The sequence below is a fragment of the Xanthobacter pollutisoli genome, from assembly GCF_040044995.1.
GTDB lineage: Bacteria > Pseudomonadota > Alphaproteobacteria > Rhizobiales > Xanthobacteraceae > Xanthobacter.
The window spans coordinates 1-55,895 of record NZ_JBDZDP010000012.1 but is presented as its reverse complement, the minus strand read 5'-3'; the positions used below and the strand labels follow the sequence as shown (position 1 = coordinate 55,895).

General features: G+C 66.6%; 49 protein-coding genes and 4 pseudogenes (1 of these 53 running past the window's edge). 16 read left to right on the top strand and 37 right to left on the bottom strand.

Going from position 1 to position 55,895, the window contains the following annotated elements; genetic code table 11:
• From ABLE93_RS19460 to ABLE93_RS19425, 8 genes and pseudogenes are all read right to left on the bottom strand, one after another.
• On the bottom strand, positions 1 to 30 hold the 5' end (the start) of the coding sequence (locus ABLE93_RS19460; protein ID WP_348841497.1) for an IS110 family RNA-guided transposase. 1,053 nt of this gene lie to the left of the window's left edge; 30 of the gene's 1,083 nt are visible here — the first part of the coding sequence; it begins with the start codon at positions 28 to 30; the stop codon falls past the left edge of the window.
• A 279-nt stretch (positions 31 to 309) separates the two neighbouring features.
• A pseudogene (locus ABLE93_RS19455) lies at positions 310 to 1,151 on the bottom strand (IS3 family transposase); the annotation flags it as partial.
• A 70-nt stretch (positions 1,152 to 1,221) separates the two neighbouring features.
• Complete coding sequence (locus tag ABLE93_RS19450; RefSeq protein WP_348841496.1) at positions 1,222 to 2,766, bottom strand: tripartite tricarboxylate transporter permease; 1,545 nt, start codon at positions 2,764 to 2,766, stop codon at positions 1,222 to 1,224.
• Between the two features lie 56 nt (positions 2,767 to 2,822).
• Positions 2,823 to 3,305 (bottom strand): tripartite tricarboxylate transporter TctB family protein, encoded by a 483-nt coding sequence (locus tag ABLE93_RS19445; RefSeq protein ID WP_348841495.1) that lies wholly within the window; start codon positions 3,303 to 3,305, stop codon positions 2,823 to 2,825.
• Positions 3,306 to 3,544: 239 nt separating this feature from the next.
• Complete coding sequence (locus tag ABLE93_RS19440; RefSeq protein WP_348841494.1) at positions 3,545 to 4,330, bottom strand: enoyl-CoA hydratase/isomerase family protein; 786 nt, start codon at positions 4,328 to 4,330, stop codon at positions 3,545 to 3,547.
• Complete coding sequence (locus ABLE93_RS19435) at positions 4,327 to 6,441, bottom strand: acetate--CoA ligase family protein (protein WP_348841493.1); 2,115 nt, start codon at positions 6,439 to 6,441, stop codon at positions 4,327 to 4,329. Before ABLE93_RS19435 ends, ABLE93_RS19440 begins: the two co-directional genes overlap by 4 nt.
• 8 nt (positions 6,442 to 6,449) lie before the next feature.
• Complete coding sequence (locus ABLE93_RS19430; protein WP_348841492.1) at positions 6,450 to 7,526, bottom strand: acyl-CoA dehydrogenase family protein; 1,077 nt, start codon at positions 7,524 to 7,526, stop codon at positions 6,450 to 6,452.
• A complete protein-coding gene (locus ABLE93_RS19425; RefSeq protein ID WP_348841491.1) occupies positions 7,523 to 8,776 on the bottom strand; it encodes an acyl-CoA dehydrogenase family protein in 1,254 nt (417 codons plus the stop codon). The genes ABLE93_RS19430 and ABLE93_RS19425 overlap by 4 nt, the downstream gene beginning before the upstream one ends.
• A 51-nt stretch (positions 8,777 to 8,827) precedes the next feature.
• On the opposite strand from ABLE93_RS19425, the gene ABLE93_RS19420 reads away from it, so the two are divergent.
• The 7 genes from ABLE93_RS19420 (at position 8,828) to ABLE93_RS19390 (ending at position 16,398) form a co-directional block, all read left to right on the top strand.
• Positions 8,828 to 9,859, top strand: coding sequence for a Bug family tripartite tricarboxylate transporter substrate binding protein (locus ABLE93_RS19420; protein WP_348841490.1), 1,032 nt, complete (start codon positions 8,828 to 8,830; stop codon positions 9,857 to 9,859).
• A 42-nt stretch (positions 9,860 to 9,901) separates the two neighbouring features.
• A complete protein-coding gene (locus tag ABLE93_RS19415; protein ID WP_348841489.1) occupies positions 9,902 to 11,350 on the top strand; it encodes an NAD-dependent succinate-semialdehyde dehydrogenase in 1,449 nt (482 codons plus the stop codon).
• Positions 11,351 to 11,375: 25 nt separating this feature from the next.
• The gene (locus ABLE93_RS19410; protein ID WP_348841488.1) at positions 11,376 to 12,236 is read left to right on the top strand and encodes an oxidoreductase; all 861 of its coding nucleotides are present in this window, start codon (positions 11,376 to 11,378) and stop codon (positions 12,234 to 12,236) included.
• 48 nt (positions 12,237 to 12,284) lie between these two features.
• Positions 12,285 to 13,106, top strand: a complete 822-nt coding sequence (locus ABLE93_RS19405; RefSeq protein ID WP_348841487.1) for an IclR family transcriptional regulator — start codon at positions 12,285 to 12,287, stop codon at positions 13,104 to 13,106.
• Positions 13,107 to 13,319: 213 nt separating this feature from the next.
• Positions 13,320 to 13,781 carry a tripartite tricarboxylate transporter TctB family protein gene (locus ABLE93_RS19400; RefSeq protein ID WP_348841486.1) on the top strand — a complete coding sequence of 154 codons (462 nt, stop codon included), beginning with the start codon at positions 13,320 to 13,322 and terminating at the stop codon, positions 13,779 to 13,781.
• A gap of 13 nt (positions 13,782 to 13,794) precedes the next feature.
• Positions 13,795 to 15,294: a tripartite tricarboxylate transporter permease gene (locus ABLE93_RS19395; RefSeq protein ID WP_348841485.1), complete on the top strand. Its 1,500-nt coding sequence runs from the start codon at positions 13,795 to 13,797 to the stop codon at positions 15,292 to 15,294.
• A gap of 186 nt (positions 15,295 to 15,480) precedes the next feature.
• Positions 15,481 to 16,398: a LysR family transcriptional regulator gene (locus tag ABLE93_RS19390; protein WP_348841484.1), complete on the top strand. Its 918-nt coding sequence runs from the start codon at positions 15,481 to 15,483 to the stop codon at positions 16,396 to 16,398.
• On the opposite strand, the gene ABLE93_RS19385 is transcribed toward ABLE93_RS19390, so the two are convergent.
• From ABLE93_RS19385 to ABLE93_RS19280, 22 genes and pseudogenes are all read right to left on the bottom strand, one after another.
• Positions 16,352 to 16,636, bottom strand: coding sequence for a DUF2274 domain-containing protein (locus ABLE93_RS19385; protein ID WP_348841483.1), 285 nt, complete (start codon positions 16,634 to 16,636; stop codon positions 16,352 to 16,354). The two genes, ABLE93_RS19390 and ABLE93_RS19385, sit on opposite strands and share 47 nt — an antisense overlap.
• 1 nt (position 16,637) lies before the next feature.
• On the bottom strand, positions 16,638 to 17,885 hold the full coding sequence (locus tag ABLE93_RS19380; RefSeq protein WP_348841482.1) for a TraB/TrbI/VirB10 family type IV secretion system protein: 1,248 nt from the start codon (positions 17,883 to 17,885) through the stop codon (positions 16,638 to 16,640).
• Positions 17,882 to 18,934, bottom strand: coding sequence for a P-type conjugative transfer protein TrbG (trbG, locus tag ABLE93_RS19375; RefSeq protein WP_348841481.1), 1,053 nt, complete (start codon positions 18,932 to 18,934; stop codon positions 17,882 to 17,884). The genes ABLE93_RS19380 and trbG overlap by 4 nt, the downstream gene beginning before the upstream one ends.
• Positions 18,931 to 19,620, bottom strand: coding sequence for a conjugal transfer protein TrbF (gene trbF, locus ABLE93_RS19370; RefSeq protein ID WP_348841480.1), 690 nt, complete (start codon positions 19,618 to 19,620; stop codon positions 18,931 to 18,933). Before trbF ends, trbG begins: the two co-directional genes overlap by 4 nt.
• Positions 19,617 to 20,897: a P-type conjugative transfer protein TrbL gene (gene trbL / locus ABLE93_RS19365; protein WP_348841479.1), complete on the bottom strand. Its 1,281-nt coding sequence runs from the start codon at positions 20,895 to 20,897 to the stop codon at positions 19,617 to 19,619. Before trbL ends, trbF begins: the two co-directional genes overlap by 4 nt.
• The gene (gene trbK-alt / locus ABLE93_RS19360; protein WP_348841478.1) at positions 20,894 to 21,154 is read right to left on the bottom strand and encodes a putative entry exclusion protein TrbK-alt; all 261 of its coding nucleotides are present in this window, start codon (positions 21,152 to 21,154) and stop codon (positions 20,894 to 20,896) included. The genes trbL and trbK-alt overlap by 4 nt, the downstream gene beginning before the upstream one ends.
• A 9-nt stretch (positions 21,155 to 21,163) precedes the next feature.
• Entirely contained in the window at positions 21,164 to 21,898 is a 735-nt protein-coding gene (trbJ, locus tag ABLE93_RS19355) for a P-type conjugative transfer protein TrbJ (RefSeq protein ID WP_348841477.1), read from the bottom strand.
• The gene (trbE, locus tag ABLE93_RS19350) at positions 21,895 to 24,324 is read right to left on the bottom strand and encodes a conjugal transfer protein TrbE (protein ID WP_348841476.1); all 2,430 of its coding nucleotides are present in this window, start codon (positions 24,322 to 24,324) and stop codon (positions 21,895 to 21,897) included. Before trbE ends, trbJ begins: the two co-directional genes overlap by 4 nt.
• A gap of 12 nt (positions 24,325 to 24,336) precedes the next feature.
• Positions 24,337 to 24,609: a VirB3 family type IV secretion system protein gene (locus ABLE93_RS19345; protein ID WP_348841475.1), complete on the bottom strand. Its 273-nt coding sequence runs from the start codon at positions 24,607 to 24,609 to the stop codon at positions 24,337 to 24,339.
• Positions 24,609 to 24,908: a TrbC/VirB2 family type IV secretion system protein gene (locus ABLE93_RS19340; protein WP_229646893.1), complete on the bottom strand. Its 300-nt coding sequence runs from the start codon at positions 24,906 to 24,908 to the stop codon at positions 24,609 to 24,611. Before ABLE93_RS19340 ends, ABLE93_RS19345 begins: the two co-directional genes overlap by 1 nt.
• A gap of 29 nt (positions 24,909 to 24,937) precedes the next feature.
• Entirely contained in the window at positions 24,938 to 25,924 is a 987-nt protein-coding gene (trbB, locus tag ABLE93_RS19335; RefSeq protein WP_348841474.1) for a P-type conjugative transfer ATPase TrbB, read from the bottom strand.
• Positions 25,925 to 26,107: 183 nt separating this feature from the next.
• Positions 26,108 to 26,621: pseudogene (locus tag ABLE93_RS19330) on the bottom strand (transposase); the annotation flags it as partial.
• Positions 26,622 to 26,876: 255 nt separating this feature from the next.
• Entirely contained in the window at positions 26,877 to 27,638 is a 762-nt protein-coding gene (locus ABLE93_RS19325) for a thioesterase family protein (protein ID WP_229646697.1), read from the bottom strand.
• Positions 27,639 to 27,700: 62 nt separating this feature from the next.
• On the bottom strand, positions 27,701 to 28,852 hold the full coding sequence (locus ABLE93_RS19320) for a CaiB/BaiF CoA transferase family protein (RefSeq protein WP_229646698.1): 1,152 nt from the start codon (positions 28,850 to 28,852) through the stop codon (positions 27,701 to 27,703).
• Between the two features lie 26 nt (positions 28,853 to 28,878).
• Positions 28,879 to 29,691, bottom strand: a complete 813-nt coding sequence (locus ABLE93_RS19315; protein WP_229646699.1) for an IclR family transcriptional regulator — start codon at positions 29,689 to 29,691, stop codon at positions 28,879 to 28,881.
• Positions 29,692 to 29,781: 90 nt separating this feature from the next.
• Complete coding sequence (locus ABLE93_RS19310; RefSeq protein WP_348841473.1) at positions 29,782 to 30,528, bottom strand: enoyl-CoA hydratase-related protein; 747 nt, start codon at positions 30,526 to 30,528, stop codon at positions 29,782 to 29,784.
• A 60-nt stretch (positions 30,529 to 30,588) separates the two neighbouring features.
• Positions 30,589 to 31,578, bottom strand: coding sequence for an NAD(P)H-dependent flavin oxidoreductase (locus ABLE93_RS19305; RefSeq protein ID WP_229646701.1), 990 nt, complete (start codon positions 31,576 to 31,578; stop codon positions 30,589 to 30,591).
• Positions 31,575 to 32,297 (bottom strand): ABC transporter ATP-binding protein, encoded by a 723-nt coding sequence (locus ABLE93_RS19300; RefSeq protein WP_229646702.1) that lies wholly within the window; start codon positions 32,295 to 32,297, stop codon positions 31,575 to 31,577. Before ABLE93_RS19300 ends, ABLE93_RS19305 begins: the two co-directional genes overlap by 4 nt.
• On the bottom strand, positions 32,290 to 33,000 hold the full coding sequence (locus ABLE93_RS19295) for an ABC transporter ATP-binding protein (RefSeq protein ID WP_229646703.1): 711 nt from the start codon (positions 32,998 to 33,000) through the stop codon (positions 32,290 to 32,292). The genes ABLE93_RS19300 and ABLE93_RS19295 overlap by 8 nt, the downstream gene beginning before the upstream one ends.
• Entirely contained in the window at positions 32,993 to 34,021 is a 1,029-nt protein-coding gene (locus tag ABLE93_RS19290) for a branched-chain amino acid ABC transporter permease (RefSeq protein WP_229646704.1), read from the bottom strand. Before ABLE93_RS19290 ends, ABLE93_RS19295 begins: the two co-directional genes overlap by 8 nt.
• An 11-nt stretch (positions 34,022 to 34,032) precedes the next feature.
• The gene (locus ABLE93_RS19285) at positions 34,033 to 34,905 is read right to left on the bottom strand and encodes a branched-chain amino acid ABC transporter permease (RefSeq protein WP_229646705.1); all 873 of its coding nucleotides are present in this window, start codon (positions 34,903 to 34,905) and stop codon (positions 34,033 to 34,035) included.
• A gap of 122 nt (positions 34,906 to 35,027) precedes the next feature.
• Positions 35,028 to 36,221 carry an ABC transporter substrate-binding protein gene (locus ABLE93_RS19280; RefSeq protein WP_229646706.1) on the bottom strand — a complete coding sequence of 398 codons (1,194 nt, stop codon included), beginning with the start codon at positions 36,219 to 36,221 and terminating at the stop codon, positions 35,028 to 35,030.
• A 455-nt stretch (positions 36,222 to 36,676) separates the two neighbouring features.
• On the opposite strand from ABLE93_RS19280, the gene ABLE93_RS19275 reads away from it, so the two are divergent.
• From ABLE93_RS19275 to ABLE93_RS19250, 6 genes are all read left to right on the top strand, one after another.
• Positions 36,677 to 38,755 carry a 3-hydroxyacyl-CoA dehydrogenase NAD-binding domain-containing protein gene (locus ABLE93_RS19275; protein ID WP_348841472.1) on the top strand — a complete coding sequence of 693 codons (2,079 nt, stop codon included), beginning with the start codon at positions 36,677 to 36,679 and terminating at the stop codon, positions 38,753 to 38,755.
• Positions 38,755 to 40,461, top strand: a complete 1,707-nt coding sequence (locus ABLE93_RS19270) for an AMP-binding protein (protein ID WP_229644288.1) — start codon at positions 38,755 to 38,757, stop codon at positions 40,459 to 40,461. The genes ABLE93_RS19275 and ABLE93_RS19270 overlap by 1 nt, the downstream gene beginning before the upstream one ends.
• 21 nt (positions 40,462 to 40,482) lie before the next feature.
• A complete protein-coding gene (locus ABLE93_RS19265) occupies positions 40,483 to 41,670 on the top strand; it encodes an acetyl-CoA C-acyltransferase (RefSeq protein ID WP_229644289.1) in 1,188 nt (395 codons plus the stop codon).
• Between the two features lie 3 nt (positions 41,671 to 41,673).
• Complete coding sequence (locus tag ABLE93_RS19260) at positions 41,674 to 42,870, top strand: acyl-CoA dehydrogenase family protein (protein ID WP_229644290.1); 1,197 nt, start codon at positions 41,674 to 41,676, stop codon at positions 42,868 to 42,870.
• Positions 42,871 to 42,880: 10 nt separating this feature from the next.
• Positions 42,881 to 44,035: an acyl-CoA dehydrogenase family protein gene (locus ABLE93_RS19255; RefSeq protein WP_229644291.1), complete on the top strand. Its 1,155-nt coding sequence runs from the start codon at positions 42,881 to 42,883 to the stop codon at positions 44,033 to 44,035.
• 100 nt (positions 44,036 to 44,135) lie between these two features.
• Positions 44,136 to 45,809, top strand: a complete 1,674-nt coding sequence (locus ABLE93_RS19250) for an electron transfer flavoprotein-ubiquinone oxidoreductase (RefSeq protein WP_229644292.1) — start codon at positions 44,136 to 44,138, stop codon at positions 45,807 to 45,809.
• Positions 45,810 to 46,477: 668 nt separating this feature from the next.
• Here the strand turns inward: ABLE93_RS19250 and ABLE93_RS19245 are convergent.
• Positions 46,478 to 47,277: pseudogene (locus ABLE93_RS19245) on the bottom strand (IS91 family transposase); the annotation flags it as partial.
• Positions 47,278 to 47,282: 5 nt separating this feature from the next.
• Between ABLE93_RS19245 and ABLE93_RS19240 the strand changes: the two are divergent.
• Positions 47,283 to 47,477: pseudogene (locus ABLE93_RS19240) on the top strand (transposase); the annotation flags it as partial.
• Positions 47,478 to 47,589: 112 nt separating this feature from the next.
• Here the strand turns inward: ABLE93_RS19240 and ABLE93_RS19235 are convergent.
• Positions 47,590 to 48,486 (bottom strand): SDR family oxidoreductase, encoded by an 897-nt coding sequence (locus tag ABLE93_RS19235; protein ID WP_229644293.1) that lies wholly within the window; start codon positions 48,484 to 48,486, stop codon positions 47,590 to 47,592.
• 94 nt (positions 48,487 to 48,580) lie between these two features.
• Between ABLE93_RS19235 and ABLE93_RS19230 the strand changes: the two genes are divergently transcribed.
• Positions 48,581 to 49,423, top strand: a complete 843-nt coding sequence (locus ABLE93_RS19230) for a helix-turn-helix transcriptional regulator (RefSeq protein WP_229644294.1) — start codon at positions 48,581 to 48,583, stop codon at positions 49,421 to 49,423.
• An 84-nt stretch (positions 49,424 to 49,507) separates the two neighbouring features.
• Here ABLE93_RS19230 and ABLE93_RS19225 read toward each other — a convergent pair whose 3' ends face one another.
• Positions 49,508 to 50,413 carry an AraC family transcriptional regulator gene (locus tag ABLE93_RS19225; protein ID WP_229644295.1) on the bottom strand — a complete coding sequence of 302 codons (906 nt, stop codon included), beginning with the start codon at positions 50,411 to 50,413 and terminating at the stop codon, positions 49,508 to 49,510.
• A gap of 87 nt (positions 50,414 to 50,500) precedes the next feature.
• Between ABLE93_RS19225 and ABLE93_RS19220 the strand changes: the two genes are divergently transcribed.
• Positions 50,501 to 51,355: an SDR family oxidoreductase gene (locus ABLE93_RS19220; RefSeq protein ID WP_229646964.1), complete on the top strand. Its 855-nt coding sequence runs from the start codon at positions 50,501 to 50,503 to the stop codon at positions 51,353 to 51,355.
• A gap of 88 nt (positions 51,356 to 51,443) precedes the next feature.
• Here ABLE93_RS19220 and ABLE93_RS19215 read toward each other — a convergent pair whose 3' ends face one another.
• The 4 genes from ABLE93_RS19215 to ABLE93_RS19200 all read right to left on the bottom strand — a co-directional run.
• Complete coding sequence (locus ABLE93_RS19215) at positions 51,444 to 51,872, bottom strand: CopG family transcriptional regulator (protein ID WP_229644296.1); 429 nt, start codon at positions 51,870 to 51,872, stop codon at positions 51,444 to 51,446.
• Between the two features lie 5 nt (positions 51,873 to 51,877).
• The gene (locus tag ABLE93_RS19210) at positions 51,878 to 53,851 is read right to left on the bottom strand and encodes a conjugal transfer protein TraG (protein ID WP_229644297.1); all 1,974 of its coding nucleotides are present in this window, start codon (positions 53,849 to 53,851) and stop codon (positions 51,878 to 51,880) included.
• A gap of 24 nt (positions 53,852 to 53,875) precedes the next feature.
• Positions 53,876 to 55,615 carry a relaxase/mobilization nuclease domain-containing protein gene (locus ABLE93_RS19205; protein ID WP_229644298.1) on the bottom strand — a complete coding sequence of 580 codons (1,740 nt, stop codon included), beginning with the start codon at positions 55,613 to 55,615 and terminating at the stop codon, positions 53,876 to 53,878.
• The coding region (locus ABLE93_RS19200; RefSeq protein WP_348841471.1) for a hypothetical protein at positions 55,605 to 55,895 on the bottom strand (291 nt) is incomplete at its 5' end. The genes ABLE93_RS19205 and ABLE93_RS19200, both read right to left, overlap by 11 nt.

The following is a 55,895-nucleotide window of genomic DNA, read 5'->3' as shown; positions in this document are numbered from 1 at the left end:
GCGGGCGTCTGCTTCTTCCTTCCCGTCCATGTTTGCCCTCCTGGTTCGACCGAACGGCTTCACCAGACCAGCTGCATGGACAGGACAGTCACGTGACCCAATGGTCAGGCCCTTCTCGGGTCACAGGCAACGGCGAGGTGAACCCTCACCGCAAGGCGTTCCCGGGCGGCCGACAGGTCCGGGGAAAGACACGTCGGTCGATCGGAGTGCGGGTCAGGCCGCACCGGGCGCCTCACGGCGCCAGCTTAACCGGAGGGTCGATCGGTGTTCGAGTCAGGCCGCCCGGGAACTGGCCTCAATCCATTGACTGTCGGTGTTGAAGATGCCCGGCCGCCCGAACCGGGACAAGGCCTCCTCCAGTGCCTCGATGCAGAAGTCGGCCTCCATGGTGTTGGACAGCCGCCAGGACAGAACCCTGCGGCTGTGCCAGTCCATGATGGCGACCAGGTACAGGAACCCGCGCCGCATCGGGATGTAGGTGATGTCGGCGCACCAGACCTGGTCAGGCTCGTCGATCGCCATGTTCCGCAGGAGATAGGGGAAGACGCGGTGCTGCGGATGCCGCACTGTGGTCTTCGGCCGCTGGTAGATGGCGGCCAGCCCCATGCGGGCCATGAGGCGCCGCACGCGCTTGCGTCCGACCTCATGTCCCTGCCGGCGCAGATGACGAACCATCTGCCGCGAGCCGTACCAGGGCGTCTCGAGGAACTGGCCGTCGATCGCCCGCATGACGGCAAAGGTCTCGAGGCTTTCGGTCCGCGGGCCGCGGTAGAACGCTGACCGGCTGATGCCGACCAGAGCGCATTGGCGCTTGATCGGCAGTTGAGGGTGATCCGGTTCGATCATCTCGCGTCTCGCCCCCACGCTCAGCGCCCGGAGGCCCGACGCAAAAAATCCCGTTCCACCACCAATTGGCCGATCTTGGCATGGAGCTGGTCGATCTCGCTCTCGCGGACGGCATCGGCAGCTTCCGCCTTGCCGGAAAAAACCGTGGCCATTCCCTCGACGGCCTGCTTCTTCCAGGCGTTGATCATAGTCTGGTGGACGCCGTGCTTGGCGGCCAGATGCGCTACCGTCTGCTCCCCGCGGAGCGCCTCAAGGGCCACCTTCGCCTTGAACTCCGCTGAATATCGCTTCCTCTTCCCGGTCATCGGGCTCGTCCTTCCGTCAGGCCGAACCAAGCTTAGCTCCCTGTTCGGGTTTCGGGGACCACCTCACTGTCTACTCGGAGACGAGTTCCTGTCGCTCCTGCTCAGCCTTCCGCGGGTTGATCGACGGGCTTCTCAGCCTTGCGGCGTAGCCGAGGATTTGGATCAGAACAATGAGGGCGCAGGCTGAAATGAAGACGGCGCTGATGGGCCGCTCCACGAAGACGGCCAAGTCGCCGTGGGACATCAGCATGGCGCGGCGGAAGTTCTCCTCAACCATCGGCCCCAACACAAAGCCGAGCACGACGGGCGCCACCGGGAACGACAGGCTGAGCGCCACCGCCCCGATGATGCCGAACGCGGCCACCTGGCCCACGTCGAACAGGCTGTTCTTGGTGCTGTAGACGCCGATGCAGATGAAAAAGACCGCCGCAGGATAGAGGTAGCGGTACGGCACCTGAAGCATCTTCACCCACACACCGATCATCGGCACGTTCAGGATCACCAAGAGCACGTTGCCGATCCAGAAGCTGGCGATCAGGCCCCAGAAGATGTCCGGGTGATCGGTGATAAGCTGCGGCCCCGGCTGTACCCCCTTGATGATCAGCGCGCCGAGGATGAGCGCCATCACCGCGTCGCCGGGGATGCCCAGCGACATGGTGGGGATGAAGTCCACCTGGGTCTTGGAATGAGACGCCGCTTCCGGGGCCGCGACCCCCTCCAGCGCTCCCTTGCCGAAGCGCGAGGGATCACGCGCGATCTTGCGCTCCAGGGCATAGGCGACGAAGGTGGTAATGGTCGGCCCAGTGCCGGGCATCGCACCGAACAGCGTGCCGACGGCGGTGCCGCGCACCATGGGCCAAAAGGCCTGCCGCATCTCGGCGAGGGTGGGGCGCATGTCCTTCACCCGCACTCTGGCGTCGGACGACTTCACCTCGGTGCGGTTCACGCTCACCAGGAAATCGGCGATGCCGAACAGGCCCATGCACAGCGCGCCGAGCTCGATGCCGTCGGCGAGTTCTATGAAGCCGAAGTTGAAGCGCTGGGTGCCGGAGATCACGTCGGTGCCCACCATGCCACACAAGAGGCCGAGCACCGTCATGGCGACGCCCTTCAGCGGCGAGCTGCGCGACATGGTGGCCCCCGCGAGGAGCCCCAGCAGCATGATGGCGCAGATCTCGGTGGGGCCGAACTTGAAGGCCACCTCCACGAGCAGCGGGGACAGGAAGATCATCACCACGATGCCCACCGAGGCGGCGAAGAACGAGGCCATCATGGTGATGCCGAGCGCCATCGCTCCCTTGCCCTGGCGGGTGAGGGGGTAGCCGTCGATACAGGTCACGGCGTGGGGCGGGTGGCTCGGCAGGTTGAGCAGGATGGCGCCGATGGCGCCGCCATACTGGGAGCCGTAGAAGATGCCCGCCAGCATCAGGATTGCCGGCACGGGCGGGATCACATAGGTCAGCGGAAGCAGCATGGAGATGGTGGTCAGCGCGCCCATGCCGGGCAGCACGCCGATCAGATTGCCGATCAGCACGCCGACGACGGACCACATAAGATTGTTCGGCTCCAGCGCGACGCTGAAGCCGTATGCGAGGTCGAGAAGGGCCTGGTGCATGTGGTGTCCCACCGAAGTCTGGGCTGGGCGCTCTGAAACAGCGCGTTCGGGGCGGCTCAGCCCCAGCGGAACAGCGGAAACGGAACGCCCAGGCCGTAATGGAAGACGAGGACGGCGAAGGCGGTGAGAGCCGCCGCCAGCGCGGCCGAGCGCGCGATGCTGGCGGACCGGTCGCCCAAGGCGGAGATGAACACCGAGGCGAAGCTTGCCGGCACCAGCCCGCCATATTCGCCGAGCACGACAAAAGCCGCGACGCCACCCAGAACGCAGGCCCAGCCGCGCAGCTCAGTGGCAATACCGATGCCGTTCCGGACCGCCTCTACCGGCGCCGTCATCGCCGGCGGGCGGGCCGTCAGCGCGATGGTAATGCCAATGACGATGAGCAGAACACCGAGCACTACCGGCATAAAGCCGGCGCCCATCTGATTCAGCGTGCCCACGTGGTAGCCACCCCCCAGATAGGCTGCCCCTGCCCCCGTCGCCACCAGAAGGCCTGCCCCCGCAAAATCCTTGCCGCGCGATTGCGATGCGCTATGCATTGTCTCCTCCCTCCTCATATTCTTGTTTCAACGCTTTGAACTTGGGCCCATATACTTCGCCCCCTGATCGATCGTCGCCGCCATTCTGCCCGCGTATCCGCAGGAGGATTGCAGAGCCGGCACGCACCTGGAAATTGAAGGCAAATGCGTCCTGCTCCATCCGGGAGATGGCGTGATCGCCTGCAAGGCTCTGCCGACCGGAAAGCCCCAATCGCAATGTGAATTGCGTCGTCGTAGCTCTAATCGCCGGCGAATACTGGGGGACGACGCTCTCGAAAGGCCGCCACGGCCTCCTTGTGATCCTGCGTGGCGAAGAGCAGGCCCATGTGCGAGGAAACCTGGTCGAGATGGGAGCGCAGATCCATCGTCGCGCCCTGGTAAGCGGCGCGCTTCATAAACCGAATGGCGAGCGGCGGGCCTGCCGCGATGCGGCTTGCCATCTCCAGCGTGGTGGACATGAGCAGGTCGTCCTCGACGACGGCGTTGACGAGGCCGATGCGTTCCGCCTCGTCCGATTCGACAAAGCGCCCGGTCCACAGCAGCTCCAGCGCCCGCGGCATGCCGATGAGCCTAGGCAGATACCAGGCTCCGCCGTCGCCTGCCATGATGCCGATGCGCACATAGGTCTCGGCGAACCGGGCGCTGCGCGCCGCGAGGCGAATGTCGCCCATCAGAGCCATGTCCATGCCGGCACCCGTGGCGGCGCCATTCACAGCGACCAGGACTGGCTTGTCCACCTCAAGCAGGGCCAGGGGCACGCGGTAGACGCGAGATTGTAGTCCCACCTTGCGGGCAAGCGGACCATCGTCCTTACGATCGTCCATCGTGCCCACGTCGCCGCCCGCGCAGAATGCGCGTCCAGCACCCGTCACCACGATCGCGCGGACATCGTCACGCCGCTGCGATTCCAGCAGGGCATCGGCCCATGCGTGCAACATCTCGGTGGTGAAGGTGTTGAGCTTTTCGGGGCGGTTCAGCGTAATGACCGCTACCTTGTCCTGCACCTCATAAAGCAATTCAGTCATCCCGCTCTCCTAACGCCCAGCGCGTCCACAATGGTGACCCCCTGACCGCGCGGGTGTAAGAACACCGGATTGACATCCAGCTCCTGGATCTCGCCCCGTGTATCCACCGCGATCCGTCCGAGTGCGACCAGCAGACGGGCCAGCGCATCGAGATCGCAAGCATCCCGACCGCGGGCTCCATCGAGGATCGGCAGACCCTTCAGCTGCGCGATCATGCGGCTCGCGGTCGCCTCGGAGACCGGAGCCGGGGCTATCGCGACATCGTCAAGAATCTCTGCGTAAATGCCGCCCATTCCGACCATGACCATCGGGCCGAAATCGCGATCCTGCAGCGTGCCCGCGATCATCTCCACGCCGCGCTCCGCCATGGGCTGGACTAGGACGCCCCTGACATCTGCATCGGGAGCGTAGCTCTGCGCCGCCGAGATGAGCGAGGTGAATGCCTCTTCCACAGCGGCGACGCTCTCCAGCCCAAGCCTTACGCCATCGGCCTCAGTCTTGTGGGGAATGTCGGGAGACTGGATTTTGAGCACAACGGGGAAGCCGAGCTGCCCCGCAACGCTGGCGGCTTCAGAGGGGCTGCGTGCGAGGTGCTGCGGAGGCACCTCCACGCCATAAGCACCCAGCAGAGCCTTGGCCTCGTATTCGCAGAGCGTCGCGCCACCGGTCTCAAGCAGGTCGTCGAGAAGCTCTGGCTTCGATGCCGCTGCGGGTTCGGCGAAGCGCATGGGAATGTCCCGACGCATCAGTTCATAGCGACGCAGTGCGCTGAGACCCCGGATGCAGCCGGTGATCGTCGTGTAGCATTGCAGTCCGAGTTCCTGCAGGCGATTCAGCGCCCCATCGGACGGCAGCGAATAGCTATAGAATAGCACCGGCTTGCCTAGGGCTTTCGCAGCCCGCGCGATGTCCTCCCCCTCGCTATTGAGACGTGTCTCGTGGGCGAAGGATGCGGCGATGATGAACGCGTCGATGTAATCCGCGTCGCCGAGTACCTTGAGGCTTTGAGCATATCCGTCCGCCCCCTGCGCCGTGATGTCCACCGGGTTGTCGGTAGAGCCGTACGAGGGGATGAAGATTCGCAGCAACTGCTGTCGCTCGGGGTCGATTGGCGGCACGACAAAGCCATGCGCCTCACAGGCGTCAGAAAGCCAGACTCCACTGCCGCCTGAAGTGGAGATGATGGCGACCCGGTTGCCCCGCATTGTCGGCTGATGGGCGAGCGCCGTCGCCAGATCCAGCATGTCCTCCTGGTCGTCAGCCCGAAGCACGCCGTAGTGGTCGAGCACGGCGTCGCTGACGCGGACCGAGCCGGCAATGGCTCCAGTGTGCGACTGCGCGGCCCGCTGTCCGGCCGATGAGCGCCCGACTTTGGCCATCACAATCGGCTTGCCCATGCGCGCCGCCCGTTCCGCCGATCGCAGGAAAGCCTGCGGATCGCGCAGACTTTCCACATACATGAGAACGCATTTTACCTGCGGTTGATCGAGCAGATAGTTGAGGAAGTCGACGCACTCCAGATCGACCTGGTTGCCGACGCTGACAATATGGCTGAACGCCAGATTTCGCCGGCGCCCCCTGCTATAGAGCGAGAAGCCGAGACCTCCGCTCTGCGATACCATCCCCAGACAGTTTTGCACATCCGAAGGAGGTAGGGCGTCGATGTTGATGCCGGGGCTAAATGTGGCCGCGACCTGAGTCGGCACCGTATAGAAGCCCTCGGCATTCGGACCGCTGACGCGAATGCCGGTCGATGCACAGATTTCGGCGATTTGCTGCTGCAAACGCCGCCCATCTTCGCCCGTCTCGGAAAAGCCGGAACTGAAAACGACAGCCCCAGGTATGCCGCGCGTCGCGCAATCCGACAGGACCTCGGGCACCTGGGGCGCCGGGACCGCGACCAGGGCGAGATCCACCGGATCCGGCAGCGCGTCGATGGAGGCATAGGCCGGCAGACCGCCCACGCTGGGGCGCGACGGATTGACGGGATAAAGGCCCCCGGAAAACCCATGGCGCTGCAACATCCGCAAGATCTTGCCACCGATTTTCTCTGGGCTGTCCGAGGCACCCACCACCGCAATACCGGACGGATTGAAAAAGCGATCGAGCATGTGTGGTCTCAGTTCGTCTGAAGGTCGCGATAGTGCTCGGGCGCTACGATCATGGCCCAAAGGCCATCCCCACCGACACGGGCGACCTGGTCACCGATCCAGCAGGCCCATTCCGCATCGGATCCATACTCGTCGCGCCAGGCCATCAGCCGGCGGGTATGAAAGCGCAATGGATGCTCGTAGGTGAAGCCCATCGCGCCGTGCACCTGATGGGCCCCGGCGATGACCGCGCCCGCGGCCTCGCTTGCGCGCAACTTGGCAACGGCAGCCTCAAACGCGCCGCCTCGGCCGACAAGCGCCGCAGCCTCGACGGCCGCTTTCGCCGCCGCGGCCTGCGAGGCCATCTCCACCACCTGGTGCTGTACAGCCTGGAACTGCCCTATGGCCCGCCCGAACTGAACGCGCTCGCGGGTATAGCGAACGGTCATATCGAGAACGCTCTGCATGGCGCCCGCCATTTGCGCGCTCCGGACAAGCGCAGCCTCCCGATAGAGGGACGCGGCATCCATCCCTGTCCCGGGATCGCTGACGGCATCGTCCGGGACCGCCCAGGCATCGAACACGAAGGTGTCTCGCGGCTCCCGTGCACAATTTGCATCGGTGTGTGACACGCCGGCACCGCGCACGGCGACCGTACGATGTCCACCGTCGCTTTCGGCCACCGCGACAATGCACTCCGCGTCACGCCCCCACGGCACGCGCATCAGTGTACCGGATAGGCGCCATGCACCCGGCGCTCCGCAGAGACGTAAATCGGAGACAAGCCCCGCGATGGTGCAGGGCCCCTTTCCGGTTGCTGCGTCCATGTTCGCCGCAGCAAGGGCCCTGTGGGCCAGGAGGTTCTCCACGAGGGGCAGAGGAACGGCATGGGCGCCAGCGACCTCGGCTATCGTCGCCAAAGCGCTGAGATCAAGCTCATCCTCGTCATCGCCGGGGTAAATGGCCGTAAGACCGAGCTCTGCCGACTGCTCCCACAACGCATGAGGCCAGATGCCATCCTCAGCCTGGAGCCGGAGCGGTTCTGTGCAGGTGTCAGCAAACAGGCGCGCCGCTGACTCGCCTATCATTTTTGTCAGGTCGCTCATCGCATTCCCAAGCTTTTGGCAATGATTCCACGCAGGATTTCGCGGGTGCCTCCGCGAATGGTGAAGGACGGTGCATGCAGGGCCAAATGGTCGAGGGACTTGGCCAGCTCCGGGACTGCTCCAGGCCCGTAGCGTTCGCTTTCCGGCACCACCATACGAACGACTTCAGGGATCTCTCGCTCGAAGGTCGTCCCGAGGTCCTTCACCAGCGCCGCTTCGGTATTGGGCAGGTAGCCGGCCTCCACCATTCCCGCGATTGAACCCGCCATTTGACGAAGGGTGTACAAATGGGCCGCCAGGCGGCCAACACCCTGGCGCGCGGCGGCGGCTCCCTCCCCGCAGCGCGCCGTATGGTCGGCCAGCAGGCGCAGGAGGAAATAGGAGCTAAGCCAGCGGTCCGGGCCGCTGCGTTCGTAGACAAGTTCGCTGGTGACCTGCTTCCAGCCGTTGCCGACTTCACCGACGAGCATGTCGTCCGGAATGAACACGTCGTCGAACACGACTTCGTTGAAATCGGCTTCACCCGCAAGGTTTCGGATCGGTCGTACCGATATTCCTGGCGTCGACAGATCGACGAGAAACTGACTCACGCCCTCGCGGCGAGATTCACCCCCCTCACCGGTGCGTGCAAACAGGATCATCATGTGGACGCGATGGGCGTTGCTGGTCCAAAGCTTGGCGCCGTTGACCCGCCAGCCCCCGTCTACCTGTCGCGCCCGTGTTCGGATAGACGCCAGATCAGAGCCGGAATCCGCCTCGCTCATCCCAATGCAGAAGAAGCATTCGCCTGCCGCGATCCTCGGCAGATAGCGCTGGCGCTGTCCCTCGGTGCCAAATTTCAGCAGCAGCGGTCCACTCTGCCGATCTGCAACCCAGTGGGCGCGCACCGGCGCACTCGCCGCGAGCAACTCTTCGGTCACGACCAGCCGCTCGATTGCGCTGCGTTCATGCCCGCCATAGCGCTTCGGCCAGGTCATCCCGATCCAGCCCTGACGAGCGACCGCCCGGGTAAAGGCCGGATCGTAGCCTGCCCAGCCCTCAGCACCGGCACGGTAGGCCCCGCCTGCCTCTTGCTCAGCCAGGAAGGCTCTCACCTTGCTACGCAATTCAGTGAGTTCGTGCCGCGGCGGGAGAGGCTCGAACCGAATTGAATGACCCACCAACGCTGCAGCTCCTTGTTCGCATGAGCGGTCGGAATCGGATGCCCGATCATGCGTTATTTTTTTCATATGTAAATTTTTTTTTCTCATTCTTGAATTTTATTGACTCGATATCGAGCCCGCCGCAAGAATGCCGGCCACATGCTGCAGTCGAACGCCGGCATGAATTCAGTGCGGCTTCAGCCGCCAGGGAGGGCCGCCATGTTGAGAAGCGCAATTCAAGCGCTTGCCGTTCTTGCTATTTTTTCGCCCGTGAGCGCGCCGGCCGCGGACGAGTATCCACAACGTCCCATTCGCATGCTTGTCGGCTTCGCCGCGGGCGGGCCGACGGACCAAGCTGCGCGGATCGTGGCCGAAGCCATGAGCCGTTCGCTTGGGCAGCCTGTCGTTGTTGAGAACCGCCCTGGGGCCAATAGCATGATCGCTGCGCGTGCCCTCGTTTCCAGCAAGCCGGACGGCTACACCGTGTTGCTGGCATCGAACGGCGTGCTGACGGTCGCGGGAGCACGCTACAAGGAAATGCCCTTCGACGTGCGGCGGGACTTCACGCCGGTTGGATCAGTCGCCGGCTACTCACATGTACTCGTGACCGCCCCCGATAAGGCGCCGGCAAGCCTTGTGGAATTAATCTCGCGCGCGAAGAGTAGCAACAAACCGCTCACGATTGCTTCCGTCGGCCACGTCGATGAACTTACGATCGCGCTGTTCCACAAGCTGACTGGAGTTCCGCTCGATATCATCCCCTATAAGGGCCAGTCTGCCGTACTCAGCGACCTAATGACGGGTCGCGTCGATGTCGCGTTTCTGGCTCCGACCGTTGCTAAACCTCAGATCGCCGCCGGTAAGCTGGCTCCCATTGCAGTAACAGGGAGGCAGCGCGTCACCGGTCTTCCCGATGTGCCCCCTATCCAGGAGGCAGGCGTGCCTGGCTTCGAAATGGAGATCTGGAACGCCCTTATGGTGCCCACCGGAACTCCCGCTCCGGTCGCCGATACCCTGGCCAAAAGCCTGCATGCCGCGCTTGAGGAGCAGAGTGTTCGTGACAAGCTGGAGTTCAGCGGGCTGGTCGCTCTGCCTGACACACCATCGGCACTTGCGGCAAAGATCGACACTGAGGGTCAGAAATGGAAAAGGCTGGCGGAAGAGGAGAACCTTCCTCTCGTCGATTTCTGACAGTTTCCGAGTCGCGATTTCCTTCATAATGGTAGTATACGAATGACCCTTGCTTATCCTGAAGTCCGCTTCCACATCCACGGCTCCTGGACGCTCGGCCATCCCCCGGTGCGCTCGTTTTTGGATGTGGAGGACCCTTCGGAGGGAACGCTCATCGGGCAGGTTCCGGAAGCCACCCACGCCGTCATTGATGCGGCGCTTGCCTCCGCCCGGAGCGGCCTGTCTGCGTGGCGCAGCATCGGTCCCGCGCGGCGTGCAGATCTCATTCTTGAGGCCTGCCGGCTTTTGCGCAAGCGTGTCGATGAGATTGCAGCTCTCTCCGCCCGGGAACTCGGCACGCCGTACGCCGATGCTCGCAATTATGTGTTGCGCGCAGCGGATATCGTCGAGTGGGATGCCAACGAAGGGCGGCGACTATACGGCCGTGTTGTCCCGTCCGATCCGGGGCTGCGTCAAATCGTGGTGCCGGAGCCGGTGGGGATCGTGGCTGCGTTCACACCGTGGAATGCGCCGGTCCTGACCTCGTGCAGGAAAATCGGCAGCGCACTTGCCGCCGGCTGCGCGATCATCGTCAAGGCAGCAGAGGAAACGCCCGCAAGTGCAATGGCGGTCGTGCAGGCCTTTGTTGATGCCGGCGTTCCCGCTGGCGTAATCAACCTGCTGTTTGGCAACCCGTCGCTGGTTTCGGAACGCCTTATCGACGCACCGGAAGTGCGGATGGTGACGTTCACGGGTTCGGTACCGATCGGCAAGCAGCTTGCGCAGCGGGCTGCCGCGCGAATGAAGCCAATGCTGATGGAGCTTGGGGGCCACGCCCCGGTAATAGTCTGTGAGGATGCGGATGTTCAATCAGCAGCTGTGCGCTGCGTCACGGCAAAATATCGCAACGGTGGCCAAGCATGCATCGCGCCGACGCGGTTCTTCGTGCATGACAGGGTGTACGACGCCTTCGAGGATGCGTTCGCGGCGGCCACACGCGCCCTGAAGATTGGAGGGCCGTTCGAGCCAGGAGTGGCAGTAGGCCCGCTTGCCAATGAACGCCGCCGGCGCGCCGTCGATGCACTCGTTAAGGACGCCCGGACCCAAGGCGCACGTGTCGTCTGCGGCGGCGAACTGTCCGGCGGGGCAGGCTATTTCTATCCCCCGACGGTGCTGGCGGACGTACCGCACTCAGCACGCGTGCTTCATGAGGAGCCCTTCGGACCGCTGGCCTGTCTCGCCCGCTTCACCGACCTCGATGAAGCCATCGCGGCGGCTAACGCAGTGCCGTACGGCCTCGCGGGATATGCGTTCGGACGGGCCGCGAGCCCCCTCAACCGAATCGCAGAAAAACTGGAATGCGGTGCCGTTGCGATCAACCACCTGACGGTGTCCACGAGCGGCATTCCGTTCGGAGGCATGAAGGACAGCGGGATCGGCCGCGAAGGTGGCGTCGAGGGTGTGCGCTGCTACACGGTTTCAAAGACCATCACCCACCTGCATGAAAACTGACCTCGCGCTGACGGAACTAGCAACGATGACTGCCGAAACGAAGACTTGGTTCATCACGGGCTGCGACTCGGGAATGGGCTATGCTGTCGCTCAGGTCATGCTGGAGCGCGGGGACAAGGTTGTCCTGACTGCGCGCGACGTGACGAACGTCCAGCCATTGCTTGAGAAATTCCCCACAAGCGCCCGCGGGTTCACCTTGGACGTGACGGACAGGGTGCACGTCGAGACGGTGACTGAAGAGGCCATCGGTGCGTTCGGCGGCATCGACGTCCTGCTGAATAATGCCGGCTTCGGCGTCCTAGGTGCCGCAGAGGAAACCTCGGCAGAAGAATACCGCCCCATGTTCGAGGTCAATTTCTTCGGCCTCGCCGAGGTCACGAAGGCCCTGCTTCCGCATATGCGGGAGCGTCGAAAGGGGCATATCTTCAACACATCATCGCTGGGAGGATACGCCGCATCTGCCGGTTTCGCGTTCTATGCTGCGAGCAAGTTCGCCGTCGAGGGCTTTTCCGACGCCCTCGCTCAGGAGGTCGCCCCTTTTGGCATCAGGGTGGTCATCCTGGAGCCGGGATCATTTCGGACACACTTCGCCGGCAGCTCTCTGCGCAAGCCCGCTCGACGGATCGAGGCCTATACCGCAACGCCGGTGGAGGTCACTCAGAGCAGGATGGCGATGCGCGACGGCACGCAGCCGAACGATCCGCAGCGCCTTGGCCATGTGCTCCACCGCCTGGCCCGCATGGATGCTCTGCCGTTGCGTCTGCCTCTTGGCGAGGACGCGCTAGACAGGGTTCGCAGCAAGCTCGAAGCGGGTCGCGCGGAATTTGACGCGTGGCGCCAGGTTGCCCTATCTGTCTCGTTCGATGCGCCTATCCTGTCAGATTGAGAGGCTATGGCGGCGTCGACCCAAAGAAATTCATTGCGAGTTGCTAGCATGGCTCGAGGCGTAACCGCAGTCGGCAGCGAGCAGATGCGAGACCCAGGCTCCTGGGCGAAGGAAGAGGACACCCACCGCCAGAGTGCGGGGGTCAAGTCGGCTCGGCGTGTCATCGAGATCCTGGAACTCTTCGACCGGTTCCAGGAGCCACTCTCGCTTACAGAGCTGTCCAACCACCTTGGCTATCCGCCGTCGAGTACCTTGGCCTTGCTAAAGAGCCTGCAGACTCTCGATTACGTCAGCTTCGATCCTGCAGAGAAAAAATATTGCCCGACCATGCGGGTCGCGATGCTCGGAGAATGGGTCCAAGGGCAGCTCTTCAAGGATGGCGCCATCATTGCATTGATGACGCAGCTTCAGGAGGAGGTCGGCGAAACGATCATGCTGGCGGTGCAGAATGATATCTATGCGCAATACATTCACACTGTCCAATCCCGCGAGCTCCTCCGATACTATCTGAAGCCTGGCTTGCTGCGTCCGATCTGCCGCAGCGCCGTCGGGTTGGCGCTGCTGTCGATGCAGACGAATGACCGCATCCGCAAGCTGGTGAAGCGCATCGAGGCACGATCGGGAAACCCCACTGACATTGTGCCTTTTGAGGTTGTCCTTGCCGAAGTTGAGCGGGTTCGCTCGCGCGGCTACGCCTATAGCGACCAGATCACGGAGCGCGTGAGCGCAGTTGCCATACCCCTGCCGGCCAAGGGGTCCCAGCCGCCCATGGCGCTGGGTGTCGGCGGCCCCACGCATCGGCTGGAACCTCGGGTGGAGAAGGTGGTCGCGCTTATGAACAGGCTGGTTCAGACATCGCTTTCCGAATAGCCGGACTGAGGCTGCGCGCCCGCGATACTGCCACCATTACCGTGACAACGCCGCCTCAGGTTCTGAGGCGCGATTGAAGCAGAGCACGCGTAGGATCGTGGGCCGTCCTGGCTGCCTGCGCGTCGACATCTGGTTCTCGTGCCCGCAAGGCGAGCCTACGCGGCGCGCTTCCTAGAATAAATACGCGCAAAATCATGTGGGGAGGACTTCACGATGCCTCTGCTCAAGCATCGGACGAATGTATTGTGTGGGCTTCTGTTTGTGGTTCTTGCGGGGATCTTCGCGTTTCAGGCGTCCGGATTGCAGATTGGCACAGCGTCGCGGATGGGGCCGGGCTTCTTTCCCATGGCTCTGTCGGGGACGCTGGCGCTGTTCGGGGTGATGCTGGTGGGCATCGGCCTGCGCGTACCCGGGCAGGCCCATGGCACCTTCGCCTGGCGCGGTTTCGTGATGCTGGTCCTGGCCGTCGTCACCTTTGCCGCCGCCATGCGCCCTTTCGGCTTTCTGCCAGCGGTGGCCGCGAGCGTGCTGCTCGCCTTCCTCGGCAGTCATCGCTTCTCCTGGCGGGCTGCCGTGCCGCTCGCAGCCGGCTTCACCCTGTTCAGCTGGCTCGTCTTCATCAAGGGCCTGGGCCTGCCCATCCCGCTCCTTGGTCCTTGGCTCGGTGGCTATTGAGGGAGCGCGGCTCATGGAACTCTTCGACAACCTCGGCCTCGGCTTCGCCGTTGCCCTCTCGCTGCAGAACGTCCTCTACTGCTTCATCGGCGTCCTGCTCGGCACCCTGATCGGTGTGCTGCCCGGCCTCGGCCCGGTGGCCACCATCGCCATGCTCCTGCCCATCACCTTCGGCCTGCCGCCGGTGGCGGCGCTGATCATGCTGGCGGGTATCTATTACGGCGCCCAGTATGGCGGCTCCACCACCGCCATCCTCATCAACCTGCCCGGGGAGAGCTCCTCAGTGGTCACCGCCCTCGACGGCCACCAGATGGCCAGGAAGGGCCGTGCTGGAGCGGCACTCGCCACCGCGGCGCTCGGCTCCTTCTTCGCCGGCACGGTGGCCACCGTGTTGCTCGCCATCCTCTCCCCACCGCTGGCGGAGGTGGCCCTCGCCTTCGGGCCGCCGGAATACTTCTCGCTGATGGTGCTCGGCCTCATCGCCTCGGTGACGCTGGCCTCGGGCTCCATGATCAAGGCGCTGGGCATGATCGTGCTCGGCCTGCTGCTCGGCCTGTCGGGACAGGACGTCTACACCGGCACCCCGCGCCTCACCTTCGGGCTCACCGAGCTGTCCGACGGCTTCGACTTCGTGGCGGTGTCCATGGGCATGTTCGGGATCGGCGAGGTGATCCGCAACCTGGAGGACGAGACCAAGCGATCGTTCCTGGTCACCAAGGTCAAGAGCCTGCTGCTGACTCGAGACGAGTTCCGGAGGATCATCGCCCCCGTGCTGCGGGGCACCGCACTGGGATCCATCCTCGGCATCCTGCCGGGCGGTGGCGCCGTGCTCTCATCCTTCGCCTCCTACTCGCTGGAAAAAAAGGTCTCCAAGCATCCAAAGGAATTTGGAAAAGGTGCCATCGAGGGGGTGGCGGGCCCGGAGAGCGCCAACAATGCCGGCGCGCAGACCTCGTTCATCCCGATGCTGACCCTGGGCATCCCGTCGAACCCGGTGATGGCGCTGATGATCGGGGCGATGATCATCCAGGGCATCACGCCCGGCCCCAACGTGATGACCGAGAAGCCGGACCTGTTCTGGGGGCTGATCGCCTCCATGTGGATCGGCAACTTCATGCTGGTTCTGTTGAACCTGCCGCTGATCGGGCTGTGGGTGCGGCTGCTGAGCGTGCCGTACCACCTGCTGTTCCCGGCGATCGTGGCGTTCTGCTGCATCGGGGTCTACAGCGTGAACAACAACCCGGTGGACGTGTACACCATGGCGCTGTTCGGCGTGCTGGGCTACGTGCTGGTGAAGCTGGAGTGCGAGCCGGCGCCGCTGCTGCTGGGCTTCGTCATCGGCCCCATGCTGGAGGAGTACCTGCGCCGCGCCATGCTGATCTCCCGAGGCAACCCCATGGTGTTCCTCACCCACCCGATCTCCGCAGCGCTCCTCGCCATCGCCGCCATCACTCTCGTCGCCGTCCTCATCCCAGCCATCCGGCAGACAAGAGAGGAAGCATTCCAGGAATGAAACAGCACGCGCCCTCCGGGCTTCAAACTCTGGAGGGCGGAAGGCCACCTTCGCCAACCATGGTTCCGGGCCATCGAGACCCGACACGAAATGGAGGGGATGATTGATCTCGCCACCCCGAGCTTCTAGATCTCATTCCTACCGATTACATGGATCGACCTGCTTATACCCGGCAGAACTTCGGTGGTGAAGCAGTTACCCGAATTACGCTTCGAACTGCGGCATCTCCGGTCTTTCATCGCTGCCGCCGAGCACGGGAGCTTTCGGAAGGCCGCCGATGGTCTTCAGGTCCAGGAATCGGCCATCAGTCGGCGCATCCGAGATCTGGAAGACCAGATCGGTGCATCCCTATTCATTCGACATGCCGGGGGCGTTATCCTCACATTGGCTGGCCAGCGCTTCATTGATCGAGCGCGATTGGCGTTAAGCCAATTGGAGGAAGGCGCGCGGGAGGTGGGTGCCATCGGCCGCGCGGAGGCTGGTCATTTACGGGTGGGACTGTTCTCGTCCCTTGCCTCCGGCTTCGTATCGCGGCTCTTCGCGGCTTACGACGACAGGCATCCGAATGTCGAGGTCTCGTTCCAAGAGGGCTCGACGGTGGATCACTTGCTGTTGATCAACAAATCGCAGCTTGATCTGGCTTTCACAATCGGGAACCGACAGCCGCATCCATACGACGCTCACGAACTTTGGCGCGAACAGGTTTTCGCCGCGATGTGGGATGCGCATCCATTGGGCGCCAGGAGCGAGCTAAGCTGGAGCGATCTCGCGCACGAGGCTTTTCTGGTGCGTCCTGGCGGCCCAGGCGACGAGGTCCGCGAGTATCTCAGCCTCCGGCTCAACGAGATTGGACGCCGTCCTCGGTTCCTGATCCAGAACATCGGGCGCTATAGCCTCTTGGGTCTTGTCGCCTCACGTCGCGGTGTGGCTCCCATGCTCGCGTCAGAGACCACCATTTCCATCCCAGGTGTGATTTACCGGCCAATCGCCGGAGAGATCCTACCCTTCTTTGCCGTCGCTTCCCCAAAGAACGACAATCCTGCCGCCCGGACTCTGCTCAGCCTCGCTCGGACGCTGGGCCGTCCTGGCAGTGCACACTCGTAGCGGTGTTCCCCGTCGGTTCCTCACTGCGCCGCCGCGCCTTCGCAAACTCCCGATCCGTGGCGATGAACCGCTCCAGCATGGGTGCGATCAACCGGATGGGATCCGTGATCGGGCTCCCCGTCTGCCTACCCAGCACCTGCGCATAAGCGGAAAGGTCGCGATGCAGCTTCGCCGGTAATTCGACGGTCACCTTCACCGGCTTCTCGTCGAGGAACTCCGGGAGTTTCAGCTTCGGCATATCAGCCTCCATAAGCTTCGAGCACAAGATCACGCGTGACGATGACACGCACCGGGTATCCCGGCCGGACGGTGAGCGTGGGCGCGATGTTGAGCTGGCGCTGGACGATCTGCCGGCCGGTCTGGCTTATGCTGTCGGAAGCGCCTTCGCGCAGCACGCTGACAAGATCGTTGTCGCTGCCGGACGTACCTGCGCTCGCGCCGACGCTCAGGATGGTGGAGAGTACGGCCGCCTTGAACAGCTCGCCCCAGTGATAGTCGACGGCATCTTCGAGACCGGCATAGCCTTCGGCATCGGCTCCAGGCTGGCGCTCCAGCACGATGGAGCGGCCATTGGGGAAGATCAGCCGGTTCCAGACCAGGAGAACCCGACGCTGGCCGAAGCCGACGCCGTTGTCGTACTGGCCGATGATGCGGGTGCCCTGAGGGATCAGCAGGATACGGCCCGTCGGGCTGTCATGGATGTTCTCGGCAACCTGGGCGGTGATCTGACCCGGCAGGTCGGAGCGGATGCCGGTAATCAGCGCCGCGGGGATCACGGCGCCCGCCTGCAGGATGTTGACCGAGGCCGGAGCGGCCACGCGGTCGGGCGACACGGTGCGTAGGTCGACCGCCTGATTGAGGAAGGCAATTTGCCGCTCCTGGGCCGTCGGCGTCGCCGCCTGCGGAGCGAGACCAAGGGATCCAAGGTCGGGGACAGGTGCCGCAGTGGTCGCCGAGGTTGCAGCCACCTGTTGCGCCACGACAGTGCTCGCAGGCCGCGTGTTGGTTTGGGCGAACAGCCGTCCCGTCCGCGCCGCCTCGGTCTCCTGCAGCTGGCGCTGCTCCTCGGGGCTCAAGGCAGGATTGGGCATACCGCCCATCGACGGCATCGGCGGCTGCGCTGAGGTCTGGGCATTGAGAATCGGCCGGCCGAGGTCGCCGGGCAGCGGAGGCCCGAGCTTGGGAATCCCGGTGTAATCCTTGGGCAGGCCGGCGAGCCGGTCCGGAGTCGTCTTGACGTCGGTGGCATAGAGCTCCTGTCCCGGACCGTGGTCTTTCCGCGCCTGAAGGGCATAGATCAGCGCCCCGCCGATCCCAAGACCAGCGACGAGCCCCAGCCCCGCCAGTACCTTGCGCGACAGCCGGGTCACCCGCGGCGGCTCCGGCCGTAGCCGCATGGCCGCCACAGCCTCCCCCGTCAGCGGACGGGCGCCGTCATCGCCGGCTGGGCCCGGCCTTTTCTCCTTCCCGGGATCGATGCCGTTCATAGGGCCGACCTCCCGTCGGTACGAGAGATACGCACGCGCTTCTGATCCTTGTCGGCGCCGAAGCGCAGCTCGGCTGCCGCGAAGAGGCGGTCGACGATCATGTAGCTGCCGCGCACGCGATAGTTCACGAGCTCGGAGGTGTCACCCTGCGGGCCGACCACGAACAGCGGGGGCATCTCGCCCTGAGCAATGCCCCGGGGAAACTCGATGAACACCTGCTGGCCATCGTCGAAGGCGCGTAGTGGCCGCCACGGTGCTCGATCGCCGCTCACCTCGTAGCGGAAATTGACCTTCGTGAGGTCGATGCCGTTGGCGACGGGTTGCACCGCCTGGGCCTCGGCATTCTGGCGCCGCAGGGCGATGAGCTGGTCCTGAGGGTACTGCCAGGAGACCGAGGCCATGTAGGTCTTTTCGGTGGACCGCAGCTCCATGTGATAGGTGCGCAGATTGGTGTTGATGACGAGATTGGTGGTGAGGTCCGGTCGCGTGGGCTTCACCAGGATGTGGACCTGCTTGGCCGTTCCCGCTCCGCTCTCGGTGTCACCGATGATCCAGCGCACCGTGTCGCCGGCGGCCACGGGCCCCGTGCCCACCAATTGCTCGCCGGATTGCGGGGCGATGTCGGTGACCTGGCCGGGCGCGGCATAGACCTGATAGAGCGCGCCTTCCACGAAGGGATAGACCTGCATGGAGTTGATGAAGCCGTTGCGGACGGGCTGCACGCGCGCAGCGGCATTGGCTTGGTTGACCCGAGCTGCAGGGTCAGTGGCTTCCGGCTCCGCCTTGCCGTCCCTGCCCACCGGCTTCAACTGGCCGGGCAGCGGCAGGGGCTTCGGCAGCTCGACGATGCGCACCGGCCCCGGCGGCTCCGCCTTGAAGACGGCGGGCGGGGCATCGTCATACTCGATCTCGGGCGGCTTCTCGAAGGTTGCGCAGCCGGCGAGTACGGATGTGCAAAGGAGCAGAAGCGGCAAGCCGGATTTACGGAGAGCCTGAGAAGAGAGGGGACGGAAAGCCGGCCTCCCGAATACGCGGATGGCCGGCGTCATTGTGCGAGTTCCTTCGACCAGTTGATGGCGTTGACGTAGATTCCGAGGGGATTGGCACGGAGGCGCTCGGCGTCCCGCGGCGCCTGCACCACGACGGTGAGGATGGCACTCCAGCGGGCGGTGTCGGCGAGGCTGCCGTCCTGGTAGCGGCGCTCGGTCCAGGCAATGCGGAAGGAGTCCGGCGAGGCGCGGATGACGCTCGAGACCTCCACCGCCACCTGCTGCTTGCCGACCCGGGCGAAGGGATCGTTGGCGCGGGCGTAATCGTTGAGGGCCACGGCGCCGGCTTGGGTCGTGTAGGCATAGGCTCTGAGCCAGTTCTGCCGCACGATGACGGGATCGGCGGAGATGCTGCGCACCTCCTCGATGAAGCGGGCGAGGTGGAAGGCGATCTGGGGATCGGAGGGACGATAGTCCGAGGTGGCGGGTGCCACCGCCTGCGCCTGCCCGAGCTTGTCCACCTGCACCACCCACGGCACCACCGAGCCGCTCAGCGCCTGCCAGGCCAGGGCACCGGATAGGCCGGCCGAGAGGGCGAGGCAGCCGAAGGCCATGAGGCGCCAGTTCTTCGCCTGCACTCGTGCCGAGCCGATGCGGTCATCCCACACCTGCGCCGCGCGCTGATAGGGCGTCTCGGGCTCGGATGAGCGTCCGTAATGGACCGACGGTCGCTTGAAGGGGGTCATGGGCGATCGCTTTCGGAGAGGGAGATGGAGGACCCACCGCCATGGCTGTCGCCGGATCGCACAGCATGGGTCACGGTCTGAATGCCGTGGGCGACCTGCTGGGAGCGCCGCATGCGCCGGGCCCAATCAGGGACATCACCGGAGGAGGTTGGGGCACCAGGCGGGGTAGGAGTGGCTCCGGAGGTCGATGGCGTGCCGGTAGAACTGCGCAAAGGAGAGGTTGCCCCTGCTGCCCCAGCTCGCGCGACACCGCCAAGCCCTCCAGCCACCCCCGAAAGTCCAGACTGGCCGGCAGCTCCCGCGCTGTAGGCGGACACGGCGCCGCCAGCGAGGTTCGCGCCAGCACGGGCCGCCGCTGCTGTTCCGGATAAGGCAGCACCTGCCCCGCGTATCGCTATGCCCGCGGCTCCCGCTCCCGCGAGCGCCACACCTCCTGCGGCCAGCCCAGTCCCGACGGCGGCGCCCGCCCCCAGCTGCGGCGCGCCGGTGATCAGGCCGGTGGCGATCCCCGGCCCGAAGACACCGAGACCGAGGAGCGCGAGCGCGGCCATCACGGCGGACAGGGCCTGGCTGATGGTCGGCTGGGCATCGCCGTAGGAGGTGGTGAACTGGGAGAATAGCCCGGAGCCGATGCCGACGATGACGGCGAGAACCAACACCTTGACGCCCGACGCGACGATGTTGCCGAGCACTTTCTCGGCGAGGAAGGCGGTCTTGCCGAAGAAGGCGAAGGGAATGAGGACGAAGCCGGCGAGCGTCGTCAGCTTGAACTCGATCAAGGTAACGAAGAGCTGCACCGCCAGGATGAAGAAGGCGATCAGGATCAGGAGCCAGGAGATCAGCAGCACGGTGATCTGCACGGCATTGACGAAGAGCGCCACCGGCCCGGTGAGCTGGCTCGCCGCATCGAGCAGCGGCTGGCCCGCGGTGAGCCCCACTTCCGCGAGGCGCCCCGGCCGCAGGAACTCCGCCGTGCTGATGGTTGACCCGCCGGCTTTGAGGCCGAGCCCGGCGAAGCTCTCGAACACGATCTTCGCAAGCGCGTTGAAGTTGCCGATGATCCAGGCGAAGAAGCCGATGGCGAGGGTTTTACGCACCAGCCGGCGCATCACGTCCTCGTCCGCGCCCCAGGCCCAGAACAGGCCGGCAAGGGTGATGTCGAGGGCGATCAGGATGGAGGAGAGGCCCGTCACCTCGCCCTTGATCAGGCCGAAGCCGGAATCGATGTAGCTGGTGAAGGTGTTGAGGAAGGTATCGATGACACCCACGTCGTTCATGGTGTCGCTCCGTCCACGGGCTTGCCGAAGAAGCGGCGACGGTTCGCCTCCCAGAGCGCGGCGCAGCGCGGATCGACGGGATCGGCCGTTTCCAGCTTGGCGCAGTTCTTGAGATCGGCCGAGGAGACGCCGCCTGCCGGCACGCTGATCGCAGTGACGGGCTCCGTCTCCGGTCCGCCAGCCATGGCCAGAGCCGCGATCACCGACCCGACCAGCCCGGCGACAACAAGGGTTCTGAGCGCGGTGCCGTGGTCCATGGCCGCCCCTCAGTTGCCGCGGAACATGGTGACGGCGGAGGGCTGGTAGCTCGACGGGGTGGAGAAGCGCCGGTAGCGCTCCTGCCCCTCCGAGACCGCCGTCGCCCGTTCGGCTTCGGACAGCGCCTGAGCCCGGCCATTGGCAGCGACCACCGCGGTGAGGTCGGAGAGCTGCTGCGCCTGAAGCGCCTGGAGCTGGTTGCCCGCCTGTATGGCCTGGAGCGCACCGGTCGCCGCCTGGCTCTGCCCGACCAGCGTCGAGGCCTGCGAGCGGCCGGTGTCGAGATTGCCGACGACGCCCGCCTGCACCCGCAGCGCATCCTGGAGGCCGGCCACCGTGGTCTCCCAGCGGCTCTTCGCCTGGGTGACAAGAGCGGCGTCCGAGGCGCTCAGGGAGACCGAGCCGTACTGACCCTGGAAGGCCCGATCGATGGCACCGACGTCATAGGCGATCTTCTGCGCCTGCCCGAGCAGTTGCTGCGTGCGCTGGGCCGACTGCTGGAGCGCGCTGAGAGAGGAGTATGGCAGGCTCGCGAGGTTGCGGGCCTGGTTGATCAGCATCTGCGCTTCGTTCTGCAGGGAGGTGATCTGGTTGGTGAGCTGCTGCAGGGCCCGAGCCGTCTGAAGGAGGTTCTGCGCATAGTTGGAGGGGTCATAGACCACATATTGCGCGGCCGCCGGAGCCAGCGAGTACGCGAGGAGCGGCGCGGCCAGAAGTACCGCCCGCAATGAGCTGCGGATCATGGGCGTGTCTCCAGATTGTCGAGGGTGGGAATGAGGTCGGCGGCCCAGCCGAGGCCGCGATGGTGCAGCCAGGCGGCGAGGAAGCCGCCGCGCCCCTGCTCGGCAAAGATCTGCGAGAGCGCGGCCTGGTCGGTCTTGGACGAAGTGGCGCACAGGGCCAGAGCCACCTGCGACAGGCCGAGCTCGAACAGGCGGTTGCCGCGCCGGGACTGGCAGTAATAGTCCCGCTTGGGTGTTGCCCGGGCGAGGATCTCGATCTGCCGGTCGTTGAGGCCGAAGCGCCGGTAGATGGCCGTGATCTGGGGCTCCACCGCCCGCTCGTTGGGGAGCAGTAGCCGCGTCTGGCAGCTTTCTATGATGGCGGGGGCGATGGCGGAGCCGTCGATATCCGAGAGGGACTGGGTGGCGAAGACGACGCTGGCGTTCTTCTTACGAAGGGTCTTCAGCCATTCCCGGAGCTGCCCGGTGAAGCCCGGATCATCGAGCGCCAGCCATCCCTCGTCGATGATGAGGAGGGTGGGCGATCCGTCCAGCCGGTCCTCGATGCGGTGGAAGAGATAGGAGAGCACCGCCGGCGCCGCGCTAGTGCCGATCAGCCCTTCGGTCTCGAAGGCCTGGACGGAGGCCTTCCCCAGATGCTCGACCTCGGCATCGAGCAGCCGGCCATGGGCGCCGCCGATGCAATAGGGGCGCAGGGCCTGCTTCAGCGCGTTGGACTGGAGGAGGACCGCGAGACCGGTGAGGGTTCGCTCCTCCACGGGTGCGGAGGCCAGCGAAATGAGCGCCGACCAGATATGCTCCTTCACCTCCGGGGTGATGGAGAGGCCTTCGCGGGCGAGGATCGCCACAATCCAGTCTGCGGCCCAGGTGCGTTCGGAAATCTCATCTACACAGGCGAGCGGCTGGAGCGCGATGCTGTCTTCCGCGAGGCTGCCGCCCAGATCGTGCCAGTCCCCGCCCATGGCGAGGGCGGCCGCCCGGATGCTGCCGCCGAAGTCGAAGGCGAACACCCGGGAGCCGGCATAGCGCCGGAACTGCAGGGCCATGAGCGCGAGCAGCACGGACTTGCCGGCGCCGGTCGGCCCGACCACCAGCGTGTGGCCCACATCCCCCACATGGAGCGAAAAGCGGAACGGGGTGGAGCCTTCCGTCTTCCCGTAAAGCAGAGGGGGTGCCGAAAAATGCCCGTCCTGTTCGTCTCCGGCCCAGACCGCCGACAGTGGGATCATGTGCGCGAGGTTGAGGGTGGAAATGGGCGGCTGGCGGACATTGGCATAGACGTGCCCCGGGAGGCTGCCGAGCCAGGCATCCACTGCATTGAGGGTCTCCGCCATGGCCGTGAAGTCCCGGCCCTGGATCACCTTCTCCACAAGCCGCAACTTCTCGTCGGCGATGCGGGGATCGGCGTCCGAGATCGTTACCGTGGCGGCGACATAGGCAATGCCGGCATGATCGGCGCCGAGCTCCTGTAGGGCGAGGTCGGCGTCCTCCGCCTTGTTGGCGGCATCGGAATCCACCAGCACCGAGGCCTCATTGGTCATCACCTCCTTGAGGATGGCGGCGATGGACTTGCGCTTGGCGAACCATTGCCGGCGGATCTTCGTGAGGAGCCGGATGGCGTCGGTCTTGTCGAGGAGGATGGCGCGGGTGGACCAGCGATAGGGAAAGGCCAGCCGGTTGAGATCGTCGAGGATCCCCGGCGTCGTCGCCGTGGGAAAACCCACGATGGTGAGGATGCGCAAGTGCTCCGTGCCCAACATGGGCTCGAGCCCACCGGTGAGAGGCTGGTCGGCGAGGAGAGCATCCAGGTACATGGGCGTCTCGGGAACACGCACCCGCTGGCGCCGGGTCGAGACGCAGCCGTGGAGATAGGTCAGGGTCTCGGCGTCATCGAGCCAGTGGCACTCGGGCATGAAGGCCTCGACCAGCCGCAGCACCCGGTCCGTGCGATCGATGAAAGCGCTCAGTACCCCGTGGGGATCGACGCCGTCGCGTGCACGACCCTCATAGAGCCAACTCTCCGCCCGTGCGGCATCCTCCGCCGGCGGGAGCCAACAGAAGGTGAGGAAATAGCTCGACTCGAAATGGCTGCCGGCTTCGGCGAAGCCAGCCTTGCGCTCGGCATCCACCAGCGCCGAGGCCGGATCGGGGAAGGTGCTCTCGGGATAGACCCCCGCCTCATGCCGCTGGGCCTCCACGAACAATGCCCAGCCGGAGCCGAGGTGGCGGAAGGCGCTGTTGAGGCGACTTGCCACCGCCACCAACTCGGCCGGCACGGCGGACTCAAGGTCCGGGCCGCGGAAGCGCGCCGTGCGCTGGAAGCTGCCATCCTTGTTGAGGACGACGCCTAGGGCAACGAGGGCCGCCCACGGCAAATAGTCCGCGAGCCGGCTCCCGTGTCGTCGATACTCGGTAAGGTTCATCATGGCGCGCGCCCCTCAGACCGACAAATGGGAGGGGATGCGCAGATGCCGGTGCACCACATCGACGAACAGCGGATCGCGCTTGGCGGCCCAGACGGCGGCGAGGTGGCCGATCGCCCAGAGGGCGAGGCCAACGAGCCAGAGCCTGAGCCCCAGCCCGACGGCGCCGGCGAGGGTGCCGTTGAAGATGGCCAGCGCCCGCGGCGCACCGCCGAGCAGAATCGGCTCGCTGAGTGCCCGGTGGACCGGGACGGAGAAGCCCGGCACCTCGCCGGTATCCCCGGACATCAGACCAGAGCCCCGCCGCTGAAGGAGAAGAAGGAGAGGAAGAAGCTGGAAGCGGCGAAGGCGATGGAGAGGCCGAACACGATCTGGATCAGCCGCCGGAACCCGCCCGAGGTGTCGCCGAAGGCGAGCGCGAGGCCGGTGGAGATGATGATGATCACCGCAATGATCTTGGCCACCGGCCCCTGGATGGACTCCAGGATGGACTGCAGCGGCGTCTCCCACGGCATGGAGGAGCCGGAGGCATTGGCAGCAGAGATCGCGCAGGTGAAGGCGGCAATTGCCGCAGCGGTTCGCAGCAGGCTGCGATGGAGGGAAACAGAGCTCGGCGTCACGGGGAGGTTCCTTCTACGGTAGGAGGGACAGCGGGAGAGATCCGGTAGTCGCCGTCGGGGCCGAGCCCTTCGACGCGGACGAGCTCGGTGAGCTGGCGCGCGGCACCGCGGCCGGACAGCAGGGCGATGAGATCGATGGTCTCGGAGATCAGAGCGCGCGGGACAGTGACGACGGCTTCCTGGATGAGCTGCTCCAGCCGTCGTAGGGCGCCCATGGCGCTGCCGGCGTGAATGGTGCCGATGCCGCCGGGATGGCCCGTCCCCCACGCCTTCAGGAGGTCCAGGGCCTCCGCGCCGCGTACCTCACCGATGGGGATGCGGTCGGGGCGCAGGCGGAGCGAGGAGCGCACGAGGTCGGAGAGCGAGGCGACGCCGTCCTTCGTGCGCATGGCCACGAGATTGGGCGCGGCGCACTGGAGCTCGCGAGTGTCCTCGATGAGGATGACCCGCTCGGATGTCTTGGCCACCTCTGCGAGGAGGGCATTGGTGAGGGTGGTCTTGCCGGTGGAGGTGCCGCCGACCACCAGGATGTTGGCGCGCGAGGCGACGCCCTGGCGGAGGGCCTCGGCCTGCGGTGCCGACATGATGCCGGTGGCGACATAGTCGTCGAGCGTGAACACCGCGACGGCGGGCTTGCGGATGGCGAAGGTAGGGGCGCCAACAACCGGCGGAAGCAGGCCCTCAAAACGCTCGCCCGTCCCAGGAAGCTCGGCGGAGAGCCGCGGCGCTCCGGCGTGGACCTCCGCGCCGATGTGGTGCGCGACGAGGCGGATGATGCGCTCGGCGTCGCCGGGGGCCAGCTTCTGGCCTGTGTTGGCGAGGCCTTCGGACAAGCGGTCGACCCAGAGCCGCCCGTCCGGGTTGAGCATGACCTCGACGACGGTGGGGTCATCCAACAGACGGGAGATCACAGGGCCCAGAGCGGTGCGCAGCATGCGCACGCCGCGTGTCAGGCCTTCCGATCTGTGAGCTGAAGCCGCCATGTCATCCCCGCTTTGGCCGGGAGGAGCGATGCATGAGCTTCCCGGACGGGGATGATCAAAGAAGGGGGAATTGGGGGAGATTCAACAACGGAACGCAGGCATCGCAGCGTGGCGTGCGATTGCCTGAAATCGGCGTGACGTTCGTCCTCGTGACCTTAGACCCTTTTCTCCTCCGGTTCAGGAGAGCCGGCGCAGCTTCTTGTGGTTCATGACGATGCCCTGGCGCCTCAGCATGACGTGAATCCGCCGGTAGCCGAACCGGCGGCGCTCGCCGGCCACGACCTTCATGGCCTCGCGCAAGCCTGCATCGTCGGGACGGACGCTCCGATAGCGCATACTGGTGCGATCGACGCTCAGGGCCTTGCACGCCCGACGCTGGCTCACCCCGTGCTCCGCACAGGCGTGGGCCACGGCTTTACGCCTCGCATCGGGCGTCACCATTTTTTGCGGCGACATCCTTCAGGATGGCGTTGTCCAGCATCTGCTCGGCGAGCAGCTTCTTCAGGCGGGCGTTCTCATCTTCGAGCGCCTTCAGCCGGCGGGCATCGGACACGTCCATGCCGCCATACCTCGCCTTGAACTTGTAGAAGGTGGCCGAGGAGATGCCGTGCTTGCGGCAAACGTCAGCAGTCTTCGCGCCATCCTCATCGACATCCGACGGGCCGAAAGCGCCTGAAACAAAAAAAGGCCCAGGCAACTGCCGGAGCCTCCTCTCGTTCCACACAGCCTGTTCGGCCGCCCCTTTCTTCGTACTCCCTTGCCTCGTAAGCGGAGCCCTTCCCCACCTTTCGCCGGTGAGGTTGAGGCGGTGATGTTCCGAGCCTGGAGGGCTTGGGTATATCGCGATTTCAGAGCTTACGTTTAATTCGAGCGCCGAAGAGCCGGTCCGACGCGCTGGCCATCAAGCTTAGTAAAGCCGCGAATCTATCCGCCGAATGGGGCCAACTCACTGTCAGAACGGCAGCAGAACAACGCCCATGGCGGCATGCCCGAACGTACCGTCGAGATCAACCAGGTCGCCGAAGCCGATGCCAATACCGGTCTTTTGCCATCGCGTCACCGGACGAACTCCTATCCATTCCCCACGCGGCTCACGGGTGAAGTGGATGGCGAGGTCGGTGTTGGGGTAGCCCGCAACTGGTGCTGGTCCCGGCAAGCCAGGACGGGCCATGCCGTGCAAGGTATCGGCGGGAGCAATAGCCGCGAGGAAGGCGGATGCCATTGGTATCACCGGCATGGTCCACCGGAACCAAACGCCGCCGTCTTCGGCCAGACGTGGATCCAGCACGTCCAGAAGCCAGGATTCGCCGTGGCTCACCCCAACATTGCGACGGGGTAAGTCCTGTGGATCTCTATCAGGTGGGGCTGGGTCGGAGGCATAGTCGGCTTCAAGTGTCGAAATCCGGGTTTCTCCCGCGAAGGTCATCGTGCAGCGTGCGGTAACCACACCGTCGACCTCCAGGTGCGCATCGAATAACGCGGTGCGGCGGCCCACCCGCACCGGCTGCACCCTTACCTGAAGCACGCTCCCCAACGGGGTTGGCCGAAGGAAGTCCGTGCGCACCGCAAGGGGCCGCAAACCTTCCGGCGCGGCCTTCTCCATCTCGGCCATCATCGCGGTTGTCACTATGCCGCCATGAACGCCGTCGAACGGACCGCGGGCAAAGCACCCCGCCCACCAGACGCCGTCACCAAGGTTCTCCAAAACGCTCATGGCCCGCTTACTATCGGGTGCGGTGTGGCGTGGCATTGCAGCTCCTTCTGTTTCGCTTCTATTCAATCGTGCCCCAGCGACGGCGGCATCGTACGAATCGGGAGGCGGTGTCCGTCGAAGCGATAAGGAGGAGCCAGGATAGACCTCAGCGCGCTATCGGCCGCGGCGTGCACCACCATGCCGGTGGACCGCGTCCGGTCCGATGTCAGAGCCTCGTGAAGGCCGAGAACCTCGCCGGCGGGAATGCCTTCCGCGCGCAGCTTCGCCAGCAGGTCCCCTCGGCTGTGACGGAGCAGCTCGGAGCCGATCTGCGGCAGCAGCGCCGCCCGGTTGCGCGAGCGTTCGAGATTGGTGGCGAAGCGCGGATCCTCCGCCAGCTCCGGCCGGCCGATCACCGCCGTGCAGAACCGCCGGAACTGGGCATTGTTGCCCACGGTGATGACGAGTGGCCCATCCGCCGCCTCGAACACGCCGTAAGGCACGATGGAGGGATGGGCATTGCCGTAGCGCGGCGGGTCCTTGCCCTGCACCAGCGCCTCCAGCCCGTAATAGGAGGTGATGGCGAGGCCGCAGTCGAACAGCGCTAGCTCCACCTGCCGGCCCTTGCCGGTGCGGGTGCGCTGGTAGAGCGCGGCAAGCACCGCCTGCGCGGCATACTGGCCGGTGAACAGGTCCACCGCCGCCACCCCGAACTTCAGCGGCGGCTGCCCGGCCTCCCCGTTCAGCGCCATCAGTCCGGCCTCGCCCTGCACCAGCAGGTCGTATCCCGGGCGCGTCGCCTCCGGCCCGCTGGAGCCGTAGCCGGTGATGGAGCAGTAGATGAGGCCCGGATTCTCCGCGCTGAGCGCCTCGTAGCCGAGGCCGAGGCGGTCGGCGCCGCCGGTCTTGAAGTTCTCGACCAGCACGTCACTCTCGCGCGCCATGGCCTTGACCCGGGCGAGGCCCTCCGGCGTCGAGAGGTCGATGCCGACCGACGTCTTGTTGCGGTTCACAGCGTCGAAATAGGAGGTGTTGGTGGCGCCGGTTCGCAGGCCCCAGTCGCGGGTGTCGTCGCCGCGCTCGGGGTGCTCCACCTTCACCACCTCCGCCCCGAGATCCCCCAGCACCTGCGCGCACCAAGGCCCGGCAAGGATGCGCGACAGGTCGAGCACGCGCACGCCGGCGAGCGGCAGATCGTCGGCCAGCCCATGGGCGGCGGGATTGGTTTCACTCATCGACGCAAGCTCCAGTTGGCACGCGGTCAGGCCCCCATCACCCCATCGAGCCCGCGCACCATTTCCACGAGCCGCGGGCGCACCTCGTCGAGCAGGAACTGGGGGGCGGTGATGACGGTGGGGGCGCCACAATTGATGGCCATGGGCGGCAGGCCGCGCCCCGGCCGGAAGCCGACGGCGATGGCGCTGACGCTCTCCTGCCACTCGCCGAACGAGCAGCAGCAGCCGAGCGTGGCGTGATCCTCGATCGCCTTCTCGAGAGTCTCCCGCACCTTGGGCCAGGCGAGCGGATCGAGCATGCGCAGCTCCTCGAACAGGGGCGCGCGCTCGGCCGGCGTCAGGGCGGCGATGAAGGCACGGCCGATGGACGAGCGCACCATGGACATGCGCACCCCCACCTCGATGTTGAGCGAGATGGCCGCTGGCCCGCGCATGCACTCCACGTAGCGCATGGAGAGACGGTCGCGCACCGCGAGGCCCACCGTTCCGTTGGAGAAGTTCGCCAGCTCGCGCATGGCGGGCCGCGCGATCTGGCGGACGTCGAGACCGCCCAGCGCCACCGTGCTCAGCGCCATCAGCTGGGTGCCGAGGCGATACTTGCCCACCTCCTCCACGTAATGGAGGTAGCCGAGCTTGGTGAGGGTGTAGGTGAGCCGCGAGACGGTGGAGCGGGGCAGCTTGCAGCGCTCGGTGATCTCGTGGTTGGCGAGGAAGGTCTCGCCGCGCTTGAAGCAGGCCAGCACCTCCAGCCCGCGCGCGAGAGCCGTCACGAAGTGGCGGTCGTCCTTGCCGTCGCCATCGGCGTCGAGATCTTGGGCGGCGTTTTCGGTCTGTCGCATGGTGCTGCTCTCGATGGCATCCGGACACTGCGGCGAGAGGCCCGGACCAACGCCATTATCGGGGATTCGCGGCCGGACGCGTCGCTGGCCCTACTTTCTGAAGAAAGCGGCGAACGCCTCCTGCGCGGCCGGCTCCAGCCGCAGGGTGTGGAAGTGCTCGGCCTCCAGCGCCAGCGCATCCGCCACCGGGCCTGCGGTGGCCGCGCGCAGGAGGCGCTTGGTGGTGGCGAGCGAGCGCGGCGGTAGCGCCGCCAGCGCCTGCGCCTTCTCGAGCGCGAGGCCGAGCGCACCACTTTCCGCCGTCACGGCATTGACGATGCCGGCCTCCGCCGCCACCTCGGCGCCGAACACCTCGCCGAGCAGCAGTAGCTCGCTCGCGCGCTTCGATCCGGCGATGCGGGGCAGCAGGTAGCTCGAAGCCCCCTCCGGGCACAGGCCCAGATTGACGAACGGTAGGCGGAAGCGGGCGCCAGCACCTGCATAGGCAAGATCGAAGTTCAGCAGCATGGTGGTGCCGATGCCCACCGCGAACCCCTCCACCGCCGCCACCGCCGGCTTGAGAAAGGCGCTGAGGGCGTTGAGGAAGGTGAGGCCGGCGCTCGGCTCGCCCGCGTTGGAGGTGTCCTGGAAATCGGCGAGGTCGTTGCCGGCGGTGAAGCAGTTGCCGGCGCCGGTCAGCACCACCACGCGCACCGACTCAGCCTCACCGGCGGCGGCGAAGGCATCACCCAGCGCCTTGTAGGTGGCGCGGTCCAGCGCGTTGCGGCGCTCGGGCCGGGACATGGTGAGAAGGCGCACGCCGGGGTGCGGATCGGTGACGATGAGGCTCTGCGTCATGGCGGCGGCTCCTGATCCTTCTGGCGCTCCCCGGGGCGGGGGGCGGTACGGTGTCGGCATTCAGGCGGTAAAGCCCGCCGCATCAACGGCGAGGCGGGCGAGGGCGTCGGCATATTCGCGGGCGAGGCCGGCGACCACCTCGGCCACCAGCGGCGCATCGGCGATGGTGCCCACCCCCTGCCCCGCGCCCCACACGTCGCGCCACGCCTTTACCTTGCCGGAGCTGAAGCTCATGGCGGTCTTGTCGGCGTGGGGCAGGTTGTCCGGGTCGAGGCCCGAGGCGACCACGGAGGGCTTCAGGTAATTGCCCGGCACGCCGGTGAAGAAGGGCGAATAGAGGATGTCGGCCGCCTGCGCGTCGGCGATCATCTCCTTGTAGGGCTGCACCGCGCGGGATTCCACCGTGGCGATGAAGCGCGTGCCCATGTAGGCGAAGTCCGCCCCCAGCGCCTGCGCGGCGAGGATCGCCTCCCCGGTGGTGATGGCGCCGGCGAGCGCCACCGGCCCGTCGTAGAAGCGGCGCACCTCGCCCAGCAGCGCGAACGGGCTCAGTGTGCCGGCATGGCCGCCCGCCCCCGCGCACACCAGGATGAGGCCGTCCACCCCCGCCTCCAGCGCCTTTTCCGCATGGCGCACCGTGGTGACGTCGTGGAACACCACACCACCATAGGAATGGGCCTGCCGCACCACTTCGCCCGGCGCACGCAGCGAGGTGATGATGAGCGGCACCTCATGGGCGACGCAGGTCTCCATGTCGCGCTCGAGCCGGTCGTTGGAGGCGTGGACGATCTGGTTCACCGCGAACGGGGCGATGCGCCGGGTGGGATCGGCGGCGCGGGCGGCGGCGAGCTCGGTCTTGATGCGGGTCAGCCAGCCGTCCAGCGTGTCGGGCGCGCGGGCGTTCAGCGCCGGGAAGGCGCCGACCACCCCGGCGAGGCATTCGGCGATGACCAGCTCCGGCCCCGACAGGATGAACATGGGCGAGGCGATCACCGGCAGCGCCAGCGTGCCGCGGAAGGCGGCGGGAAGGCGTTCGGCTGAGACGGTCATCGGCCGGCCTCCCCCTTGGCGGTCTCGCGGGCGAAGTAGAGATCGTGCAGCCGGTCGAGGTCGAGCCCTTCCGCCTTCTCGGACAGGATCACCTTGCCCGAGCGCATCAGGTGCACGTCATCCGCTACCGAGAGGGCGATGCGGGTGTTCTGCTCGATGAGGACGATGGTGGTGCCCTCGCCCTTCAGCCGGCGGATGATGTCGAACACCTCGTTGACGATCACCGGGGCAAGGCCGAGCGAGGGCTCGTCGATGAGCAGGATGCGGGGCTTCGCCATCAGCCCGCGGCCCATGGCCACCATCTGCGCCTCGCCGCCGGAGAGCGAGCCGGCGAGCTGGTGCCGCCGCTCCTTCAGGCGCGGGAAGAAGGCGTACATCCGCTCCAGATTGGCGGAAAGATCGCCGCGGCAGCGCTCGGGATAGGCGCCGAGGCAGAGGTTTTCCTCCACCGACATGTCGCGGAACACGAGGCGCCCTTCCGGCACCATCACCAGCCCCTGGGCGGCGAGATCCCAGGTCTTCCCCTTCAGCGGCGCGCCATCCATCAGGATCTCGCCGCGATAGGGCAGAAGGCCGGTGAGGGTGCGCAGCAGCGTGGTCTTGCCGGCGCCGTTGGGGCCGACGATGGCGGTGAGGGCGCCGGCGCGGAAGGTGAGGTTCACGTCCCACAGCACGGTAATGGCGCCGTAGCCGGAGGAGAGGTTGCGCGTCTCAAGCATGGGCGGTTCCCGTATAGCTCTCCACCACGGCCGGATTGTTGAACACCTCGGCCGGCGTGCCATCGGCGATCAGTTGTCCGAAGTTGAGCACCACCGCGCGCGTGCACAGGCCCGAGATGGTCTCGATGTCATGCTCGACGATGACGATGGTGAGGCCGAACAGCGCGTGCAGTTCCTTCAGCTTCAGCATGAAGGAGCGCTTGGCATTGCTTTCAAGGCCGGCCAGCACCTCGTCCAGCAGCAGCAGCTTGGGTTCGGTGGCGAGCGCCTTGGCAATCTCCAGCCGCTTCAGCTCCTGCAGCGCCAAAGCGGTGGCGGCGTCGGCATCGGCCTTGTGGCTGAGCTCCATCACCGCGAGGATCTCGTCGATCCGTGTCGCGTCGTGGCGCCCGGCACCGAACACCTGCGCCACCGCCAGGTTTTCCCGCACGGTGAGGTGGTGCATGGGCTGGGGGATCTGGAAGGTCCGCCCGATGCCCGCCCGCGCCCTTTTGTGCAGCGGCAGGGAGGTGACCTCCCGCCCGTTGAAGCTGATGCGCCCGCGCGCCTTCACGAGGCCGGAGATGGAGTTGAACAGGGTGGTCTTGCCCGCCCCGTTCGGCCCCACGAGGCCGAGGATCTCGCCTTTGGCGATGCGGAACGAGATGCCCGACAAAGCGGTGAGCCCGCCGAAGCGGACGGTGACGGCGTCGAGCTCAAGCATGGCCCTTCTCCGCGTTCGAGAGGCTGCGGCCGGTGAGGCGCGGCAGGAAGCGGGCGACGAGGCCGGACAGCCCGTTTGGCGCCAGCAGCACCATGATGGCGAGGACGATGCCGAGCAGGATCTGGTGGCCCACCGGAATGAGGCTCTTGGCGATCACCTGATCGAACAGATAGATCACCACCGCGCCGAAGACCGGCCCCAGCACGCTGCGATAGCCGCCGAACACCGCGGCGATAATGGGCATGACGCTCCAGATGCCGGAGAAGGCATAGTCCGGCTCCAGGAAGCCGATGATGTGGGCATTGAGCGCGCCGAACACCCCGGCGATGAAGGCGGAGAGCAGCAGCATCCAGGTCTTCAGCACGGTAGCGTTGACGCCCACCACACGGGTGGCGTCCTCGCTGTCGGCGATGGCGCGCAAGGCGGTGCCCACATGGCTGCGCCTGAGCGCCATGTAGACGAAGGCGAACACCGCGACAAAGGCGAGCACCAGCACGTAGCTGCCCGCCCGGTCCGCGAGGTTGAAGCCCAGCACGGTGGGCAGGCCCGGATAGCGCTGCAGCCCCGCCGCGCCGCCAGTGAGCCAGTCGAGCTCGGTGGCGAGGATGCGGAAGATCTGCGCATAGGCGAGGATGGCGAGGGCGAAGTACGGCCCGGAGAGCCGCAGCGCCGGCAGCATCGCCAGCGAGAACACCGTGGCGATGAGCCCGCCCAGCGGGATGGCGAGCAGCACCGGCACCCCGAGCTTGCCCGCCAGCAGCGCCGAGCCATAGGCCCCCACCCCGAAGAAGGCCGCGTGGCCGAACGAGACCATGCCGCCGAGATTGCCCAGTAGCGCCCAGGAGAGCGCGAGACCGGCGAGGATGAGCGCCGAGATCAGAAGGCCCAGCATGTAGGGGCTGGCGCCCGCCGCGAGCGGCAGCAGCGCGAGGACGACGAGCCCCGCGCCCGTCACCGCCCCCTGCACGCGGGACGGGGACGCGGGCTTGGCCTGCACGGAGGCGTTGGAAGTGACCGGCATGGCTTCGCCTTTCAGCCGCGACGGGCGCGCGCGCCGAACAGGCCGTTCGGCATCAGGAACAGGACGAGCAGGAACAGCACCATGCCGGCCAGTTCCTGCAGGGCGGACGAGGCGAGCGTCACGGTCAGCGCCTCGGTAACGCCGAGCAGCACCGCCCCGAGGAAAACGCCGGGAATGGAGCCGACGCCGGCCAGCACGGTGATGATGAAGGCCTTCACCGTCAGCGCGTGCCCGGTGGCCGGCTGCACCACGCTCATGGTGTAGAGCGCGACGCCAGCGAACGAGGCGAGCGCGCCCGCCACCAGGAACGACACCGTCTCGATACGGGTGGGGTTGATGCCCATGAGCTTGGCGGCGCCGCGATTGGAGGAGACGGCCCGCACCGCGCGGCCATACCAGCTGGACTTGAGCCACCACCACAGCGCGCCCATCAGCACCAGCGAGAGCACGAAGGCGATGATCTCGCTGCGCATGGCGAACAGGTCGCCCAGCGATACCGCATCCTGCAGGAAGGGCGAGGCTGTGGTGCGCACGTCGCTGGCGAACACGAGGAGGATGGCGTTGGTGAGGATGATGCCGATGGCGAAGGTGAGGATGAGCGAATTCAGCTCGCGGTGGTCCTTGATGCGGTCCACCAGCAGGAACAGCACGTAGCTCGCCGCCGCCACCACCACCAGCGCCAGCGGGATGGCGAAATAGGGGTCGAGCCCGGTCCGCGACTCCACGAAATAGGCCATGTAGGCAGCCAGCAGCACCAGTTCGCCGTGGGCGAGGTTGATGATGCGCATGGCGCCGAAAGCGAGGGCGAGGCCGAGGGCCACCAGCGCATAGACGCTGCCGATGAGCACGCCGGAGAATAGCGCCTGCAGGATGAGTTCGGTCATGTCACCTCGGATGGGCAAGGCGGGCGGTACGGAGCGGCGGTGAGAAGCTGGCCCGGGCCGGGGCACGGGAAGGATGCGGCCCGCGGGCGCCGGCGCCGGCGGGCCGCAATATCAGCCTCGCCTCACCACGGCAGGGCGGGATAGGCGATCTCGCCGGTGGCAGCCGACTTCGGCGACACCAGCACGATCTTGCCGTCGCGGTGCTGGCCCATGGAGAGCGCGAAGTTGGGGTTGTCTCCGGTCTCGTCGAACTGGATGCGGCCAAGCAGGCTGTTGCGGTCGGTCTTGCGCATCTCGGCGGCAAGCCCGCCCTTGTCCAGCGTGCCCGCCTCGGCGGCGCGGACGATGGCCTCGCACAGCGCCATGGTCTCCACGAAACTCAGGGTGGAGAGATATTCGATCTCTTTATTGTACGATTGCTTGTAGACCTCAGAGAACTTGCGCCCCTCCTCGTCCTTCACTTCCACCGGGAACGGCAGGAAGGACGTGCCGACCAGGTTGTTCATCAAGTCGGGGAATTCCGTGTACATTTTCGGGGTGGCGAGGGACCAGGCGCCGACGATCAGCTTCACGTTGGGCTTCAGCACCTTGGCGGCGCGGATGATGCCCACGTAGTCGTTCTCGTAGGCCGACATCATGATGATGTCGGGCTTGTCCTGCAGCTTGATCTTGTTGATGATCGGCTTGAAATCCGTAATCGCCGGATCGAACTTGTGCACCGTCACGGCGATGCCCTTGGCGGCGAGGTCCTTCTCCAGCCCCTCGGCGAGCAGCGCGGGCGCTTCCTTGGTGGAGGCGATGATGGACACCTTCGCGGGCTTCAGGTCGCCGATGAGGGTGGCGATGCCGCGCTCGTAGCCGGCATTGTTGTTGATGCGGAAGAAGGTCTTCAGCCCGCGCCGGGTCAACTCGTCCGAGACCGCGCCGGCGGTGATGTACACCTTGCCGAGCTTGTCGGAGGCGTCAGACGCCGGGCCGATGATGTTGGAGCCGTAGCCGCCGATCAGCGCCACCGCGCCGTCGGACGACAGCTTCTCCACCGCCGAGACCGCCTTTGCCGGAGTGCTCTCGTCGTCGATGAGGTCCACCTTCACCTGGACCTTCGGCGAGGCGGCGTTGCACATCTTCACCGCCACCTGCATGCCTTCGGTGAAGGCCTGGCCGGAGCGGGCGAGCGAGCCGGTGAGCGGCATGTGCGCGCCGATGGTGAAGGTCTTCGGCGCATCCTGGGCCGAGGCGCTCGCGATCCCCGCCGCGCTTCCCGCCAGCGTGACGCCGAACGCCAGCGCCGCCGACACGATTGTCCTGCCGACCATGTAGTCCTCCCTGAGCGTTTCTGACGCCGGGCGGCCGATCCCCTCGGCGCGGCCGCCCCGGCGGGCGCAGACGTGTCCGCGACCGGAGCGGCGCGAGCCGTCCGCCACGCGACCGCGGCTGCGGTGATCTGGCGGGAAGGGCATCCGCGGGACATGTGGCGCCTGCCGCCGCGGACCCGGTCCGGACAGCAAAAACCTCCCCTTCCGCGCGGCTTCTCCGCGTTCTGACCCCGCCGCGCGACCGGCGTCCGGGGCTGCGGAATGTATGACACGGGCTCCCGCCACCTGTCAATTATGCGGGCATCAGTTCTGCATAATGGAACAAAATATCCCGGACACCTACTGCAGCACCATCGCATGAGCGATACACACGCTTGACATTACGCACTCTGCAAGGCACGTCTTCAAAAAATTGCAGACGTCAATTCTGCATAGCAGAACACATGGGAGACAACATGGCTCCGGTCCGCACCGAGGTATCGAACGGCGTCGCCGTGCTCGTCATCGACAATCCGCCGGTCAATGCGCTCGGCGCGGCGGTCCGGGGCGCCATCGCCGCGGGCGTCGCGGCCGCCGTGGCCGACCCCGCCGTCAAGGCCATCGTGCTGGCTGCCGCCGGCAAGGTGTTCGTCGCCGGCGCCGACATCTCCGAGTTCGGCAAGCCCCCCGTTCCCCCCGCCCTGCCCGACGTGCTGGCCGCCATCGAGGATTGCCCGAAGCCGGTTGTCGCCGCCGTCAACGGCATGGCGCTCGGCGGCGGGCTGGAGCTCGCCCTCGCCTGCCATGCCCGGGTGGTGGCCCCCGGCGCGCGGCTGGGCCTGCCCGAGATCAAGCTCGGCATCATTCCCGGTGCCGGCGGCACCCAGCGGCTGCCACGCCTCATCGGCGCCGCGCCGGCTTTCGCCCTCATGCTGTCGGGCGATCAGGTGACGGCGCAGAAGGCGCTCACCCTCGGCCTCGCCGACGCCATCGCGGACGGCGACCTCGTGGCAGCCGCCGCCGAGCGCGCGCTGGCGCTTGCCGCCGCCGGCACCTGGCCCCGGGCGCGGGAGCGCGCCGACAGGCTGACCGCCGAGGATCGCGCCCAATTCGAGGCCGCCGCAGCGGACGCGGAGAGGCGCTCCGCCCGCATCCCCAACGTGCCAGCGCTCATCGATGCGGTGCGCGGCGTCTACGAGCGCCCGTTCCCCGAGGGTCTCGCCGCCGAGCGGGCGCATTTCAAGGCGCTGGTGGCGGATCCCAGCTCCAAGGCCCTGCGCCACGTCTTCTTCGCCGAGCGGGAGGCCGCGCGCATCCCCGGCATCGACAAGGAGGTGAAGGCCCGGCCCATCGCGGCCGCGGCGGTCATCGGTGCTGGCACCATGGGCGGCGGCATCGCCATGTGCTTCGCCCAGGCCGGCATCCCGGTCACCCTCATCGAGGTGAAGGCCGAGGCGCTCCACGTGGGCATGGAGCGCATCGGCGCCAATTACGCCACCTCCGTGAAGCGCGGCTCCCTCACCCAGGAGGCCATGGACGCGCGCATGGCCCTCATCACCCCCAAGGTGGGGCTTGAAGCGGCGGCCGATGCCGACATCGTGGTGGAAGCCGCGTTCGAGGACATGGGCGTCAAGGCCGAGATCTTCGGGACCCTCGACCGGGTGACCAAGCCCGGAACCATCCTCGCCACCAACACCTCCTATCTCGACGTGGACGCCATCGCCGCCACCACCAGCCGGCCGCAGGATGTGGTGGGCCTGCATTTCTTCAGCCCCGCCAACGTAATGCGCCTGCTGGAAGTGGTGCGCGGCGAGACGACCGCGCCCGACGTGCTGGTGACCGCCCTCGATCTTGGCCGCAGGCTCGGCAAGCTGCCGGTGGTGGTGGGGGTATGCTACGGCTTTGTCGGCAACCGCATTCTGGCCCGCCGCACCGAGGCGGCCGAACGCCTGCTGCTCGCCGGCGCCCTGCCCCACGAGGTGGATGCGGCGGTGACTGATTTCGGCTTCCGCATGGGGCCGTTCGCCATGGCCGACCTCGCCGGCATCGACATCGGCTGGCGCGCCCGCAAGGCGGCCGGCGACAAGGCGGTGAAGGCCCCGGTGGCCGATGCGCTGGCCGAGCAGGGCCGGTTCGGCCAGAAGACCGGCCGCGGCTTCTATCTCTATCCCGAAGGCGCCCGCGCCGGGGAGCGCGACCCGGAGACGGAGGCGCTCATCGTCGCCCTCTCGGCCGCGCGCGGCATCGCCCGCCGCAGCTTCACGCTGGAGGAGATCCAGGCGCGCCTGTTCTACCCCATGGTGAACGAGGGCGCGAAGATCCTGGAAGAAGGCATCGCCGCCCGCTCCGGCGACATCGATATCATCTGGCTCAATGGCTACAACTGGCCGTCCATCACCGGCGGGCCCATGCACTGGGCGGAGACGGTGGGCCTTGGCCGCATCGTCGCCGGGCTTGAGGAGATGGCAGCCGAGACCGGCGATGCCAGCCTGAAGCCGGCAGCGCTGCTCCAGCGCCTCGCGGCCGGCGCCGGCACGTTCGCGGAGGCCGCGTGATGGCGCAAGAGCCCGCGTCCGCGCCCGCGCCCGCACCGGGCGCCGTGCCGCTCTGGCAGGCGCATTTTCCCGATGTGTGCGACTGGTCCCAGGCGCTGGAGATCAGCGCTTTGCCCGAGCTCCTCGCCGCCGGTGTCGCGGCGGGAGGCGAGCGGCCGGCGTTCGATTTCCGCCATACCAAGATCAGCTATGCCGCGTTCGGCCGCCAGGTGGAGCGCCTCGCCAGCGGGCTGGCGCAGGATGGCGTGCGGCGCGGCGACAATATCGCCCTGCTGCTGCCCAACACGCCCTGGCACCCCATCGCCTTCTTCGCGCTGACGCGGCTCGGGGCGCGAGTGGTGCACATCAGCGCGCTCGATGCCCGGCGCGAGATCATCCACAAGCTGAAGGCCACCGGCGCGCGCCGCCTCATCACCACCAACCTGCCCGGCTTCCTGCCGCACGCGCTGGAGATGCTGGACACCGGCGTGGTGGACAAGGTGCTGGTGGGCGACGACGCGGCGTGGGGACCAGGCGAGACGGAGCCCCTCCCCCTGCCCGAACGGGCCGACGTGCGGCCCCTCGCGGACCTCGCCAGCGACGCCCCGCTCAATGCGCCGCGGCCCTCGGTGGACGATATCGCGGTGCTGCAGTTCACCGGCGGCACCACCGGCCTGCCCAAGGCCGCCATGCTGAGCCACGGCAACCTCACCGCGGCGGTGGCCATGTATCGCGCCTGGCGCGACGGCGGCCGACCGCTGGTGGCGGGCACCGAGAAGGTGGTGGCGGTGCTGCCGCTGTTCCACATCTATGCCCTCACCACGGTGCTGCTGCGCCACGTACGCGACGGCAACGAAATCCTGCTGCGCCAGCGCTTCGAGGTGGAGCAGCTGATCCATGATGTAAGCGTGCTGAAGGCCAGCCAGTTCTCCGGCGTGCCCACCATGTGGGTGGCGCTTTTGAACCGGCCGGGGGTGGAGGCGGTGGATTTCTCCTCCCTGAAATCCTGCGTCTCCGGCGGCGCGCCGCTGCCGTTCGAGGTGCAGGCGCGCATCGAGGCCATCCTCGGCACAAAGCTCAACAACGGCTGGGGCATGACGGAGACCGGCCCCGCCGGCTCGCGGGTGCCGGAGCGGGTGCAACGCCGGCTCGGGCTCATCGGCATTCCCTTGCCGGGCCTTGCCTTGCGGATCGTCGCCATGGACGCCCCGGGCGAGGCGCTGCCCCCCGGCGAGGTGGGCGAGATCGCCATCCGCGGGCCCAACGTGTTCAAGGGCTATCTGGGCGACGAGCCGGCCACCGCCGCCGCCTTCCACGACGGCTGGTTCCTCACCGGCGACATGGGGCGCATGGACGAGAGCGGCCTGTTCGAGATCGTCGACCGCCGCAAGAACATGATCATCTCCTCGGGCTTCAACGTCTATCCGGCGGCGGTGGAGAGCGCCATCTATGAGCACCCGGCGGTGGAGGAAGTCATCGTCATCGGCGTGCCCGATGCCTATCGCGGCCAGTCCGCCAAGGCCTACGTGAAGCTGAAGACCGGGGCCGAGCCCTTCACCCTCGACGCTCTCACCCAGTTCCTCGCCGACCGGCTCGGCCGGCACGAGATGCCCCGCGCGCTCGAATTCCGCGATGAGCTGCCGCGCAGCCCCGTCGGCAAACTGCTGCCCAAGGTGCTGATGGCGGAAGTGGCCGCGGCCGCCGGCGAAGCCCCCGAAACACACTGAAGACCAGAACGAGGAAGCCCAATGGCCGATGCCGTCATCGTCTCCACCGCGCGCACGCCCATCGGCAAGGCGCAGCGCGGCGCGCTCAACATCACCAAGGGCGCCGACATGGCCGCCCACGCCATCCGCCACGCCCTCGCCCGCGGCAAGGTGGACCCCGCCGAGGTGGAGGAGGTGGTGATGGGCTGCGGCTATCCGGAAGGCGCCACCGGCGGCAACGTCGCCCGCCACGGGGCGCTCGTGGCCGGCATCCCGGTGACCTCCACCGGCGTCACGGTCAGCCGTTTCTGCGCCTCGGGGCTGGAGGCGGTGGCCCATGCGGCGCGGCGCATCGTGATGGACGGCGTGCCGGTGGCGGTGGCGGGCGGGGTGGAATCCATCTCGCTGGTGCAGCCGGTGGACCGCGAGCGGTTCCGCAACGACTGGCTGATGGCGCACAAGCCCGACATCTACGTCACCATGATCGAGACCGGCGATAACGTGGCCAAGCGCTACGGCATCTCGCGGGAGGCGCAGGATGCCTTCTCCCTCGAAAGCCAGAAGCGCACCGCCCGCGCCCAGGCCGCCGGCCTGTTCGACACCGAAATCGTGCCCATCACCGTCGAGAAGGCGGTGACCGACAAGGAGAGCGGCGAGACCCGGCGCGAGACCGTCACCCTTTCCCGCGACGAGGGCAACCGCGCCGACACCACGCTGGAGGGCCTCGCCAAGCTGAAGCCGGTGCGCGGCGACGACCAGTTCGTCACCGCCGGCAATGCCTCGCAGCTGTCCGACGGCGCCTCTGCCAGCGTCCTCATGTCGTCCACCGAGGCGGCGCGGCGGGGGGCGCAGGTGCTCGGCATCTTCCGTGGCTATGCCACGGCGGGCTGCGAGCCGGACGAGATGGGCATTGGCCCGGTCTTCGCCGTGCCGCGCCTTCTGGAGCGCAATGGCCTCAAGGTCTCCGATATCGGGCTGTGGGAGCTGAACGAGGCGTTCGCCTCCCAGTCGGTCTATTGCCGCGACACGCTGGGCATCGACCCCGCCATCTGCAACGTCAACGGCGGCGCCATCTCGGTGGGCCATCCGTTCGGCATGAGCGGGGCGCGCCTCGTGGGCCATGCGGTGCTGGAAGGTCGCCGGCGCGGCGTGCGCTATGCGGTCGTCACCATGTGCATCGCCGGCGGCATGGGTGCCGCAGGCCTCATCGAAATCAATCCGGAGGCCTGATCCATGGACCTGCGCTTCACCCCTGAGGAGACCGCCTTTCGCAAGGAGGTCCGCACCTTCTTCCGCACCGCCATCCCGGCCGAGATCCGCACCAAGGTGTCGGAGGGCCGCAAGCTGGCGCGCGAGGATTATGTGACCTCCCAGCGCATCCTGAACGACAAGGGCTGGGCCGTGCCCCACTGGCCGGTGGAGCATGGCGGCCAGGAGTGGAGCGCGGTCAAGCGCTACATCTTCATGGAGGAGCTGATGCAGGCGGCGGTGCCGCTGCCGCTACAGTTCAACTGCTTCATGGTGGGCCCGGTGATCGCCACCTTCGGCAGCGAGGCGCAGAAGCGCCGCTTCCTGCCGCGCATCAAGAGCCTGGAGGACTGGTGGTGCCAGGGCTTCTCCGAGCCCGGCGCCGGCTCGGACCTCGCCTCGCTGAAGACCCGCGCGGTGCGCGAGGGCGACCACTACATCATCGACGGCCAGAAGACCTGGACCACGCTCGGCCAGTATGCCGACTGGATGTTCTGCCTCGCCCGCACCGACCCGGCAGCCAAGAAGCAGACGGGCATCTCCTTCATCCTCGTCGACATGAGGAGCCCTGGCGTCACCGTGCGGCCCATCATCACCATCGACGGCCGGCACGAGGTGAACGAAGTGTTCCTCGACGCCGTGAAGGTGCCGGTGGAGAATCTGGTGGGCGAGGAGAACAAGGGCTGGGACTATGCCAAGTTCCTGCTCGCCAACGAGCGTACCGGCATCGCCCGCATCGGCATGTCGAAAGAGCGCATCGCCCGCATCAAGCGCCTTGCCCGCACCACCCCGGCCGGCGCCGGCACCATGTGGGACGACCTCGATTTCCGCTCGCGCCTCGCGTCGGTCGAGATCGAGCTGAAGGCGCTGGAGATCACCCAGATGCGCGTGGTGGCGGCGCAGGCGACGCGCGACCCCACCAAGCCGGACCCCGCCTCCTCCATCCTGAAGATCAAGGGCTCGGAGCTGCAGCAGGCCACCACCGAGCTGCTGCTCGAACTGGCCGGCCCGCAGGCCCTGCCCGCCCTGCGCGACGGCGCCGGCGACAATGATGCCGAGGCCCTGTTCGCCTGGGCCGACGCGGCGGCGCCGGTCTATTTCAACCACCGCAAGGTGTCCATCTACGGCGGATCCAACGAGATCCAGCACAATGTGATCGCCAAGGCGATCCTCGGCCTGTGAGGAGGGCTCCATGGATTTCGACCTGACCGACGAGCAGTCGCTCCTCAAGGACACCGTCCGTCGCTGGGCGGCCGACACTTACCCAGGCATCGAGCAGCTGGCCTCGGCCCGCGCCGAGCCGCTCGGCTTTCCGAAGGCGCGATGGGCGGAGCTGGCGGAGCTGGGCCTCCTCGGCCTGCCGTTCGCGGAAGAAGACGGCGGCTTCGGCGGCGGGCCAGTGGAAACGCTGGTGGTGATGGAGGCGCTGGGCCGCGCGCTGGCCCCGGAACCCTATCTCGCCAGCGTCATCCTTGGCGGCGGGGCGGTGCGCCTCGCCGGCAACGCCGCCGAGCGCGCGGCATTGCTGCCCGGCCTGATGGACGGCACCGCCGGCCTCGCCTTCGCCCATGGGGAGGTGCAGGCGCGCTATGACCTGAATGATGTCGCCACCACCGCTCGCGCCGTGGACGGCGGGTTCCGCCTCGATGGCCGCAAGAGCGTGGTGCTGAACGCCGATGCCGCCGCGACGCTGGTGGTCAGCGCCCGCACCTCCGGCGACCGGCGCGACGCGGCCGGCATCACCCTGTTCCTGGTGCCGGTGGATGCGCCCGGCGTCAGCCTCAGCGCCTACCCCACCCAGGACGGCGGGCGCGCGGCGGACGTGATCCTCTCGGATGTGTTCGTGCCCGCCGATGCGGTGCTGGGGCCTGTCGGAGAGGGCCTCGCCATCGTCGAACGGGTGGTGGAAAGCGCCGTCGCCGCCCTGTGCGCCGAGGCGGTGGGCCTGATGGAGGCACTGCACGAACTGACGGTGGAATACCTGAAGACGCGCAAGCAGTTCGGCGTCGCCATCGGCTCGTTCCAGGCGCTGCAGCACAAGGCGGTGGACATGTTCGTGGCGCTGGAGCAGGCCCGCTCCATGGCGCTCTATGCCGCCATGATGGTGGAGGCGGAGGACGCCGCCGAGCGTGCCGTCGCCCTGTCCGCCGCCAAGGTGCAGATCAACCGCGCCGCCCGCTTCGTGGGCCAGACGGCGGTTCAGTTGCACGGTGGCATCGGCATGACCATGGAATATATCGGCGCCCATCACTTCCGCCGCCTCGCCATGATCGAGCTGATGTTTGGCGACACCGCCTATCACCAGCGACAGGTGGCAGCCGCGGGCGGCCTCGGCGGGATCGGCTGAAGGTCCGCCTTGGGTGTAAGAGCCCGACCGGGTTCGGCACCCACACGGTCCGCTGGAGCGGAATCAGAGGTGCGTACGATGATCTCTCTGGGATATTGACATGAGCGCGGCGGATCTGCCTGAACGCGAGGGGATGGACTACGACGTTGTTGTTGTCGGCGGAGGTCCTGCGGGGTTGGCCACCGCCATCCGGCTGAAGCAGCAGGCGGCGGAGCGCGGCACCGATGTGTCCGTCGTGGTGGTGGAGAAGGGCTCGGAAGTCGGCGCCCACATCCTCTCCGGCGCGGTGATCGATCCCATCGGCCTCGATGCCCTCATCCCCGGCTGGCGGGAGGAGGCGGAGGCGCCGCTGTCGGTCCAGGTCAATGACGACGCCTTCTATCTGCTCGGCCCGGCGGGGGGCATCCGCCTGCCCAATTTCGCCATGCCGCCCCTGATGAACAATCACGGCAATTATGTCGGCTCGCTGGGCAATGTCTGCCGCTTCCTGGCGCAGAAGGCCGAGGCGCTGGGCGTCGAGATCTATCCCGGCTTTGCCGCCGACGAGATCCTCTATGACGACAAAGGCGCGGTCACCGGCATCGCCACCGGCGACATGGGGGTGGACAAAAACGGCGTCCCCAAGGGCGAATTCACCCGCGGCATGGAATTGCGTGGCCGCTACACCGTGTTTGCCGAGGGCGCGCGGGGCCACCTGACCAAGCAGCTGATCGCCAGGTTTGGCCTCGATGCCGGCCGGGACGTGCCGAAATTCGGCATCGGCATCAAGGAATTGTGGAAGGTGAAGCCGGAGCGCCACAAGCCCGGCCTCGTCCAGCACGCCTTCGGCTGGCCGCTGGACGGCAAGACCGGCGGCGGCGCCTTCCTCTATCATATCGAGGACGAGCAGGTGGTGGTGGGCTTCGTGGTCCACCTCAACTACCAGAACCCCTGGCTGTCGCCCTTTGACGAGTTCCAGCGCTTCAAGACCCATCCCTTTTTCCGCGACACCTTCGAGGGCGGCAAGCGCATCGCCTATGGCGCGCGCGCCCTCTCGGAAGGCGGCTACCAGAGCGTGCCGAAGCTCAGCTTCCCCGGCGGCGTGCTGGTGGGCTGCGCGGCGGGCTTCGTGAACGTGCCGCGCATCAAGGGCAGCCACAACGCGGTGCTCTCCGGGATTCTGGCCGCCGACCACCTCGCCGGCGCGCTGGGCGAGGATCGCGGCCATGACGAACTCATCAGCTACGAGGCGGCGTGGCGCTCATCCGCCATCGGTGCGGACCTGAAGAAGGTGCGCAATGTGAAGCCGCTGTGGTCGAAGCTCGGCACCTTCATCGGCATTCCGCTGGGCGCGCTGGACATGTGGACCAACACGCTGGGCTTCTCCCTGTTCGGCACCCTGAAGCACGGCAAGACCGACGCCGCCTCCCTGAAGCCGGCGAAGGATTGCAAGAAGATCACCTATCCCCGCCCCGACGGCGTGCTCACCTTTGACAAGCTGTCGTCGGTGTTCCTGTCCAACACCAACCACGAGGAGAACCAGCAGGTGCATCTGGTGGTGAAGGACATGGCCCTGCAGAAGGCGTCGGAGCACGACATCTATGCCGGCCCGTCCAACCGCTACTGCCCGGCCGGCGTCTACGAGTGGATCGAGGAGGGGGCGGACGCGCCGCGTTTCCAGATCAACGCGCAGAACTGCGTCCACTGCAAGACCTGCGACATCAAGGACCCCAACCAGAACATCACCTGGACCGCCCCCGAGGGTGGCGGTGGGCCCAACTATCCAAATATGTGAGGGACGCATCACGACCGGGAGGGAGGCAACCTGAACTGCGTTTCCAGGTGCGGATTTGCGGTCTTATGCCGCTGCCGCCGACCTCGGCGGCTTTCGGTTGCGGTGGCTGGGCGGATTGCTGGCACGAAGGGAAGCCGGTTTGGAAGCACCTGACGCCGCGGCCGCTTCTTCCTGCTCGACGAGGTGATTATCTCGTTTGGCCTCCTCTATGGGGACCACCTTGCTTCCAGTTACGTACGGTTGGCAGTCCCCACAGACCGAACAAAAAGCAAGAGACCGCTTTTCGGCGAGACGCCAACGTCTGCTCCTGTGAAGGGTTTCGGATGCCGGCCCGATCACGACAGCGGGACTGGGCATGCGGGCCGGCGTCGGAAAGCCTCCAGGGGAGGAAACCGCGGTTCGACGTGCACGACGGTCGAGGTCTTTGCGGTGCTATGGGGATTTGAGGCAGGCGTTGACGGGGGAGACACCGATCGAGGGACCGATATCGAGGTACATGATGGGGCCAATGCACTCCGGTCGTGTTCCGGTCTTCGCGGCAACAACATCTTTCCGGTGCCGCAATGATGATGGACGCGGCCTTGCCGATGACAAAGCGCGTGCGGCCCCGATGCCGGAGATGGCGTTGCCTTCGACGAGACACTGGTGCCGGGGAACGGGCTCGGCGCTCATGAGCTGTCGAACCTGAAGGGTTCAGCGGACCATGTCCGGGGCAGTGCCCCATGGGCGAACGTCTCGATGACGGTCATGGAGCCGCCGCAGCACCGGCAGCGCAGAGCTGTTGCCTCCTTTTTCTCGTCGACGGAGGATGGCGCCAGGCGTTGCGAGTTCTCCTCCCGCGGCTCCAGCAGCGCGCGGATCCTGTCGATGTTGGCGGCGCGGACCGCGCTGGCGAACAGGCCGTAGTGCCGGATGCGGTGGATGAACTCGTCCGCCGGCAGGATCAAGGCCTTGATCCAGCCGTTGCCGGTGGCCTTGGCCCGGGCGCGATAGTCCTTCCAGCGGAAGGTGACCCCACGGTCGTCCATGGAGATGAGCCGGCTGTTGGAGATGGCGACGCGGTGCGTGTAGCGCGACAGATAGGCCAGCACCGCGGCAGGGCCGGCGAACGGACGCTTGGCGTAGACCAACCCACTCGGCGCGGCGCAGGGGTGCCAGCATGGCCTCGAACGCCCCCTTCTCCGCCAGCGGGACGAGATCACCGAAGAAGGCGAGCCGGCCGGTGGCGTGGAGCCTCCGCAGACCGTCGAGGAAGAAGCCGCCGGAACAGGCGGGACAGCACCCGCACCGGCAGGAAGAACCGGGCTCGGCCGGCAATCCAGCGGGTACCATCAGTCGAGAGCCCGCCGCCGGGCACCACGGCATGGATATGGGGATGGTGGGTGAGCGCCGATCCCCAGGTATGGAGCACCGCAGTGATGCCGATGCGGACGCCGAGATGCCTCGGGTCAGCGGCGATGGTGGCCAGAGGCATACGTCACCTCGCGCCGGCAGCGGAAGAAGGTGGAGATGCTGTTCGCCCACCTGAAGCGCATCCTCAGGCTCGACCGCCTGCGACTGCGCGGCCCGAACAGTGCCCGGGACGAGTTCCATCTCGCTGCCACCGCTCAGAACCTCAGGAAGCTCGCCAAGCTGGTGCCCAACGGCCCCAGAGCCGTGACGGCTTGAAGGAGAAGCGCACGCCCCTCACGAGTGCCAATGTCGCCACGCCTCCAGCGCCGACTTTTTCAACGGAATCGGCGCGATCTGGAGGTCCGCGGATGCGGTGGACCGAGGCCGGTCACCCCTCGGAGAGCGGCAACCGGTCCAGGTCGGCGATGAGACCGGGGCCGGCCGGCTCCCAGCCCAGCTTCTTCCGAGTCTGCTCGCTCGAGGCAGGCAAGCTGTGGGTCATGAAGGAGGAAAGCCAGCCGAAGTGGGTCTCCGCCGCCTCCGGAGCGATGGGCGTGACCGGAAGCTGGAGCCGTCGGCCGACCGCTTCCACGATATGGCGGAACAGCACGCCTTCTTCCGCCACTGCATGGTACCTGGCCGACGGCTCAGCCCTTTCGACGGCCAGCCGATAGAGGCGCGCGACGTCGAGGACATGGGCGGCGGGCCAGCAATTCTCGCCGTCTCCCACATAGGTGCACACGCCTTGCGCGCGGAACATCGCGATGGCGTAGCTGACGAGCCCTTGCCGGGCCGTGTCGTGCACTTGCGGCAGGCGCACCACCGAAACGTTGGCGCCATCGGCGGCGAGGGCGGCGGCAGCCTCTTCCGAGGCCGCGCGGGGATTGGTTTGCGAACTCAGCGCCGCATTATCTTCCTTGGCGGGCGCGCCGGGCGCGGTTTTCGCGATGGCGGTCCCGGAGGTCACGATCAGAGGACGGCTGGAACCGGCGAGTGTGGAGCCGAGCGCCAGGATGACCCGGCGGTCGTCCTCGCAATTGGCGACGAATTTCGAGAAATCGTGGTTGAATGCCAGATGGATGACGCCGTCGCATTGGGCCGCAGCACAGGTCAGATCTTGCAAATCCTCGAGCGATCCCCGATGAACCGCGGCGCCGGTGTTCAGCAACGCCGTCGCCTTCTCCGGCGAACGGGCCAGCCCGAGCACCTGGTGGCCGGCTGCGATCAATTCCTTGACGACGGCGGAGCCGATAAAGCCGGTCGCGCCGGTGACAAACACACGCATGGGAAAGGTCTCCGCGGGTTGACGGGAGACGGGTTTCGGCGCCTTAGCTATCCGGGTAAAGTCGTGAGCTTATACGGGTATAATGACTAACAGCATGGCCGATCCCACGCGCGACGAAAACCGGCTCGGGGCCTATCTGAAGGATCGGCGCGGGAAGCTCGATCCTGCCGCCCTCGGCTTTTCCCCGGCGCGGCGGCGCACCCCCGGCCTGCGCCGGGAGGAGGTGGCGCAACGCGCCAATATCAGCCCCACCTGGTACACGTGGCTGGAGCAGGGACGCGGCGGCGCCCCTTCCGCCGACGTGCTCAACCGTATCGCGCGCGCCTTGATGCTGACCGACCTGGAGCGCGAGCATCTCTTCCTGCTCGGTCTCGGCCGCGCCCCCGAAGTGCGCTACAGGAAGAATGACGACGTCTCGCCCCGTCTGCAGCACGTGCTCGATGCGCTCGACCCCAGTCCCGCCTTCATCCGGACCGCATTGTGGGACGTGGTCGCCTGGAACAGGGCGGCGACGGTGATGCTCACCGATTACGGCAAGCTGCCGCCGGAGGAGCGCAACATTCTGCGCTTCATCTTCCTCGATCCACGGGTGCGCGCCGCCCAGGCGGACTGGGAGAGCGTCGCGCGGCTCGTGGTCGGCGCGTTCCGCGCGGCGGCGGCGCGAGCGGGTGCTGCGGCGGAAATAAAACCCCTCGTCGAAGAGCTCTGCCGTCTCAGCCCGGAATTCGCGGCCCTGTGGCGCGACAACGACATCCATGGCCAGGGCGAAGGCCTCAAGCACATCCGCCACCCGGTTCTGGGCACCGTGACGCTTGAATTCTCCACCTTCACGGTGGAGGGCCGCTCTGATCTCAGCATGGTCGTCTACAATCCGGCGACCCCTGCCGATGCGGCGAGGATCAGGGGTTTGGTGGAGGCGAAGGCTGGTTCTGAGTGAAGAGCGACGGTGCGAGCGGGGGCGATCTCGGGAAGGACTTCAATGTCTGGAAGGGGAGCGCGGCCCCATTGATCCGGAGGGTCGTCATGCGCTCCGTCTGGCGCGCGCGAATGCGCCCGGTGACGTGCCGACCCGCCGGCGAAACGCGGTGCTGAAGGCGCTTGCGGACTCATAGCCGAGCTGTTCCGCGAGGCGTTCCAGCGATTGTCCGCCGCGGCTCAGGGCGTTCTGCGCCAGGGCCATCCGCCAACGCGACAGATACTCGATGGGCGCGCAGCCGACGACGTCAGAAAATCGGGCAGCGAAGGCAGAGCGCGACATGCCGGCGACAGCCGCCAGCTCGGCCACCGTCCATCCGGTTCGAACGTCGGTATGCATGCCCCGCAGCACCCCGGCGAGCGCCGGGTCTTGCAGTCCCGCCAGCAAGCCCGCGGGCAAGGCGCCGTGGTCCCGGCCGCGCCAACGCAGGCACTCCACCAGCAGCACCTCCAGCAGCCGCTCCAGGATCATGTCCCAGCCGGGCCGATCGGCTCCACATTCCTCCATCATCAGATCGACAAGACGGCCGAGCCGGCCGGTATCACCGTCAGACGAACGGATGTGGATCATGGACGGCAGCAGCTCGAGCAGAACCGGCGCATTGACAGGATCGATCCTGAAGCTGCCGCCGAGCATTCGGAAATCCGGCTCGCCTTCCAAATCCCCGTGGTGGACGGCCTCGCTCGACGGGGCGCACGGCGCACAGGCGACGCCGGGCCGGCTGAACAGGGTGAACGATGGCGTATCGGGCAGGAGCACGAAGTCGCCGCGGTCGAGCAGAACCGGCTCTTCTTTCTCGATCGCAAGCCAGCATTGCCCGGCGAGCACGATGGCAAACCCCGGCTGCCCATAGGCGGCGTAGCTCGCCCCCCAATCGCCGCCCCCGGTGATTGGCTTGGACAAAGCGGCACTCGGGCGCAGCAGAGAGATGACCTCGCTGAGGGGATCCATTCTGGACGAGCAATAATGATTTTAGGCATATTGATTATATATCGTATCGCCAGCCTGTCTATCCTGCAGGGGAACACGGAGACAGGCATGACCCCCACCATTCTCATCACCGGCACCTCCTCAGGCTACGGCAAGGCGATCGCGGAGCACTTTCTGGCTCAGGGTTGGAATGTCGTCGCCACCATGCGCCGGCCGGCCCCCGGCATCTTTCCCGTTTCGGATCGGCTGCGCGTCCTGCAGCTCGATGTCACCGATGGTGACAGCATCACCCACGCCATCGCTGACGCGGTTGCGGCGTTCGGTGCCATCGATGTTCTGGTGAACAATGCCGGGATCGGCATGGCCTCCGTGGTGGAAGCGACACCGGACAGCATCATCCGCGAGATCTTCGAGACGAACAGCTTCGGCGTGTTCGCAACATGCCGCGCCATCATTCCGCACATGCGCCGGCAGGGACATGGTGTCATCGTCAACGTGACGTCCAGCACGGCCATCGGCGTCATGCCGCTGGTGGCGATCTACGCCGCCAGCAAGTGTGCCGTGGAAGGCTATACGGAATCCCTGTCCTATGAGCTGGAGCCGTTCGGCATCCGCGCCCGCCTCGTGGAACCCGGCTACGCCCCGACGACGAATTTCACCACCAATGGTGGCCCGCGCATGCAAGGCCTGATCCCGGCGGACTACGAGGCCTTCGCCCTCGGGTGCTTCCAGAAGATGGCCCATTATCCGACCGCCTATTGCACCGAGGCAGAGGTGGCGCAGGCTGTGTTCACGGCTGCGACGGCCGAGGGCGAAGAGATCCGCTATCCGGCAGGTCCCGACACCCGGCTCCTCGCGGAGCTGCGCTGGAGCACTTCTGAACCCCATTATCTGGAGAAGATGCGGGAGATGTTCCGCCCGAATCTCCCAAGCCGTGCCCTTGCCGACACGCGCGCGCTCTGAGGCTGCGCCATCGCGCCAGCCATCATGGCGGCGGGACTGTTTGACCGCCTGCGGTGCGAACATTGGTCATCGCGCAAGAGCCCCTGTCTCACGGTTTGGGAACACCGCCTTCCTCAGAGACCTCCTGCACCAACCTCGGCCCCTGCGCGAGCCGCCGCCCCAGCGCCGCGACGAATGCCTCATACCGCTCCCCCACCTTGGCTCGCGCGGCCTGGGCCGTCGGCTCGGGCAATGCCGGCGTGGTGGCCAGCCAGAATCGCACGAACACGGCCAGCGTCTCGACAGAGATGCCGAGGTCTCGTTCCAGCCGGGCGATCCGCCTGTCCAGCTGATCAAGGCGCTTCGCGACGGCAGCCTCCCGCTGCTCGGCCGCGTCTGGAGACAGGAAGGAGGCAATGGCAGCCTCCGCGATCAGAGACTGAGGCTGATCCCGCCGAGCGGCATAATCGGCGAGAAGCCGCATAGTGGCCGGATCGAGATAGACCGAGATCTGCGCCTTCTTCTTGCGTAGAGCCATCGCCGTCACAGCTCCATGCTGTCATTGGGATCGAGCGAAACCTGGCGCGCGACGCCCTGCATCGTGCGTGTCATGCGACTGGTCCGGGCGACGTCGTCCTCGCTGTCGTCGATCAGATAGATCTCGAACTCGTTGGGGGGCTGCTCATGGGCCTCCACCACCCGCGCCAATTCCGGCTGGCGCCGCTGTTCGGAGCTGGTGGTATCCTCGTCGTCGCTCCCCTCGACCATCAAGTTGATCTGTGAAGGCACGGGCTGCGGAAAGACGCTCCAGTCGTCGGGCTGACGATCGCGAGGGGCCAGGAGCTCCGGCGGGTGCAGCACCCGCTCCCTGAACCGCTCATCCTCGTAATATCGCGCCTTCTTCGCCCGGATCGGCGGCGTACCGGCGATCATGACAATCTCGTCCGCCGGCGGAAGCTGCATCACCTCGCCGGCAGTGAGCAGTGGTCGGGCTGTTTCCGAGCGCGACACCATAAGGTGCCCGAGCCAGGGCGACAGCCGGTGGCCGGCATAGTTTTTCATGGCCTTCATCTCCGTGGCGGTGCCGAGGGCATCGGACACGCGTTTCGCCGTGCGCTCGTCGTTGGTCGCGAAGCTCACCCGCACATGGCAGTTGTCGAGGATGGAGTTGTTCGGCCCGTAGGCCTTCTCGATCTGGTTCAGGGACTGGGCGATGAGGAAGCTCTTGAGCCCGTAGCCCGCCATGAAGGCAAGCGCGCTCTCGAAGAAGTCGAGCCGCCCGAGCGCGGGGAACTCGTCCAGCATGAGCAGGAGGCGATGCCGGCCGGCCTTCGCCTGCAGATCCTCTGTGAGGCGGCGCCCCACCTGGTTCAGGATCAGGCGGATCAGCGGCTTCGTGCGATTGATGTCCGAGGGCGGCACCACAAGGTAGAGGCTGGTCGGGCGGCCACCTGCCACCAGGTCGGTGATCCGCCAGTCGCAGCGCCGAGTCACCTCGGCCACCACGGGATCTCGGTAGAGCCCGAGGAAGGACATGGCGGTGGAAAGCACGCCGGACCGTTCGTTCTCGGATTTGTTGAGGAGCTCGCGGGCGGCGCTGGCGATTACGGGATGGGGACCCGCCTCTCCGAGGTGAGCCGTCGTCATCATGGCGGCGAGGGTCGTCTCGATGGGCCGCCGGGGATCAGAGAGGAAGGCCGCGACACCGGCCAGGGTCTTGTCCCGCTCGGCATAGAGCACATGGAGGATGGCGCCCACCAGCAGAGCATGGCTGGTCTTCTCCCAGTGATTGCGCTTCTCGAGGGAGCCCTCGGGGTCCACCAGGATGTCGGCGATGTTCTGGACGTCGCGCACCTCCCATTCCCCGCGGCGGACCTCCAGCAGGGGATTGTAGGCAGAGGAGCGCACATTGGTGGGGTCGAACAGCAGCACGCGCCCATGCTTCGCCCGGAAGCCTGCGGTGAGCTGCCAGTTCTCGCCCTTGATGTCGTGGACGATGGCCGAGCCCGGCCAGGTGAGCAGCGAGGGCACGACGAGGCCGACGCCCTTGCCGGAGCGGGTGGGCGCGAAGCACAGGACGTGCTCGGGTCCATCATGGCGCAGATAGTCCCGCCCATGGCGGCCGAGCACAACCCCGTCGGAACCGACAAGTCCGGCTGACCGGATCTCGTCCGGCTCGGCCCAGCGGGCGGAGCCATAGGTCTCGACGCGCCTCGCCTCCCGCGCCCGCCAGACCGACAGGCCGATGGCGATCGCGATGGACAGGAACCCGCCCGAGGCGGCGATGAAGGCGCCTTCTGTGAAAATCTCCGGCGCATAGGCGTCGTAAAAATACCACCACCAGAAGAAAGCCGGCGGGTGATAGACGGGCCAGTGCCCCAGCACGAACCAGGGCGGGCCGAGCTGGTCCTGGAAGCCCAGCCGCCAGGCGACATATTCCGTCGCCCCCCACGTGGTGGCCAACACGATGGCGAAGACGGCGAGGATCTGGCCCCAGAGGATCTTGGTCGCGGACATACTGCGGTCCCTTCACGGTTAAGGTCAGAGGCCGAGGCCGCGCTTGCGGCCGAAGGACCAGTCGATGCCGCCGTCAGTTCGGGCGACGCCGGAGATGTGCTTGCCCAGCTGCTTCTCCAGCGAAGGCGTCCAGGGCACGAGCTGGAAGCCGAGGCCGTCGTCGATCATGGCGAAGCGCCCCGAGGCCAGCGCAAAGCGCTGACGGTAGGTGCCGGAGACATAGTCTCTCCCGCCAGATCGATTGAACGGCCGTCCGGTCTCGGCAGCGAGCTTCCCGCCCAGAGCGTCCACCTCCCATTTGCGCAACGTCTCGATCAGGTCACGGGCGAAGGTGACGCGCTGGCCTTGACGCTCGGCCAACCCCTCCCGGACCAGATGGTCGGCGCGACGTTCCATCGCCCCGCGCACCTCGGCGCCGAAGCCGCCCTTTGACAGGGACGCCGGCGCACGGCTGAGCGCCTGCCGGTCGAGCCAGGTGGCGCCGGAGGCCGTGATCTGCCGCTCGATGTCGAGGTCGGAGCGGACCGCGAGCGCAACCCGCGCCTGACCCCGCCCATCCTCGAACCTCCGGAGTTCGACGATGGAGCCGGGAGCGCCGTCGCCAGTCGCCTCGAGGTCGGGCAGTCGGATGTGATGGGTCCGTCCGTCGATGCCATCCACCACGGCATAGACCGTACCCTTCAGCTCGTCATCGAGGCCTCGATCCACGAGACGACCAATGACAGGGGCATCCAGACTCTCGCCGGCGAGCACATAACTCGCCGTGCCCCGCTCGATGCCGTGGGCGGTGAGGGCACGGTGCATCCGCTTGATGATGTCGCCGCGCTCGCCAAGGGCGCGCAGCGTCGCCTCCGCCTTCTCATCAATCACCCACTGGCCGGAACCGATCTCATCGGCGAGGCCGAGGGCCTCGAGCTTAAGCAGCCGCCCGACTTTCATCGGCAAGAAAGCATCCGTCCCACTACCGCGATCGCGCGCCACGTCGATAAAGCCCGCCTCGCACTGATCGCGGACCAGTTGGCGGTCGAGCTGGGTCCAGCCCTCCGCTTCTATCTGCCGCTCCAAAGTGCGACGGATGTCGTGTTCCGTGCGCGGGCCCAGTTCCTGGGTGACGAGAGCCTGGGCGCGGTCGCGCATGCCTTCCTTGATGTAATCGCGGGAGATGACGAGGTCCTGGCTGTCGTCGGTCCGGCCCCGCACCAATATGTGCAGGTGGGGATTGTCGGTGTTCCAGTGGTCAACACCGACCCAGTCGAGCTTCGTACCCAGGTCCTTCTCCATCTGCCCCACGAGGTCGCGGGCGAAGGACGGGAGGTTCGCCATGTCGGCTGCGTCCTCGGGCGACACGATGAAGCGGAAGTGGTGCCGATCGTCGGCGCAGCGCTCTGCGAAAGCGCGACCGTCTCCCTCCTCAGCACCCGGCCCGAACAGGCGGGCCTTCTCTCCGTCCCGGGTGACGCCCTCCCGGTGCAGGTAGGAGAGGTGCGAGATCAGCGGTGTGGCATGGGCGGTGTGGCGCACCACGCGGGTCTTGATGACGACGACGCGCGAGCGGCCCGTGAGCAGGCGGTTGGCCTGGATGCTCGCCGTCCGCCCGCGGCCGAAGTGCGAGCGGGTGCCGGAGGTGAGGCGGCCGGATCGGGAGACGTGGCCACCGGCCTTCTGGGCCGCGGCGAGGGCCTGGGCGATGAAGGGACGGGCCCTCTGGGCACGGGACGAGCGGATGCGGCCGGGCCGGACGCGGAATTCCCGGTCATCGGCCATGACGCGCCCCTGCAAGGTGGGGGAAGGCCAACAGGATCAGTGACTTGAGTACTCGATGCACATTGCCGAGCAGCAGCGCAATGTGCGTTTGGCTCAAAATTGCCAAGCAAAAACAACCGCCCGACCTCAGCGCACCTTGCGCCCTTTTATCTCGCCCTCCTAATCGGTCGTATTTCCACTGCTCTTGCGGACATCGTCGTTCATCCTTCCCGATGCGAGAATATACTATGCTGTTCGCCACGGCACGCCTCCGCTCGCGGGCTTCGAGTTCCGATGCGCC

What these genes read in the sequence shown, in the direction of transcription:
- ABLE93_RS19450 (WP_348841496.1), bottom strand. Translation starts at nt 2,766, where the DNA reads ATGCACCAGGCCCTTCTCGACCTCGCATACGGCTTCAGCGTCGCGCTG.
- ABLE93_RS19445 (WP_348841495.1), bottom strand. Translation starts at nt 3,305, where the DNA reads ATGCATAGCGCATCGCAATCGCGCGGCAAGGATTTTGCGGGGGCAGGC.
- ABLE93_RS19440 (WP_348841494.1), bottom strand. Translation starts at nt 4,330, where the DNA reads ATGACTGAATTGCTTTATGAGGTGCAGGACAAGGTAGCGGTCATTACG.
- ABLE93_RS19435 (WP_348841493.1), bottom strand. Translation starts at nt 6,441, where the DNA reads ATGCTCGATCGCTTTTTCAATCCGTCCGGTATTGCGGTGGTGGGTGCC.
- ABLE93_RS19430 (WP_348841492.1), bottom strand. Translation starts at nt 7,526, where the DNA reads ATGAGCGACCTGACAAAAATGATAGGCGAGTCAGCGGCGCGCCTGTTT.
- ABLE93_RS19425 (WP_348841491.1), bottom strand. Translation starts at nt 8,776, where the DNA reads ATGAGAAAAAAAAATTTACATATGAAAAAAATAACGCATGATCGGGCA.
- ABLE93_RS19420 (WP_348841490.1), top strand. Translation starts at nt 8,828, where the DNA reads ATGCTGCAGTCGAACGCCGGCATGAATTCAGTGCGGCTTCAGCCGCCA.
- ABLE93_RS19415 (WP_348841489.1), top strand. Translation starts at nt 9,902, where the DNA reads ATGACCCTTGCTTATCCTGAAGTCCGCTTCCACATCCACGGCTCCTGG.
- ABLE93_RS19410 (WP_348841488.1), top strand. Translation starts at nt 11,376, where the DNA reads ATGACTGCCGAAACGAAGACTTGGTTCATCACGGGCTGCGACTCGGGA.
- ABLE93_RS19405 (WP_348841487.1), top strand. Translation starts at nt 12,285, where the DNA reads ATGGCTCGAGGCGTAACCGCAGTCGGCAGCGAGCAGATGCGAGACCCA.
- ABLE93_RS19400 (WP_348841486.1), top strand. Translation starts at nt 13,320, where the DNA reads ATGCCTCTGCTCAAGCATCGGACGAATGTATTGTGTGGGCTTCTGTTT.
- ABLE93_RS19395 (WP_348841485.1), top strand. Translation starts at nt 13,795, where the DNA reads ATGGAACTCTTCGACAACCTCGGCCTCGGCTTCGCCGTTGCCCTCTCG.
- ABLE93_RS19385 (WP_348841483.1), bottom strand. Translation starts at nt 16,636, where the DNA reads ATGCCGAAGCTGAAACTCCCGGAGTTCCTCGACGAGAAGCCGGTGAAG.
- ABLE93_RS19380 (WP_348841482.1), bottom strand. Translation starts at nt 17,885, where the DNA reads ATGAACGGCATCGATCCCGGGAAGGAGAAAAGGCCGGGCCCAGCCGGC.
- trbG (WP_348841481.1), bottom strand. Translation starts at nt 18,934, where the DNA reads ATGACGCCGGCCATCCGCGTATTCGGGAGGCCGGCTTTCCGTCCCCTC.
- trbF (WP_348841480.1), bottom strand. Translation starts at nt 19,620, where the DNA reads ATGACCCCCTTCAAGCGACCGTCGGTCCATTACGGACGCTCATCCGAG.
- trbL (WP_348841479.1), bottom strand. Translation starts at nt 20,897, where the DNA reads ATGAACGACGTGGGTGTCATCGATACCTTCCTCAACACCTTCACCAGC.
- trbK-alt (WP_348841478.1), bottom strand. Translation starts at nt 21,154, where the DNA reads ATGGACCACGGCACCGCGCTCAGAACCCTTGTTGTCGCCGGGCTGGTC.
- trbJ (WP_348841477.1), bottom strand. Translation starts at nt 21,898, where the DNA reads ATGATCCGCAGCTCATTGCGGGCGGTACTTCTGGCCGCGCCGCTCCTC.
- trbE (WP_348841476.1), bottom strand. Translation starts at nt 24,324, where the DNA reads ATGATGAACCTTACCGAGTATCGACGACACGGGAGCCGGCTCGCGGAC.
- ABLE93_RS19345 (WP_348841475.1), bottom strand. Translation starts at nt 24,609, where the DNA reads ATGTCCGGGGATACCGGCGAGGTGCCGGGCTTCTCCGTCCCGGTCCAC.
- trbB (WP_348841474.1), bottom strand. Translation starts at nt 25,924, where the DNA reads ATGGCGGCTTCAGCTCACAGATCGGAAGGCCTGACACGCGGCGTGCGC.
- ABLE93_RS19325 (WP_229646697.1), bottom strand. Translation starts at nt 27,638, where the DNA reads ATGAGCGTTTTGGAGAACCTTGGTGACGGCGTCTGGTGGGCGGGGTGC.
- ABLE93_RS19320 (WP_229646698.1), bottom strand. Translation starts at nt 28,852, where the DNA reads ATGAGTGAAACCAATCCCGCCGCCCATGGGCTGGCCGACGATCTGCCG.
- ABLE93_RS19315 (WP_229646699.1), bottom strand. Translation starts at nt 29,691, where the DNA reads ATGCGACAGACCGAAAACGCCGCCCAAGATCTCGACGCCGATGGCGAC.
- ABLE93_RS19310 (WP_348841473.1), bottom strand. Translation starts at nt 30,528, where the DNA reads ATGACGCAGAGCCTCATCGTCACCGATCCGCACCCCGGCGTGCGCCTT.
- ABLE93_RS19305 (WP_229646701.1), bottom strand. Translation starts at nt 31,578, where the DNA reads ATGACCGTCTCAGCCGAACGCCTTCCCGCCGCCTTCCGCGGCACGCTG.
- ABLE93_RS19300 (WP_229646702.1), bottom strand. Translation starts at nt 32,297, where the DNA reads ATGCTTGAGACGCGCAACCTCTCCTCCGGCTACGGCGCCATTACCGTG.
- ABLE93_RS19295 (WP_229646703.1), bottom strand. Translation starts at nt 33,000, where the DNA reads ATGCTTGAGCTCGACGCCGTCACCGTCCGCTTCGGCGGGCTCACCGCT.
- ABLE93_RS19290 (WP_229646704.1), bottom strand. Translation starts at nt 34,021, where the DNA reads ATGCCGGTCACTTCCAACGCCTCCGTGCAGGCCAAGCCCGCGTCCCCG.
- ABLE93_RS19285 (WP_229646705.1), bottom strand. Translation starts at nt 34,905, where the DNA reads ATGACCGAACTCATCCTGCAGGCGCTATTCTCCGGCGTGCTCATCGGC.
- ABLE93_RS19280 (WP_229646706.1), bottom strand. Translation starts at nt 36,221, where the DNA reads ATGGTCGGCAGGACAATCGTGTCGGCGGCGCTGGCGTTCGGCGTCACG.
- ABLE93_RS19275 (WP_348841472.1), top strand. Translation starts at nt 36,677, where the DNA reads ATGGCTCCGGTCCGCACCGAGGTATCGAACGGCGTCGCCGTGCTCGTC.
- ABLE93_RS19270 (WP_229644288.1), top strand. Translation starts at nt 38,755, where the DNA reads ATGGCGCAAGAGCCCGCGTCCGCGCCCGCGCCCGCACCGGGCGCCGTG.
- ABLE93_RS19265 (WP_229644289.1), top strand. Translation starts at nt 40,483, where the DNA reads ATGGCCGATGCCGTCATCGTCTCCACCGCGCGCACGCCCATCGGCAAG.
- ABLE93_RS19260 (WP_229644290.1), top strand. Translation starts at nt 41,674, where the DNA reads ATGGACCTGCGCTTCACCCCTGAGGAGACCGCCTTTCGCAAGGAGGTC.
- ABLE93_RS19255 (WP_229644291.1), top strand. Translation starts at nt 42,881, where the DNA reads ATGGATTTCGACCTGACCGACGAGCAGTCGCTCCTCAAGGACACCGTC.
- ABLE93_RS19250 (WP_229644292.1), top strand. Translation starts at nt 44,136, where the DNA reads ATGAGCGCGGCGGATCTGCCTGAACGCGAGGGGATGGACTACGACGTT.
- ABLE93_RS19235 (WP_229644293.1), bottom strand. Translation starts at nt 48,486, where the DNA reads ATGCGTGTGTTTGTCACCGGCGCGACCGGCTTTATCGGCTCCGCCGTC.
- ABLE93_RS19230 (WP_229644294.1), top strand. Translation starts at nt 48,581, where the DNA reads ATGGCCGATCCCACGCGCGACGAAAACCGGCTCGGGGCCTATCTGAAG.
- ABLE93_RS19225 (WP_229644295.1), bottom strand. Translation starts at nt 50,413, where the DNA reads ATGGATCCCCTCAGCGAGGTCATCTCTCTGCTGCGCCCGAGTGCCGCT.
- ABLE93_RS19220 (WP_229646964.1), top strand. Translation starts at nt 50,501, where the DNA reads ATGACCCCCACCATTCTCATCACCGGCACCTCCTCAGGCTACGGCAAG.
- ABLE93_RS19215 (WP_229644296.1), bottom strand. Translation starts at nt 51,872, where the DNA reads ATGGCTCTACGCAAGAAGAAGGCGCAGATCTCGGTCTATCTCGATCCG.
- ABLE93_RS19210 (WP_229644297.1), bottom strand. Translation starts at nt 53,851, where the DNA reads ATGTCCGCGACCAAGATCCTCTGGGGCCAGATCCTCGCCGTCTTCGCC.
- ABLE93_RS19205 (WP_229644298.1), bottom strand. Translation starts at nt 55,615, where the DNA reads ATGGCCGATGACCGGGAATTCCGCGTCCGGCCCGGCCGCATCCGCTCG.